At 55.2% G+C, this 57671-nt stretch carries 40 protein-coding genes and 1 pseudogene (1 of these 41 running past the window's edge); 30 read left to right on the top strand and 11 right to left on the bottom strand.

Annotated elements, in window-relative coordinates; genetic code table 11:
• From argB to argH, 5 genes are all read left to right on the top strand, one after another.
• On the top strand, positions 1-827 hold the 3' portion of the coding sequence (argB, locus tag ACH6EH_RS16745; protein WP_208203910.1) for an acetylglutamate kinase. It extends 1 nt beyond the left edge of the window; 827 of the gene's 828 nt are visible here — the last part of the coding sequence; the start codon is cut by the window's left edge — 2 of its three bases fall inside, at positions 1-2; the stop codon is at positions 825-827.
• Positions 828-857: 30 nt separating this feature from the next.
• Positions 858-2084, top strand: a complete 1227-nt coding sequence (locus tag ACH6EH_RS16740; RefSeq protein WP_397333173.1) for an acetylornithine transaminase — start codon at positions 858-860, stop codon at positions 2082-2084.
• A gap of 72 nt (positions 2085-2156) precedes the next feature.
• Positions 2157-3116, top strand: coding sequence for an ornithine carbamoyltransferase (argF, locus tag ACH6EH_RS16735; RefSeq protein WP_138227239.1), 960 nt, complete (start codon positions 2157-2159; stop codon positions 3114-3116).
• 78 nt (positions 3117-3194) lie between these two features.
• The gene (locus tag ACH6EH_RS16730) at positions 3195-4427 is read left to right on the top strand and encodes an argininosuccinate synthase (protein WP_397333172.1); all 1233 of its coding nucleotides are present in this window, start codon (positions 3195-3197) and stop codon (positions 4425-4427) included.
• 153 nt (positions 4428-4580) lie between these two features.
• Positions 4581-5984 (top strand): argininosuccinate lyase, encoded by a 1404-nt coding sequence (gene argH, locus ACH6EH_RS16725; RefSeq protein ID WP_208203908.1) that lies wholly within the window; start codon positions 4581-4583, stop codon positions 5982-5984.
• A 122-nt stretch (positions 5985-6106) separates the two neighbouring features.
• Here argH and ACH6EH_RS16720 read toward each other — a convergent pair whose 3' ends face one another.
• A complete protein-coding gene (locus tag ACH6EH_RS16720; protein ID WP_397333171.1) occupies positions 6107-6889 on the bottom strand; it encodes an alpha/beta hydrolase in 783 nt (260 codons plus the stop codon).
• 203 nt (positions 6890-7092) lie between these two features.
• Here ACH6EH_RS16720 and ACH6EH_RS16715 point away from each other — a divergent pair, with 203 nt between their 5' ends.
• The 3 genes from ACH6EH_RS16715 to ACH6EH_RS16705 are packed head-to-tail and all read left to right on the top strand — an operon-like array spanning position 7093 to position 10020.
• Positions 7093-7665, top strand: coding sequence for a type IV pilus modification PilV family protein (locus tag ACH6EH_RS16715; protein ID WP_397333170.1), 573 nt, complete (start codon positions 7093-7095; stop codon positions 7663-7665).
• Complete coding sequence (locus tag ACH6EH_RS16710) at positions 7649-8194, top strand: type II secretion system protein (RefSeq protein ID WP_138227234.1); 546 nt, start codon at positions 7649-7651, stop codon at positions 8192-8194. The genes ACH6EH_RS16715 and ACH6EH_RS16710 overlap by 17 nt, the downstream gene beginning before the upstream one ends.
• 14 nt (positions 8195-8208) lie before the next feature.
• Positions 8209-10020 carry a hypothetical protein gene (locus ACH6EH_RS16705; RefSeq protein ID WP_397333169.1) on the top strand — a complete coding sequence of 604 codons (1812 nt, stop codon included), beginning with the start codon at positions 8209-8211 and terminating at the stop codon, positions 10018-10020.
• Positions 10021-10271: 251 nt separating this feature from the next.
• Here the strand turns inward: ACH6EH_RS16705 and ACH6EH_RS16700 are convergent, their stop codons facing one another.
• The gene (locus ACH6EH_RS16700; protein WP_397333168.1) at positions 10272-14747 is read right to left on the bottom strand and encodes a collagen-binding domain-containing protein; all 4476 of its coding nucleotides are present in this window, start codon (positions 14745-14747) and stop codon (positions 10272-10274) included.
• 312 nt (positions 14748-15059) lie between these two features.
• Here ACH6EH_RS16700 and ACH6EH_RS16695 point away from each other — a divergent pair, with 312 nt between their 5' ends.
• The 4 genes from ACH6EH_RS16695 (at position 15060) to ACH6EH_RS16680 (ending at position 19767) form a co-directional block, all read left to right on the top strand.
• The gene (locus tag ACH6EH_RS16695) at positions 15060-16724 is read left to right on the top strand and encodes a GspE/PulE family protein (protein ID WP_138227231.1); all 1665 of its coding nucleotides are present in this window, start codon (positions 15060-15062) and stop codon (positions 16722-16724) included.
• Between the two features lie 14 nt (positions 16725-16738).
• Positions 16739-17797 (top strand): type IV pilus twitching motility protein PilT, encoded by a 1059-nt coding sequence (locus ACH6EH_RS16690; RefSeq protein ID WP_208203903.1) that lies wholly within the window; start codon positions 16739-16741, stop codon positions 17795-17797.
• Positions 17797-19002: a type II secretion system F family protein gene (locus ACH6EH_RS16685; RefSeq protein WP_138227229.1), complete on the top strand. Its 1206-nt coding sequence runs from the start codon at positions 17797-17799 to the stop codon at positions 19000-19002. The genes ACH6EH_RS16690 and ACH6EH_RS16685 overlap by 1 nt, the downstream gene beginning before the upstream one ends.
• A 294-nt stretch (positions 19003-19296) precedes the next feature.
• Entirely contained in the window at positions 19297-19767 is a 471-nt protein-coding gene (locus ACH6EH_RS16680; RefSeq protein ID WP_397333167.1) for a type II secretion system protein, read from the top strand.
• 846 nt (positions 19768-20613) lie between these two features.
• Here the strand turns inward: ACH6EH_RS16680 and ACH6EH_RS16675 are convergent.
• A complete protein-coding gene (locus tag ACH6EH_RS16675; RefSeq protein WP_397333166.1) occupies positions 20614-20913 on the bottom strand; it encodes a hypothetical protein in 300 nt (99 codons plus the stop codon).
• Between the two features lie 25 nt (positions 20914-20938).
• Here ACH6EH_RS16675 and ACH6EH_RS16670 point away from each other — a divergent pair, with 25 nt between their 5' ends.
• From ACH6EH_RS16670 to pilO, 3 genes are read left to right on the top strand one after another with little or no spacing between them, the layout of a single operon-like run.
• Positions 20939-21688 (top strand): prepilin peptidase, encoded by a 750-nt coding sequence (locus tag ACH6EH_RS16670; protein ID WP_208203942.1) that lies wholly within the window; start codon positions 20939-20941, stop codon positions 21686-21688.
• 13 nt (positions 21689-21701) lie between these two features.
• Positions 21702-23282, top strand: coding sequence for a pilus assembly protein PilM (pilM, locus tag ACH6EH_RS16665; RefSeq protein ID WP_397333165.1), 1581 nt, complete (start codon positions 21702-21704; stop codon positions 23280-23282).
• Positions 23260-23877, top strand: a complete 618-nt coding sequence (pilO, locus tag ACH6EH_RS16660) for a type 4a pilus biogenesis protein PilO (RefSeq protein WP_397333164.1) — start codon at positions 23260-23262, stop codon at positions 23875-23877. The genes pilM and pilO overlap by 23 nt, the downstream gene beginning before the upstream one ends.
• Before the next feature lie 251 nt (positions 23878-24128).
• Here pilO and ACH6EH_RS16655 read toward each other — a convergent pair whose 3' ends face one another.
• Positions 24129-25550: a VanW family protein gene (locus tag ACH6EH_RS16655; RefSeq protein ID WP_397333163.1), complete on the bottom strand. Its 1422-nt coding sequence runs from the start codon at positions 25548-25550 to the stop codon at positions 24129-24131.
• A 210-nt stretch (positions 25551-25760) separates the two neighbouring features.
• Between ACH6EH_RS16655 and ftsE the strand changes: the two genes are divergently transcribed.
• The 5 genes from ftsE to ACH6EH_RS16630 all read left to right on the top strand — a co-directional run bounded on the left by ftsE (position 25761) and on the right by ACH6EH_RS16630 (position 31877).
• Positions 25761-26447 (top strand): cell division ATP-binding protein FtsE, encoded by a 687-nt coding sequence (gene ftsE / locus ACH6EH_RS16650; RefSeq protein WP_138227896.1) that lies wholly within the window; start codon positions 25761-25763, stop codon positions 26445-26447.
• On the top strand, positions 26437-27354 hold the full coding sequence (gene ftsX / locus ACH6EH_RS16645) for a permease-like cell division protein FtsX (RefSeq protein WP_397333162.1): 918 nt from the start codon (positions 26437-26439) through the stop codon (positions 27352-27354). The genes ftsE and ftsX overlap by 11 nt, the downstream gene beginning before the upstream one ends.
• A 158-nt stretch (positions 27355-27512) precedes the next feature.
• Positions 27513-28850 carry a murein hydrolase activator EnvC family protein gene (locus tag ACH6EH_RS16640; protein ID WP_397333161.1) on the top strand — a complete coding sequence of 446 codons (1338 nt, stop codon included), beginning with the start codon at positions 27513-27515 and terminating at the stop codon, positions 28848-28850.
• Between the two features lie 129 nt (positions 28851-28979).
• Positions 28980-30452, top strand: a complete 1473-nt coding sequence (locus tag ACH6EH_RS16635) for a S41 family peptidase (RefSeq protein ID WP_397333160.1) — start codon at positions 28980-28982, stop codon at positions 30450-30452.
• 48 nt (positions 30453-30500) lie between these two features.
• Positions 30501-31877 carry a PDZ domain-containing protein gene (locus tag ACH6EH_RS16630; RefSeq protein ID WP_397333159.1) on the top strand — a complete coding sequence of 459 codons (1377 nt, stop codon included), beginning with the start codon at positions 30501-30503 and terminating at the stop codon, positions 31875-31877.
• A gap of 30 nt (positions 31878-31907) precedes the next feature.
• Here the strand turns inward: ACH6EH_RS16630 and ACH6EH_RS16625 are convergent, their stop codons facing one another.
• Together ACH6EH_RS16625 and ACH6EH_RS16620 are read right to left on the bottom strand one after the other, a co-directional pair.
• Positions 31908-32555 (bottom strand): response regulator, encoded by a 648-nt coding sequence (locus ACH6EH_RS16625; RefSeq protein WP_397333158.1) that lies wholly within the window; start codon positions 32553-32555, stop codon positions 31908-31910.
• 66 nt (positions 32556-32621) lie between these two features.
• Positions 32622-33764, bottom strand: a complete 1143-nt coding sequence (locus tag ACH6EH_RS16620; RefSeq protein WP_397333157.1) for a sensor histidine kinase — start codon at positions 33762-33764, stop codon at positions 32622-32624.
• Between the two features lie 280 nt (positions 33765-34044).
• On the opposite strand from ACH6EH_RS16620, the gene ACH6EH_RS16615 reads away from it, so the two are divergent.
• Genes ACH6EH_RS16615 through ACH6EH_RS16605 form a run of 3 tightly spaced genes read left to right on the top strand, consistent with a single transcriptional unit; the run spans position 34045 to position 37272 of the window.
• On the top strand, positions 34045-34938 hold the full coding sequence (locus ACH6EH_RS16615) for an ABC transporter ATP-binding protein (RefSeq protein ID WP_397333188.1): 894 nt from the start codon (positions 34045-34047) through the stop codon (positions 34936-34938).
• A gap of 11 nt (positions 34939-34949) precedes the next feature.
• Positions 34950-36122 (top strand): ABC transporter permease, encoded by a 1173-nt coding sequence (locus ACH6EH_RS16610; RefSeq protein ID WP_397333156.1) that lies wholly within the window; start codon positions 34950-34952, stop codon positions 36120-36122.
• Entirely contained in the window at positions 36115-37272 is a 1158-nt protein-coding gene (locus ACH6EH_RS16605) for an ABC transporter permease (RefSeq protein WP_397333155.1), read from the top strand. Before ACH6EH_RS16610 ends, ACH6EH_RS16605 begins: the two co-directional genes overlap by 8 nt.
• 392 nt (positions 37273-37664) lie before the next feature.
• Here the strand turns inward: ACH6EH_RS16605 and ACH6EH_RS16600 are convergent, their stop codons facing one another.
• Both ACH6EH_RS16600 and ACH6EH_RS16595 read right to left on the bottom strand, forming a co-directional pair.
• Positions 37665-38549: a flagellar motor protein MotB gene (locus ACH6EH_RS16600; protein WP_397333154.1), complete on the bottom strand. Its 885-nt coding sequence runs from the start codon at positions 38547-38549 to the stop codon at positions 37665-37667.
• Positions 38533-39333 carry a flagellar motor protein gene (locus ACH6EH_RS16595; protein WP_397333153.1) on the bottom strand — a complete coding sequence of 267 codons (801 nt, stop codon included), beginning with the start codon at positions 39331-39333 and terminating at the stop codon, positions 38533-38535. Before ACH6EH_RS16595 ends, ACH6EH_RS16600 begins: the two co-directional genes overlap by 17 nt.
• A 214-nt stretch (positions 39334-39547) precedes the next feature.
• Here ACH6EH_RS16595 and uvrB point away from each other — a divergent pair, with 214 nt between their 5' ends.
• Together uvrB and uvrA are read left to right on the top strand one after the other, a co-directional pair.
• Positions 39548-41539 (top strand): excinuclease ABC subunit UvrB, encoded by a 1992-nt coding sequence (gene uvrB / locus ACH6EH_RS16590; RefSeq protein ID WP_397333187.1) that lies wholly within the window; start codon positions 39548-39550, stop codon positions 41537-41539.
• 19 nt (positions 41540-41558) lie between these two features.
• Positions 41559-44462, top strand: a complete 2904-nt coding sequence (gene uvrA, locus ACH6EH_RS16585; protein ID WP_397333152.1) for an excinuclease ABC subunit UvrA — start codon at positions 41559-41561, stop codon at positions 44460-44462.
• 200 nt (positions 44463-44662) lie between these two features.
• Here the strand turns inward: uvrA and ACH6EH_RS16580 are convergent, their stop codons facing one another.
• On the bottom strand, positions 44663-46291 hold the full coding sequence (locus ACH6EH_RS16580) for a nitrite/sulfite reductase (protein ID WP_397333151.1): 1629 nt from the start codon (positions 46289-46291) through the stop codon (positions 44663-44665).
• Between the two features lie 260 nt (positions 46292-46551).
• Between ACH6EH_RS16580 and ACH6EH_RS16575 the strand changes: the two genes are divergently transcribed.
• The 4 genes and pseudogenes from ACH6EH_RS16575 to ACH6EH_RS16560 all read left to right on the top strand — a co-directional run bounded on the left by ACH6EH_RS16575 (position 46552) and on the right by ACH6EH_RS16560 (position 53120).
• A complete protein-coding gene (locus ACH6EH_RS16575) occupies positions 46552-46767 on the top strand; it encodes a hypothetical protein (protein ID WP_138227213.1) in 216 nt (71 codons plus the stop codon).
• A gap of 228 nt (positions 46768-46995) precedes the next feature.
• Positions 46996-48018 (top strand): S1C family serine protease, encoded by a 1023-nt coding sequence (locus ACH6EH_RS16570; RefSeq protein ID WP_397333186.1) that lies wholly within the window; start codon positions 46996-46998, stop codon positions 48016-48018.
• On the top strand, positions 48015-49955 hold the full coding sequence (locus tag ACH6EH_RS16565) for a copper amine oxidase N-terminal domain-containing protein (RefSeq protein ID WP_397333150.1): 1941 nt from the start codon (positions 48015-48017) through the stop codon (positions 49953-49955). The genes ACH6EH_RS16570 and ACH6EH_RS16565 overlap by 4 nt, the downstream gene beginning before the upstream one ends.
• 652 nt (positions 49956-50607) lie before the next feature.
• A pseudogene (locus ACH6EH_RS16560) lies at positions 50608-53120 on the top strand (U32 family peptidase).
• A gap of 177 nt (positions 53121-53297) precedes the next feature.
• Here the strand turns inward: ACH6EH_RS16560 and ACH6EH_RS16555 are convergent.
• Positions 53298-54326, bottom strand: a complete 1029-nt coding sequence (locus ACH6EH_RS16555; protein ID WP_397333149.1) for an acyltransferase family protein — start codon at positions 54324-54326, stop codon at positions 53298-53300.
• A 193-nt stretch (positions 54327-54519) separates the two neighbouring features.
• On the opposite strand from ACH6EH_RS16555, the gene galU reads away from it, so the two are divergent.
• Positions 54520-55425, top strand: a complete 906-nt coding sequence (gene galU, locus ACH6EH_RS16550; protein ID WP_397333148.1) for a UTP--glucose-1-phosphate uridylyltransferase GalU — start codon at positions 54520-54522, stop codon at positions 55423-55425.
• Between the two features lie 94 nt (positions 55426-55519).
• Here galU and ACH6EH_RS16545 read toward each other — a convergent pair whose 3' ends face one another.
• The gene (locus tag ACH6EH_RS16545; RefSeq protein WP_397333147.1) at positions 55520-57391 is read right to left on the bottom strand and encodes an S-layer homology domain-containing protein; all 1872 of its coding nucleotides are present in this window, start codon (positions 57389-57391) and stop codon (positions 55520-55522) included.
• Positions 57392-57671: the final 280 nt, after the last annotated feature.

Here is a 57671-nt window from a genome sequence, read left to right as displayed (position 1 = left end):
TGGATAGCATTACAGGAAGCGGGGCCCCGCAGCGCCAGCCGGCAAGCTTTGTCATGAAGTGCGGCGGCAGTACGCTGGCTGCGCTTCCGGACAATTTTTTTGAGGACTTAAGGTTGCTGCAGGAGCAGGGGAACCAGCCGGTCATCGTGCATGGCGGGGGTCCTGCCATCTCGGGGAACCTGGAGCGGCTCGGCATTGAGACAGAGTTCGTCAACGGACTGCGCAGAACGACGGAGGACGTTCTGGACGTGGTTGAAATGGTGCTGGCCGGCAGCATTAACAAGCAGATTGTGCGGCGCATACAGGCGGCAGGCGGCAGGGCGCTGGGACTGTCAGGCTCGGACGGCGGCCTCATTCAGGCAAGGCCGGTAGACAACAGCGCGGAGGTCGGATTTGTCGGTGAGGTTACCGAGGTCCGGTCCAACATCATCTCCGGCATTCTGGACCTGGGCTATATGCCGGTCATTGCCCCGATCGGGGTGGATGAGTCCGGACAGCGGTATAACATTAACGCCGACACAGCCGCAGGGGCCGTCGCCTCTTTTCTCGGAGCAGCCCGAATGATTGTCGTGACGGATGTCCCAGGAATCATGAAGGACAGCGGCAGCGGCAAGGCCGTACTCCCGGCGGTTACGGTTCAGGAGATTGATGAGATGATTGCATCTGGCGAAATATACGGCGGCATGATTCCGAAGGTGAAGGCAGCGGTCAGCTGCATTCACGGTCAGGTTCAAGAGGTCGTCATTGTGGACGGCAGTGTGCCGGGAATTTTGAGCCGGGTATTGTCCGGCGAAGAGATCGGTACGCGTATCGTTCAGCCTAAATAAAACCAAGATGGGATAAGGAGCGTGACAAGCATGGCCAAGGAACAGCAGCCACAAGCAGCACAGCAAGGAGAGGCGGGATTAAGCCCGCTTTTTCCGACGTATGCAAGATACCCGATCAGCCTGGTCAAGGGTGAAGGAAGCTGGCTGTGGGATGATCAAGGGAATAAATATCTCGACTTTATGTGCGGCCTGGCGGTCACGAACCTCGGCCATGCTCCGAAGCAGGTGAAGGAGAAGCTGAAGGCTCAGCTCGATGAGCTGTGGCATGTGTCGAACCTGTTCCACATTCCGGGACAGGAGAAGGCGGCAGCGCTGCTGACGCAGCATACCTGTGCAGACGCGGTGTTCTTCTGCAACAGCGGAGCTGAGGCGAACGAAGCGGCCATCAAGCTGGCACGCCGGTATCATCAAAAGGTGCTGGGCAACGGGCGTTTCGAGATCATCACCTTTACCCAGTCCTTCCATGGCAGAACCCTCGCCACCCTGACCGCAACCGGACAGGACAAGGTGAAGGAAGGCTTCCTTCCGCTGCCAGCCGGCTTCAAGACGGTTCCTTTGCATGATGTAAAAGCGCTCGAGAGCGCCATCACCTCCTCCACTGCCGCCATCATGATCGAGATGGTTCAGGCGGAGGGCGGCGTGTATCCGGTTGATCCGGCTTTCGTTAAAGCCATTCAGGAGCTTTGCCAGAAGCACGGCCTGCTGCTCATCGTCGATGAGGTGCAGACGGGCATGGGGCGTACGGGCAAGCTGTTCGCGCATGAGCATTACGGGCTGCAGCCTGATATTTTTACCTCGGCCAAGGGCCTGGGCTCGGGCTTCCCGGTCGGTGCCATGCTGGGCAAAGGATATTTGCGTGAAGCTTTTGCTGCCGGCAGCCACGGCTCAACCTTCGGCGGAACGCCGATGTCCATGGCGGTGGTGCAGGCTACCCTCGAGACGATGGTGGAGGAGAACGTGCCGCAGCGCGCAGCTGAAAGCGGACAATATCTCGTAGCGCGGCTTCATGAGGAGCTGGGCGGACACTCTTTTGTTAAAGATATTCGCGGCAAGGGGCTGCTGATCGGGATTGAATGTGCGGACGCAGTAGGAGAGATTGTGCTGGAAGGTCAGCGCCGGGGCCTGCTGTTCGTAACGGCAGGACCGAATGTGATCCGCCTGCTGCCTAATCTGCTTGTAAGCAAGGAAGAGATCGATCAGGCGGTCAGCCTCTTAGCAGAGCTGATTCAAGAGCACACCGCGGTAAAATCCTTGTAACAGGGGCAGCCTGGGGCATGTCATGTTACAATAGACTATAAAGCTAAAGGAAGCAGAGAAGGAGGCAGCTGCATGAGCGTGAACGGACAGGTACAGCCCATGACGTTAAAAGGGCGCGATATGATCGAGCTCGACGACTATACCCCGGAGGAAATTCAGTATTTACTGGATTTCGCCATCGAGCTGAAGCGCAAGCAGAAGAACGGTGAAGTGTTTGAGCCGCTGAAGGGAAAGACGATCGGATTGATTTTTGAGAAATCGTCCACACGGACACGGGTTTCGTTTGAAGCCGGCATGTTCCAGCTGGGCGGACACGCTTTGTTCCTCAGCAAGAATGACATCCAGCTGGGACGCGGTGAGCCGATCAGCGATACGGCGCAGGTGATGTCCCGTTATCTGGACGGCATCATGATCCGGACCTTCGGTCATGACAATGTGGTCAATCTGGCGCGCTACGCCTCCATTCCGGTCATCAACGGCTTGAGCGATGCCGCTCACCCTTGTCAGGTGCTGGCAGATCTGCAGACGATTCTGGAGCACAAGGGCAAGCTCGCCGGTCTCAAAATGACGTATATCGGCGATGGCAACAACATGGCCCACTCGCTGCTGATCGGCGGTGCCAAGATGGGCATGCATGTCGCTGTGGCGAGCCCTGAAGGGTATGCGCCGGATGAGCGTATTGTGGAACTGAGCAAGAGCATCGCGCAGGAAACCGGAGGACAAATTACGATCACTCATCATCCCCTGGAAGCGGCGCAGGATGCGGATGTCATCTATACGGATGTTTGGGCCAGCATGGGCTTTGAAGAGGAGCAGAAGCAGCGTGAGGCGGCTTTTGCCGACTATCAGGTGAATGAGGAGCTGGTCAAGGCGGCGAAGCCGGACTATCTGTTCCTGCACTGCCTGCCGGCGCACCGCGGCGAAGAGGTCAGCGAGGGCGTAATTGACGGCGGCAACTCGGTGATTTTTGACCAGGCGGAGAACCGTCTGCATGCACAAAAAGCATTGATGGCCGCGCTGATGGCGGATTGATTCCCGCGAAACCAACCTATAGAAATCCGGGTATGACAGGCATAACATCTGCGCCCGGCAAGAGAGGACGTTAAATTCATGGCAAAACCTAAAATTGTGCTCGCCTACTCCGGCGGGCTGGATACCTCCATTATTTTGAAATGGCTGAAAGAAACCTATGATGCAGAAATTATCGCCTTTACGGCAGACATCGGGCAAAAGGAAGAGCTCGACGGCCTGGAGGAAAAAGCGCTCGCTACGGGAGCTTCTAAAGTGTACATCGACGATCTGCGCGAAGAATTTGCTCAGGATTTCATCTATCCGATGTTTCAGTCCGGGGCTCTCTATGAAGGACAATACCTGCTGGGCACAAGCATTGCCCGTCCGCTGATCGCGAAGCGGATGGTGGATATTGCGCGCGCTGAAGGCGCAACTGCTATTGCCCATGGCGCTACCGGCAAAGGCAATGACCAGGTGCGCTTTGAGCTGGGTGTGGCCGGACTGGCACCGGATATCGAGGTGATTGCACCTTGGCGTCTGGAGGAGTTCCGCAATCAGTTCCCGGGCCGCGCCGAGATGATCGCTTATGCGGAGGAGCATGGCATTCCGGTAACGGCATCCGCAGCGAAATCGTATTCGATGGACCGCAATCTGCTGCATATCAGCTACGAAAGTGGCGTGCTGGAGGATCCTTGGTTCGACGCCAGCGCGGACGAGAGCAAGGATATGTACCTGCTCAGCGTGTCGCCGGAGGATGCGCCGGATCAAGCGGAATATCTGGAGCTGGAGTTTGAAAAAGGTAACTGCGTAGCGCTCAACGGAGAATCCATGAACCCGCTGCAGGTGATGGAGAAGCTGAACGAGCTCGGCGGCAAGCATGGCATTGGCCGCGTAGACATGGTAGAGAACCGCTTTGTAGGCATGAAGAGCCGCGGCGTCTACGAGACTCCGGGCGGCAGCATTCTGTTCACGGCTCACCGCAAGATCGAGTCTATCACGATGGACCGTGAGGTCATGAACCTGCGCGACAGCCTGATTACCCGCTACAGCACCCTGGTGTACAATGGCTTCTGGTTCGCACCGGAGCGTGAAGCACTGCAGGCGCTGGTGACGGAGAGTCAGAAGAATGTCAGCGGCACCGTGCGCGTGAAGCTGTATAAAGGCAATGTGATTTCTGCGGGCGTCAAGAGCCCGGTAAGCCTGTACAACCCGGATATCGCTACCATGGAAGCCGATCCGACACAGGCCTATGACCAAGGCGATGCGACTGGCTTTATCCGCTTGAACGCACTGCGCTTGAAGGTCGCATCCGGCGTTAGCCAGAACAACTAAAGCCTGCCATCCGGCGTGACCGGCAGCAGCAATATAACCAAAACCAGGCGAAGGCCGTTTCAAGCAAGAACCTCTTCTTTTCTCAGGCTGGCCTGAGAGGAGAAGGCGGGCGCTGGAGACGGCCCTCTGCCTTAACGAGAGAGGGGCAGCAGTGTGAGCAAGTTATGGGGAGGCCGTTTTACGAAGCAGACGAATGCCCTGGTGGAGCAGTATACCGCATCCATCGGGTTTGATCAGCAGCTGGCGGAGGAGGACATTCAGGGCAGTCTGGCTCATGTCACCATGCTCGGCCGATGCGGGATTGTGCCGCAAGAGGATGTAGAAAGTATTAAGGCAGGCCTGAACAAGGTGCTGGAGAAGATCCGCAAGGGTGAAGTGGAGTTCTCGGTGTCGGATGAGGACATTCACATGAATATTGAGAAGAACCTGATCCAGGAGGTAGGAGCCGTCGGCGGGAAGCTGCATACGGGACGCAGCCGGAATGACCAGGTGGCGACCGACATGCATTTGTACTTGCGCAACCGGGTCGTTGCTTTGACAGGGATGCTGTACGAGCTGCAAACGGCGCTGATTGGACAGGCCAAGAGCAATCTCGATACGATCATTCCAGGCTATACTCATCTTCAGCGGGCGCAGCCCATCTTGTTCGCCCATCATCTGATGGCTTACGTATCCATGTTCCAGCGTGATATCGACCGCCTGATCGACAGCTACAAGCGGATTAATATTCTTCCGCTGGGCGCAGGAGCGCTGGCAGGCACGACGTTCCCGATTGACCGCCACTTTGTAGCCGAGCAGCTCGGGTTTGACGGGGTGTATGAGAACAGCCTGGATGCCGTTAGTGACCGGGATTTCATTCTGGAATTCCTGTCCGGCGCCTCCATGATTATGATGCATTTATCCCGTCTCAGCGAGGAGCTGGTGCTGTGGAGCAGCACGGAGTTTAACTTCGTGGAGCTGGATGATGCGTTTTGTACCGGCAGCAGCATCATGCCGCAGAAGAAGAACCCGGACGTGCCTGAATTGGTGCGGGGCAAGACCGGCCGGGTCTACGGCAACCTGATGGGGCTGCTTACGGTGCTGAAATCCCTGCCTCTTGCGTACAACAAGGATATGCAGGAGGACAAAGAAGGCATGTTTGATACCGTGGCTACGCTGGAGGGAGCGCTGCAGCTGTTCGCTCCGATGATTGCGACCATGAAGGTGAACAAGGGCCGCATGCGCGAAGCCGTCAACACCGACTTCTCCAACGCGACCGACATTGCTGACTTCCTGGTTGGCAAAGGTCTGCCTTTCCGCCAGGCGCATGAGGTTATCGGCAAAACGGTGCTGTACTGCATTCAGAACGACAAGTTCCTGCTGGACCTGAAGCTGGAAGAGTTCCAGCAGTTCTCGCCGCTGTTTGATGACAGCATTTACGAGGTGCTTCAGCCGGAGACGGTGGTGGATGCGCGGAACGTGTACGGAGGGACCGCATCGGTACAGGTTGAGGCCGCGATCGGCCGAGCCGAGGCGACTCTTGCAAAAGCTGCCGAGTGGATTGAGCAGCATTCCTGATAGTTCGGATAACGATAAAAGGCCGTTTCCTTCGGATCTAGTGATCCTGGGAAGCGGCCTTTTGGCGGTTCAAAAGGTCGTGACACCGTTCTGTTCTGCCCCGCCGCGCGCGCAAATCATGCTCAGGTTGGCTGAGATAGGGGCAGCCAGTTCAGCACGTTCTGGATGTACTGATCCCAGAGCCCCCAATCGTGTCCGCCGGGCCCTTCCTCATAGGTCAGCTCCAGCGAGGTTTGGCGGCAGGCTGCCAGAAACGTAAGGTTATCCTGGTAGAGGAAATCCTCGGTGCCGCAGTATTGATACAGCTTCGGTTTAGGCCCCTCGGTGGACTCTAACGATTGAAGCAGCGCCAGCAGATCATCGTCACTGCCGGCTACGGGGCGCTCACCCCAGATGAGCCTCCGATCCTCCTCAATGCCCTCACTCACAAAGTGCCCGGAAATATCGAGCGCGCCAGAGAGGCTGGCGGCGGCCGCGAACAGATCCGGTCTGCGCAGACCCAGCTTGAAGGCACCGTAGCCGCCCATCGACAGGCCGGCGACGAAGGTGTCCTCGCGGCGTTCCGACAGCGGAAAGAAGGAGCGGGCAAGTGCCGGCAGCTCCTCACTGATAAACGTCCAGTACTTGCCGCCATACTCCATATCCGTATAGAAGCTGCGGTGCACCTGCGGCATGATCACAGCAAGACCCAAGGAAGCGGCGTAGCGCTCGATGGAGGTGCGGCGAAGCCAGATGGAGTCGTCATCGGATAGTCCATGCAGCAGAAAAAGCACAGGATGGCGCCGGGAAGCAGCCCGGCTCTCCATGCCGATCTGTCCGTTGGTCGTATTTTGAGGAATAATGGCATGCATGGAGGTGCTTAGTCCCAGCGTTTCAGAGAAAAAATGACATTGCATCAGTGCCATATAAACACTCCTTTATGTGCTGTGTTAAGTGATCCTGCTATGATCATAGCATATGCGTATCGAAGGAGGCATCTGGTCTATAAATCTCCTGATATCAGACAGGTTTCTTCTTGCCGCCTGCCAAATCAAGGAATATAATAGGTAGGAATAATAGATCATGAACGGTGCAAATATGAAAGCGCGGTGAAGGGAGCGGAGGCTTGATGAAGAAGGCGTTTCAGAAGGAGCAGGGCTTTAGCCTGCTTGAGGTACTGGCTGCGATCGTCATCTTGTCGATCATCTCTCTGGTACTAACGTCATATTTTACGAATGCGTTATCCTACTCGAAGTCCAACCAGAACCGGACCGTGATGGTCAATTTGGCGAGGAACGCGCTTTTTTATATGGAGAAGCAGAATTTTGCAAGTATTAAGGACTTGCTCCTGCAGGAGCAGCAGAGCGGCTTGTCGCCTTCCATCCAGGGAAGCCGCTGTAGCAGTACGCAGCAATGCGCCTACACCGGTGTGTTCCTGAACCCCGAGGTGCTGCCAGAGGTGCTGAATCCGGTCGTCAACAATATCCAGTATGAGCTGGAAATTATGTATCAGGAAGAGCTGCATGAAGAGATGAAGCAGGGCAAGGTGCCAGGTACCGAGGAAAGTACAGAGGAACGGAAGGTCCAGATGGCTAAGTATTTGCTGCCGCTGCAGGTGAAGGTGACAGGGCCGGGTGGACCGAAGGGCAGTATGGTAGAAACCATTGTGGAGGGATACATATCGGATGAGAAAATTCGTTGACCTGTGGCGGCGCCAGCATGGCTTCACCGTCATTGAGCTCATTGCTGCCATTGCTGTATTTTCCCTCGTAGCGGGGCTCATTTCAACCGTCACGATCATGGGCTTCAACCAGTACAACCGGATCTCCCTTGAGAACTCGCTGCGCGAAGAAGGCGACATCATTATGTCGGCTGTCATGACGGAGCTGTACACCTTTGCGCCGGACACGATTGTAGATATTCAGGACCGCAGCGGTATTCTTCTTCAAAAAGGCGAGGGCAGCACTTTACAGCAGCGCCGGATTGAGATCGCAGGCGGGAGCTTGAGTATAGGACAGGTTGATCCCCTGTCGGTAAGTGACGCTGCTAATCCTTACGACATCCAGGCGGACTTAAGCGGCTCCGTCATTGAGGCCACGTCTGCTGACGGGCGGATCTGTGGAACCGAGGCTACCTGTGCCAGCGGGCTGATTAACATCCGCTTGAATCTGAGCCGTACGGTGAAGGGTGATGAAGGCGGATTAGAGCTGGAAAGTAAATTTGGATTTTAGGAGGCTTTGGACATATGTCGGATCCCAAGAAGAAGCCGCGGCTCCGAAACGCAGACATGAGCCGGACAAAGATACCGCAGCAGGGTGATTTCTGCAGCCTGCACAGGGAGATCAAGCTCGCTGATGAGCGCGGCTCGGCTCTGGTGCTGGTCATGTTCATTGCACTGCTGTTCACGCTTCTGGGCGTCACGGTGCTCAGTGCGACCGTTGGGGGTGCCCAGCGGACCGAGACGCGCAAGAATGAGGTTCAGAGCCTCCATCTGGCAGAGAAAACCTTAGAGGAAACGATTGCTTACATGACGGCAGAGCTGGAGGGCATCGTCAAGGATAGTAGGCATGAAGCTCAGGGAGTTCTGGAGCAGGATATTGATACCTATCTCCAAACCCTGCGGCAGGGCACAGAGCAGCTTTCGGTCAGCACGGAGCTCACTCGTGCCGACGGGCGGATTCTGGATATTTCCTATGAGCGGGTCTCTGCGGCAGGTCAGCCGTCCAGCTATATCGTAAATCTGACGGCAGAGGCGATGGTGAACGGCGTCAAGCGGGAGCTGGTGCAGGAGATCACGTTCGATACTTATCCGGATTTCCTGAAATATACGCTGGGCTCGGAAGGCAATGTTATTCTGAATGGCTCACCGCAGATCCGGGGCAATATTTATGCAGGTAAAGGCCTGTACATTAATGATCTGGCGGAGTACCTGTATCAGTCGTCGGAGTTAAAGAGAATGCCGTCTTCTCCCTTTGAGCTGCAGGGGGAGGCCCATGTTCAATCTCTGGATGGGATGGAATATACCCGCAACGGCCGGACATGGACAGCGGCGGAGCTGGACCGGGAAGGGGTTTCCTGGACTGGTGTCATTCCTCTGGATCAGATTCTGATCAAGAATCAGCGCAAGTTCGTCCAAATCAATGTACGGGAATCCTTTACTGATAAAGTGGTGGAGTCGATCGGGGCTCCAGCCGGCGGCGATAGTCTCTGGCAAAATGTCAGTGGTCGCCTGAACGGCGGCCTGACAGAGCTGCTTGAGCAGCATCCGGCATTTTATGATGTCCCGGAGCAGCTTCCGCTTAAGCCGGAAGTGCCGGAGTATCCGGAAGGGTCAGACCCGAACGCTGAAGGACTGAGTGAGGAAGAGGCTCTGCGCATGAGAGAGAGTATAGAGCAATGGAGTACGTACCGGGAGGGCATCCAGCGCTTTACCCGACCGGCGCGTTCACTGGCGTATGAGGGCGATGTAGTCTTCGACGGTGTCGAGCTCACGGGCATTGAAGCCGGAGGTGCAAATGCCTGGTATGTCGTGGAGGGCAATGTCAAGATCGATAACTTCAGCGATCAGCCGCTGCGGATTGCTGCCAACATGCTCATTACAGGCAGGTTAGAAATACGCGGCAATGTGGAGCTGGATTCTACCATTTTTGTACTGGGAGCGGCGCAGAACGGAACCTCCACCTTGGTGGAAGACGCGTCCATCAGCGGGCTGGGTGTCATTATGTCCGAGGGACCGATCCTTGTGAACCGTCATGACGCGTTTCAGGATACAGTTCGTCCGTTGAACGCGTTCTTCTATACAGATGCTTCGGCGGAGCTGTACGGAGTGGGCTCGATCTTTTCGCTCAAGGGCGGGTTTTTCGCGAAGGGCGACCTCACGGTAAACGCGATCCGGGGACGTGCTACGGCGGGCAGCGGAGATATTGACGTGGATCTATCCAGCGAACTGATCCGCTTCCAGGCCGAGTATGACAGTGAGGTTTATCTGAAGCAAGCCGATGGACTGCCGCGAGTCAACCAGATTAGTGTAAAGGCAGGTAACTTGAGACTGAAGTAAAGAATAGGTCCAGCTATGCAATCAGGAATGAGATAACAGAAAGCGATGCCCCGGGATGCTGGGACATCGCTTTTTTTTCTGTCAGGTTCCCGGCAGCTTCTCATGGTCATCACAAGCTCAGGCATTCGCAGCGTAATGCTTGGAGCCTGTCCCAAGCATGAAAAGGGCCTTGCCCAGGGTTCATTAAGAATCCTGGGCAAGGCCCTTTGGCTTATGCAGTATGACACGCTGCGATCAGCGCTAGTTACTGCCTAGTAACGATCGCCGCTGACGGTTTCGTTAACCTTTACGGTTCCCGTTGCGGTGAGCGTTCTGCCTTCAAAAGAGTAGGTTACTGTAATTTTGGCGACGCCCTTCTTCTTGCCGGAGACCATACCGTTAGAAGCATCAACGGTGGCCACATCCGGATTGTCACTTTCCCAGCGTAGATAGCCCTGCAGGAGCGTTCTCGGGAAGTCCGCCGGACGAGTACGTAGGTTGCTGTCATACATATTCAGCGTCCCGCCTTGATTCAGGACAGCATCCGTCAAATACAGACCTTCCAGCACCGGCACGATCTTCAGCTGATGAAGTGCGGTCAGATTATCCTGATCCCAGCCGGTGGAAGCCCGAATGGTAATGGCTTCATTCGGTCTCAGGCCTGTGACGGTGACTGTTGAGCCATCTGCGGAAGGCGTCAGTCTGGCGTAGCTGCCGCCGTCACCTTCCAATGTCCACTGGAAGCCGGTCTCATCGGCGTCGTAAGGCTCTGTCAGCAGGACGAGGGTAGCCTCAGCACCTACCGGAATACTGGCTGGACCGTTAATATAAATGGCATCCAGGCGCTGTTGAATGGTAACCGTATGCTCGGCCGTCGCCGCTCCCTGCGGGAACCGGTTCGTCAGCACTGTAACCATGATCGTGACCTCGCCCTTTCGGAGAGGGACTACCTCAACCAGGCTTGGATCCTGCGGGTTCGTGACCAGCCGGACCATATCAGACAGGTTCTGCCCGTTCACCGGCTTTACACTCCAGACATAGCCGGTTACCGTCTCATTGGCGGTAACATAGGTTGCTTCCAGCGAGAAGGTCTCCCGGGTAAATGCCGTGTCTGGGCCGGAAATGCTGAGATCGCGGTTAATTACGCGAATCTCTACCGCCTTCCGGATGCCGCTTCCGTCAGTGGCTGCCGCTGTAACTTTTGCGGTGCCTGCCTTCAGGCCGGTCACCAGACCCTCGCTGTTCACAGTAACAATATCCGTGCGGTTGGAGGACCAGGTCAGCTGCTTCTGATCGGCATCCTCCGGCAGTACTACCGGCGTCAGCTTATGCTCTGTACCGCTCAGGATAGTTGTACCCTCCATCTGAATCGCGGTCACCTTCACGACAGCCCGGAAGATCAGCTCCGGGAACACCGTGGATACTCTTGGCCGCGGAGCAGCCGGGTCCTCCTTCGGAGGATTCGACGGGCTGGCGCCAGGGACGGACAGTACGCCTTCAAACGGCCGAAGATGAATATGGTGTCCGCTTCCGTCGGTCATAGACCGGACAACGACCGTGCCAAATACTTTCCCATGCAGCTTGTAATCTGCAAGCGGAGCCAGAATCGAGCCTTTGACACTGATTGAAGAAGTATTCAGCGATACGGCGTCCGGGAAATGGAACAGAACATGTCCTTCGTCCACGCCTTTAAGCTCCAGGCCCCCGCTCATCTTCGCAGAGGTGCCCGTGACATTGATTAAGACCGTAGAGTCGGCAGGCGCGTCGATCACCAGCTTATGGGAGCGTTCCAGCTCCTGTGCCGTCAGGGTGAAAACATTCAAATCACTCCGGGTTCCTGTAAGGTTGATACTACAGGTCGGGTTGTTCCAGCATTGAATGACCGGCGCTGCCGTAGGTGTTAGAGCCGCTGCTGCTTGCGATATACGCTGTACAGCTTGTGTGGCTGCTTCAAAATCCACAGGCTGGTCCTGAACCAGCTTCGGCTTTAAATACTCCGGAACCGTGGCGGTACCGCCATAAGCTCCTTTACCATTATGAATCGTGCCCCCGTTCAGCGTCATATTCCCGCCGGCAATGAGGGTATAACGATTGGCAGAATTATAATCCAGCTGATCCCCTACGGAGAAATTGTTCAGGTTCATATCGCCGCCAGCGGCAATCCGGCCTTCATTCGAAAATCCGGAGCTTGTAATCCATACATTCTCCAGCGCGAACACGGTATAATCCTTACCAATGCCTAGCGCTGATCGCGGAGCGGGGTCCTCCTCAAAGGGCTGAGGAGCCTCTTCCGGCTGCTCCTTCAGAGAATCCGGAAGATGAATGTCCTCGTAATCAATCCGCGAATTGTTGAGCAGATAAATGCCTTTGACGGTCGGGCGCATGCTCAGGTCAAACACAATCTGCTGCCGTTCCAGAGGCTCATACGATTTCACTCCATTGCTTTCCTTCAGCTCATATACAATGTCACCGAGCGCATACTTCACCGTGTATCCGGCAGACAGGCTTCCGCTGGACTCTGCACCTGCCGGAAGCTGAATGATGTCCAGACCCGGCGGGAACTGCTCTTCGTATCGGATGTCAGAGATGATGAGCTGCTGCTTGCCCTGCTCGCTAAGCTCAATGTCCATGTAAGGAATCGGCTTAGGCGTAATGGTATATGTGATGCCGACTTCTTCACCCCGGCGGACCTCATTGTTGATCACATTGGAGGAGAGGGTGCGTGACGTTTCCAGATTGATGCTGACCTTCTCGATCTGCACCTCAATGGTCTTGGTCGTCATGGCGCCCTGCTTGTCCCACGCGGAGATTTCAATCTCCAGCTTGCCGCCCTCTGGCAGTGGATTCTTGATGCTGTGGGTGAAGGTCTTGCCTGACTGAATTTGCTGATTATCTACCTTCAGCGAGTCCAGCGGCTGGCCATTGCCTTTAAAAGTAATAGCTGTAGTCAGGTCCTTGTCCTTCCAATCCCAGTCATCCACGGTGTAGCTAATGACAAGATCCTGCAAGTATGACGGCTTGGTGCTCTGGTGCTCCGGCGTCAGTACTGTAATCTCAGGGGCATGGTTGGAACCGGTAAAGGCCCGGTACATCGTATTGACGAACAGCCGCTGCTCCCAGTCCGGGAAGGTCTGCACGTGACCGGTACCGGAGTAAGTGACATTGCCCTTGGAATAGGTGTAGTAATGGTTCCAGCTGTCGTTCACGTCCCGCTGGCTGCCTGAAATGTTATACCACGGAATGACGCTCTCATCATTCAGGTCCAGAGTAAAGTACTGGTTGTGCGTCGTAGCAATTTCCAGCACCTTTTTGCCGCCGGAGGAATCACTCAGGTCAAAAGGATACTGCGTCAGCAGTCCTTCGTTGACCGGCACAACGACTTTGGACGTGTTGGGTGCGCTAAGACCGAGATTCGTTTCGGGCTCGATCTGCCCGGTGATCGCTTGAAAACGGTTCGTCCACTCACTTTGCGTCTTGCTGCGGTAGATCGTATCATGCGTAAACATCGCACTCTGCTTCGTCTTCGTAATAAACTCCTCAACGCCCTGAGCCGCTTCGGCGCTGATCGGGGCGACCGTGTTATACACATCGGCAAAGCCGAAGATCAGCATGTCATATGTTCCGTTCAGGCCATAGCTACCGTTCTCCTTGCGCTTGTTCTTCACATAATCGTTGAACTGGTTGATCGTCTTAACCTCAACGTTCAGCTCATAGTCTGTGCCGGACAGGTAGCTTTGCTTCATCACGGTTGATTTCTTGAGGCTGCTTTTGTCGGTATTCGGCATGACCTGCAAAATGCTAACGACCGTCTTTTTGCCGCGATACCGGATCGTGCCGGTCTCATAATCCTTCAGCTGATTCGGATTGAGCCGATCGACGATTTCCAGCTTCCAATACAGCAGTCCGGAGTAGGTCTTCGGCAGCTTGTACCGGATTTCGCCTCCCGTGCCCTGGGTTAGGTTCGTGGTAGCGACAATCTGATCCTTGTCCATCTTGGTCGATTTATCCACCGTCATGTAGAGATTAGCCGTAACCGGTCTGGTTTTGAAATCGCTGATGTTCGGGGCCTGGATCTGAAATACCAGCTCATCGCCGGTGTTGTACACATGGGCTGGATTGACTTCGTAATCGATCAGACTGCCCTTGTTGGCTAATGCCAGCTGTGGGCGCTGCTTCATCCCCGCAATATAGGGGGAGTTGCCGGTCTGCAGTCCGGCAGCAAAGTCGGTGAGTTGCGTGCTGTTCAGAAACACGACATTCGGCTTTGGGCTCTCGCTGCGGTAGGTATTGAAATACTGATACAGGTTTCCGCGCTCATTCACCTTTTGTCTGTCGAACGGATCGGTAGAGAAGAAGACATACAGTCCCTTCTGGATGTACAAGTCTACGATCTGCTGCGCCTTCAGTGGCGTGATGTCATTCATCACCGTCGTCGTGTTGTGGTTCCTACCGTTGACCGGGAGGGTGCTGTAGAGGCCTTTACCGATGTAAATAGCATCGTACTTGCCATCGAGATCCTCGCGGAGAGACACGAATCGCTTCATGCTCATCGTATCGACCTGGATACTTCCGTTCTTGTTCAGTTTTAGGTCTGAGGTCCCAGTATCTGTGATTTCCAGCAGAGAAATCGTGTAGCCGTCACTGTTGGCATTGGCTTTGCTGGTGAAGTCCCGAATCAGCACCATGACCAGCAATGCGAGAATGAACAGACCGGCTGCGTAAAATCCTTGTTTGACGGTGAGTCTCATGCTCTGGATCGCCCCTTAAATAAATAAAATAAATAGGTATGTCAGACTATGAAAATATGAAAAATCTTACATGGATGCACTAACATATCATTGTAAAATATACCAAGGTGTGATATATATCATTCTAGGTCAAAACACATATGTATTCAATACGAAAACGTGAAATATTTGCCAGTCTTAATAACTAGAATCATTAGATTTTCTAAATAATGTGAAACTTGGTTTAGGGCTGGCGAAGCAAGAGCATTTTGTCGATCAAACGTAGATTCCAAAGACAGAAATTCCGGATCAAACCTGGGATGGAGTGATAAGATGGCCATTGTAAAAAAACGGCTCGGTGACCTGCTGGTGGAGAACGGCGTCATTTCCGAGGAACAGCTGCAGGAAGCGCTTCTGGAGCAACGCCAGAGCAAGAAGCGGCTCGGTGACCTGCTAATCACTCAAGGATACATCACAGAGCAGCAGCTGATTGAGGTGCTGGAATTCCAGCTGGGCATTCCCCACGTGAACCTTTTTAAATTCAATATTGACTCGCATATTACGCAAATTATTCCCGAGAGTCTGGCTAAGCGCCATCAGGTGCTTCCTTTTGCAAAAGAAGGCGGCAAGCTAATGGTGGCGATGGCAGACCCGCTTGATTATTTTGCCATTGAGGATTTGCGGATGACGACCGGCTTCCGGATCGAGCCTGCAATTTCTTCCCGGGATGAGCTGCAGCGCGCGATTGCAAGACATTACGGCCTGAGAGATTCCATGAGCCAGATGATGGTTGAGATGCCAAGTGAGGATGAGTTTGAGGAGACCGAGATTACGGATGAGACCTCCCCGATCGTCCGGCTGGTCAATCAGATGATTCAGCAGGCTGTGCAGCTTCGCGCTTCCGATATTCATGTTGATCCCGGCGAGAACAATCTTTCCATCCGCTATCGTATTGACGGCACGCTGAAGACGGAGCGGATGATTCCGAAGCAGATGCAGGGCTTTATCACGGCCAGACTGAAGATTATGGCGCGACTGAACATTGCCGAGCGGCGGCTTCCGCAGGATGGACGGATCAAAATGCAGTTCGATTACCGCATGATTGATATCCGCGTGTCCACCCTGCCGACCATGCACGGGGAGAAAATCGTACTCCGGCTGCTGGATCTGACGACCGGCGTACAGCCGCTGGAGCGTCTGGGCTTTAGTGAGCACAATCTGAAGGCGTTCCGCAGTATGATCGAGCGGCCATATGGTATTTTGCTCATTACAGGACCGACGGGAAGCGGCAAGACGACAACGCTGTATTCAGCCTTGCACCATCTGAATGACGAAGATGTGAATATTATTACGGTAGAGGATCCGGTGGAATATCAGCTGGAAGGCATCAATCAGGTCCATGTGAGTCCTGGCATCGGGCTGACCTTTGCGGCCGGCCTGCGCTCGATTCTCCGGCAGGATCCCAATATTGTCATGGTAGGGGAGATTCGGGACAGCGAAACCGCGGAAATGGCCGTACGTGCTTCATTGACTGGCCACCTTGTGCTATCGACACTACATACGAATGATGCGATCAGCACCGTTGTGCGGCTGCGGGATATGGGAATTGAGCCTTTTCTGATCGCTTCCTCCCTGCTAGGAGTTGTGGCCCAGCGTCTCGTCCGCAAAATTTGTACCGAGTGCAAGACCAGCTACTCCCCGCCGGAGCAGGAGCTGATCCTTTTAAAACGATATGGTGTTCATGTCGATACATTATATAGAGGAAACGGCTGCGGCTATTGCAACAATACCGGCTACCGGGGCCGGATTGCGATTCATGAGATTATGTCTGTCGATGACCGGCTTGCCGAGCTGATCGCCAGCTCCGCTACGATTGAGGAGATGCGTCAGGCGGCCCGCGCCAACGGACTGATTCACTTAATGAAGGATGGCATCATGAAGGTGGCGGATGGAATCACCACGATGCAGGAGGTCATGCGGGAATCCGTTTCACACTAGCTGGGGAGGCGCTTATGGAAGAAATAACATCCACATTCCGGAACATACGCCTGCTGCTGGAGCATACGTTCCAGGCGGGAGCCTCGGACCTTCATGTGTCTGTGCAGTCTCCGCCCATGCTGAGAGTGGACGGCGCGCTGCGGCCGATTGGCGGACCGCCGGTCGGCATTCAGGAAGCCGAGGATATGGCGCAGGAGCTGTTAGGAAGCGGCCGCTATGCCGAGTTTGATGACAGAGGCGATTATGATTTCGCGTATGCGCTGAATCCAGAGGTTCGCTTCCGGGTCAATATTTACCGCCAGCGGGGAAGGGTCAGCATTGCTGCCCGCGCAATTCCGGTAGAGGTTCCGACGCTCGGACAGCTGGGCTTGCCGTCCTTGCTGTCAACGCTCGCCGGCCGCCCGCAGGGTCTGGTCCTGGTAACAGGTCCAACGGGGAGCGGGAAGTCGTCCACCCTGGCAGCGATGATCCAGCAGCTGAACCAGAGTGAACGCAAGCATATCGTTACGCTGGAGGATCCCATTGAATATCTTCACGGACATGGCAGCTGCCTGATTGATCAGCGGGAGATCGGAAGTGACACGCGCAGCTTCGCGACAGGTCTTCGGGCCGCGCTGCGGCAGGACCCCGATGTGATTCTGGTCGGTGAAATGCGCGATCCCGAAACCATTGCCGCGGCCGTCACGGCGGCTGAAACCGGACATCTTGTGCTGTCAACGCTGCATACGAGCGATGCGCCGGGTACGATCGAGCGGATTATTGATGTGTTTCCGGCGGAGCAGCAGAACCAGATTCGCTCCCAGCTGGCCTCGGTGCTGGCGGGAGTCATCAGTCAGCGGCTGTTTCCGAAAGCCGAGGGCCGGGGAAGAGTGTGTGCAACAGAGATTCTGATCAATACGCCGGCGGTGGCCAACCTGATTCGCAGTGATAAATGCCACCAGATTCGGAACACGATGCAGACCGGAAGGGCTCTGGGCATGCACACCCTGGACATGTCGATTCAAGATTACTTAAGAAGCGGGCAGATTCATCCTGCCGCTGCAAAAGCTTATCTCACGGAGGTGACCAGCTGATGCAGCAATTTGAGTATCAGGTCAAGACAGGTAACGGACGGATGCTGAAGGGCAAGCTGAGCGCAGCGGACAAGCCGTCTGCCATGGAGGAGCTGAGAAGACGGGGGCTGACGGTGTTTTCCCTGGTGGAGACCCGGCAAAGCATTCTCTCCATGGAGATTTACATCGGCAACCCCGTCAAAACCGTTCATTTTATTATTTATTGCCGTCAGTTTGCTACCCTGATCCGGGCCGGTGTATCCATTGTGGATGCTACCCGGATTCTGGCGGAGCAGACGGACAGCAAGCCGCTGCGAAAAGCGCTGATGGATGTCGGCACCAGCCTGCTTCGCGGCGTGGCCTTCTCCCAGGCGGTGCAGGAGCACCGGAAGGTATTTCCGGGGCTGTTTATCAGCATGATCCGGGCGGGAGAGGAATCCGGTGATCTGGAGGGAACGCTAGACCGGCTGGCACTGTATTACGAGAAGCAGCATGCCACTACAGAGAAGATCAAGTCGGCGCTGACGTATCCCATTACGGTAGGTCTCATGGCGATTGCCGCCGTGGTGTATCTCCTGTGGGCCATCGTGCCGCAGTTTGTGACCATGTTCGAGTCGATGAATGCGGAGCTGCCGGCCGTAACCAAGGTCGTGCTGGCGCTGAGCGAAAGCATTCAGAACCGCTGGTATTACTGGATGCTGGGGCTATTGCTGCTCATCGTGCTGTACCAGGTGTTTAAGCGGACTGAGCGCGGGGCGTACCTGCTTGATTACGCCAAGCTCAAAATGCCGATCTTCGGCAAGCTGAACCAAAAAGGCTCCATCGCGCAGTTTACCCGGACCTTTGCGTCGCTTTATGCCAGCTCGGTGCCGGTTCTGCAGTCTCTCTCCATCGTTGAGGAGGTTGCCGGAAACCGCGTCATCGGCGCAGCGATCCGCAGCGCGGGAGACTCCCTGCGCCAGGGCAAGCCGCTCTCCGAGCCGCTCAAAAAGGCCTGGGTATTCCCGCCGCTCGTCACCCAAATGATCGCGATCGGCGAAGAAACCGGAGCCCTCGACCAGATGCTCTCCAAAATCGCCGATTTCTACGAAATGGACGTCGAGAACACCGTCGACCGCCTGAAATCCCTGCTGGAGCCGCTGCTCATCGCTTTTCTGGCCGGGATCGTCGGCCTCATCGTAGCAGCCATCATGCTCCCGATGTTCAGCATGTACGGTAATTTGTAGCGAAACAGGTGTGGCTTCTCTGAAGCTGTGTAACCGGTAAGCGGTTGTGAAGGCGGGCTGTGTTGAGTTCTTATGAGAAGCAGCTACTAGACTCACATGTAAGGCATCTCGTACACAGCAGTGCGCATCTATCTATAATAGATCTGCCTGCTCGGCCTCGCGCTCGTGTGAAGCATTAAAGCACAATACGGATTCCAGCGTTACCCTTGTTTTCGTTCACTAGCGTTTCACTAACCACGTATATCAGATTAATTTTCATGATATAAAACGAACCATTCTTAGGAGGAATGTAACATGTTAACCAAAGCACTCAAAGCAAGACAAGCTCGCCTGCAAGGCGAAAAAGGCTTCACCCTGATCGAGCTCCTCGCCGTTATCGTCATCCTGGGCATCATCGCCGTTATCGCCATTCCGCTCATCGGCAACATCATCGACAACTCCAAGGAAGACTCCGACGTAGCCACCGCGCGCCAGCTGTATGACGCAGCACGGTTGTATGTGATTGGTGAGGAAAATGGTGTGTTCGCTAATGCTGATGTGACTCTTGCAGAACTAAAAGATAAAAAATATGTTGAAGACAATATCGCTCTGCCGAGCTCTAAAAAAGTTTTAACTTCTGCAACCGTTGCATTTGATGCTAATGGATCTTTAGAAAGTGTAACCATCGCGCCTGCACCAAAAGGAAGCACTGATGGAGCATATACTGCTGATGAAGTGCTTCAAGTAGATACTACAACTCCAAATTCAGATAATGATAATCAGTAATTTTAAGAATTCAGCAACCAAGTCCGCCGAAGTTGATCCAAGCGAAGGCGGCCCTACCCCCACCCCCAACCTAATGGGGTGGGCGGCTTGCTGGGCATACCCAGCGGAGGGGGCGGAATCGTACTGGAGAAACAAAGTGTCCGCCTTTATCTTTGGATTTCACCATCTACAAGTTCTATCAGGAAATCCAAAGATAACAGCGGTCGGAAGAGCGATCCGCACACGAAGCGGTCACCAATGGCCGAAGGCGATCCGCACACGGAGCGGCCACTAGTGGCCGGAGGCCATCGGCACACGAAGTGGCCACCAACGAGCAAAGACCATCGGCGCGAGGCAATCACCAGCGCCGCAGGCTCCAGCGACAGCAATCATCAACGACTAGCACTCTAGCGTAAGTTTGCACGGCATGCCCTGAGCACACATGTGCATGTCAGATTGCCAATGCGCAGATCCTCAGCACAGATCAGCCGCCGCTTGCGCGCTAACGGTTGCCACAAGCGCTAAACCTTTCATATTTAGCTGGCATCTATTCTAACGGTTGCCACAAGAGTTATTTTAGACATTTCAGCAATAATCGGCGCTAATTCACAATATAAGTGTTGTCACAACCGTTAGAATTATCTTACCTGTCATTTGGCACAATTAGGCACTCTAGCAACCGTTAGAAGTAGTCAGAGTCCGATAAATGTAGGCAGACGTACTAGATGCTTGACTTGTCCCTGTCTGCCGAAGCTAATCCAAGCGAAGGCAGTCCTCCCCCCACCCCCAACCTAATGGGGTGGGCGGCTTGCTGGGCATACCCAGCGGAGGGGGCGGAATCGCACTGGAGAAACGAAGTGTCCGCCTTTATCTTTGGATTTCACCATCTACAAGTTCTATCAGGAAATCCAAAGATAACAGCGGTCGGAAGAGCGATCCGCACACGAAGCGGCCACCAAAGGCCATCGGCACACGAAGCGGCCACCAGCGGCCGAAGGCCATCGGCACACGAAGCGGCCACCAGCGGCCGGAGGCCATCGGCACACGAAGCGGCCACCAGCGGCCGAAGGCCCTCAGCGCCAAGCAACCCTGCGCCGCAGGCCACCAGCGCCTCAACAACAGCACCAATATCACCAGCGCCAAAACCAAAGCAACCGCCCACACCATACCAAACCAAGGAGCATCCCAACCCATGCCCACCCTGATCATTACATACCTGTTCCTGCTGGGCCTGGCCCTGGGTTCGTTCTACAATGTCGTTGCCCTGCGGGTTCCTGCCGGGCAATCTGTCATTCATCCCCCTTCGCGGTGCGGGAGCTGCGGAACAAGGCTGCGTACACGGGACCTGATTCCCGTGTTCAGCTGGCTGCTGGCCAAAGGGCGCTGCCGACACTGCGGAGTACCGGTATCCTGGCTATACCCGTTGGGAGAAGCCGCGACAGGACTGTTGTTTGTGTGGACATACCTGCGGTTTGGCTTAAGTGGTGAAGGGATGCTGGGACTGCTGCTGGCAAGCCTTGCGGTTATCGTGACGATCTCGGATTTGCACAGCATGCTGGTACCGAACAAGGTGCTATTAGCATTCCTGCCGCTGCTCGCGGCGATGACCTTCAGCGTAACGGATCAGCCATGGTGGAGCCACGTTCTGGGGGCGGTGGCCGGCGGCGGTATTCTTCTGGTGCTGGTACTGCTGGGCGGCATGGGGATGGGCGACGCCAAGCTGTTCGCATTGTTTGGCGGAGTGATCGGATTTCCCGGTGTGATATTGGCTTTTTTGGCAGCATGCCTGCTGGGGACGCTCATCGGAGGTGGATTGCGGCTGGCCGGCAGCATCGGGCGCAGGCAGCCCATCCCCTTCGCACCTTGTCTTGCAGCAGGAACACTGCTGACATGGGGCTACGGCTCACAGATCATTAGCGGGTATCTCTCGCTCATCGGTTAGGAGGAACAAACGCATGCTCGGTATTTCTCAAAAAGCGGCCGGACTGTCCATCGAACAATCCGGCATTCGTTATGTCCGGCTGAAGACGAAGACCTGGGAAATGGACAAAACATTTTTTCTGCCGCTGCCTTCGGGTGTGATTGCAGAAAATCAGATTACAGACCGCTCGGCGCTGCTAAACCAGCTAAAAGGGCTCGTCAAGCAGGAACGGCTCAAAGGAAGCGAGGTTTCGCTTTCCGTACCGCCTTCTCAGCTCATTATCCGCAAAATGTCCATCCCAAGCACGAATCCGCGTCAGGTCGAGCAGCTGGTAAAGCTGGAAGTGGAAACCGGGCTGCATCTGCCTTTTGAAACCCCGGTGTACGATTACATCGAGACGGCCAAGGATGAGAACCAGTCCCATATCCTCGTTTTTGCTGCCCCACGCCAGACGATGAGCGATTTTGTTCAAGTGGTGGAGGAGGCAGGTCTGCGTGTATCGGGACTTGAAATGTCGGGTGTCGCCCTGGCAAGAGCCGTCACTGCCGGCTTCGGTGAGGAATTTCAGGAAACGATGCTTGTTCATTTGGAAAAAGGTCAGCTTGACGTGTATATGTACCATCGTGGAAATCCGGTGTTTATGAGAGCCCTGAATCTGCAGGATCTCTCATCGGACGAGGCTTGGCTCGAAAGTGCCGCCGCCTCGGCGAGTCAGGCACCGGGGCAGCCATCGCTGTCTCCATTGCAGCTTTCTGAAATCACGGCAGAAATCTCCAGAATGCTGAATTTCTATCAGTACAGCCTTCATGATGGATCAGCGAGAGTTCAGGAGATTTTGATTACAGGCCCTGACCGAACCAGAATGCAGCTGAATACAGAGCTTGCCCGGTCTTTGCCGGAGCTGCAGATCCGGGAGCTTGATTTCTCGGCAGTCCAGCAGCCTGTCACCGGCAGCAAGGAGCATAATGCTTTCCGGATTGCGGTGGGCACTGCGCTTCGCCGTGCAGACGGCGGTCAGATGGATCTGCTTCCCCGGGAGGACCGGGAAGCCATGCTGTTTCCGTTCCTGGCCATTTCCCTCATGGGATTGTGGGTGCTGGGGCTGGCGGCTACGGTTACGTTTTTTGTGCTGAATCAAGGGGAAATCCGGGATCAAGAGAACCGGCTGGAAGCCTTAAGAGACCAGAGAGCGGCAGCAGAGCAGGAGCTGCTTGCCCTGCAGCAAAGCGGCCTGAGCCAGAACGGACGCCTGGAGGTGCTGGAGGGCATTGCGGAGCATCGGGAAAGTCCGGTCGTAATCCTTACGGAGCTGATTCGGGTGCTGCCGGAAGGTGCCATTCTCAAAAGTACCGGATATACCTACCGTTCGGAGATGGATATGACGGTGTACCTGACCAAAATGGAGGATGCCTCAGCCTATCTGTTAAATCTGCGGCGCCTGCCGTTTACAGAGAGTGCTATGATTACAAGGCTTTCTGAAGGCATTGCGGACAGCTCCGTTGTAGTCGGTGGACAAACCTACTATACAGCCGGATACCGCATCCAGCTGGCGCCGGGCACGGTTAACACGCTAACCCCGGCAGAAGGGAGTGATGCAGGTGGAACTGCTGAATAAATACCGCTCACCGGTTGTGATGGGAGTGCTGCTGCTTTTTGTCGTGCTGCTGGGCTTCTATTTGCTGGGCTTACAGCCGACGATTGACACGATGGAGGAGCAGGAAGCTGAAATTGCCCGGGTATCTGATGAAAAAGCGCTCCTCCAGCGGAAAGTAGACGAGCTGAAGGGCGCTGCCGACAGTCAGGATCAGGAGCTGTTAAGCTCCTATGATGCTTTGCCGGAAGGGGACGAAGCAGATCAGCTGGTATTGCAGCTAAGAACCGCCGGCATCCGTTCCAGCGCCCGCCTCAAAAGCATCGAATTTAATCTTACCGGCACCAACGGGCTCCAGCTCGTGCTGGGAGGGAATGAAGGGGCCTATCCCTTCATTAAAGAAGTCAGCATGAATGCTGAGGTAGAGGGCACGCGTGCTCAGATTATCGCCTGGATGGACCAGCTGGAGAAGATGCCAAGAATTATCAAAGTGGACTCCTTCAGCCTGCAGCGCCGCAGCGGCCCGTCCGAGCTTCCGGAGAATGCCCTCCTGACCGCCAATGTTGTCTTCACAGCGTATTATGAATCCAGCCAACGGGCAGCGACTGTGACTCCTTAACCAGGAACGAATGCGAAAAACCGAACTCGATGCGCCGCCGTGGCGTATCCAGAGCAAACGAATACGAAAAAGCGAATTCAATGCGCCGCCGTGGCGGGTCCAGAGCAAACGAATGCGAAAAACCGAACTCGATGCGCCGCCGTGGCGGGTCCAGAGCAAACGAGTGCGAAAAACAAGAGCGTTTCCCGCGGGAAACGCTCTTGTTTAGGTTAAATGGCTGGCAGCGAGCCGCTCGAACCACAAACCACAAACTACGGACTGCTCACACCATCCTCCACCACGGGAGCCTTCAGCTGTCCCTGCGTTCCCGGAATTTCGCCGTGGGACGGGTTCATGCCGATGAGGCTGCTTTGGCCTTTGTAGACGTCCCGGGAGAGACGCTCGCGTTCTACTATTTTTCCGTTGACCTGCTTGCTGCGATAGGTTTCTATTACATAGCCAGGCTTTCCCGGCTGGAGAAGCTTTTGCTGTCCGGGAGGCAGGGAGGAATCCCGAACATAGGAGCGCGGGGCCGGAATCTGCTCCACTAGCTTTGTGTCCAGCGAGTATACAATATTGTCCGGAAATGTCCCGAACAATTTCACGGTCAGCACCTTGTCCACAACCTGGGCCTGAAGCAGAAGGTGCTTGCCGGTGCTATTGCGGAACCGGAAGTTAATATAGCCTTCGGCGTAGGTCGCGTCGAGGCCTTTGGGAAGATAGTTGACCGGCAGCGAGTGGTTGCGCCGTTCCACCACTTCGAGGCCCGTTAAGAGCACGGCATTGTAGATGGTGCTGGACACCTGACAGATCCCGCCGCCGACGCCCGGCACCAGCTTGCCACTGATGATAACCGGTGCTTCCCGAAAGCCGTGCTGCTTGCGGGCCTGAGCTACCACCTTCGCATAGTCAAACACTTCACCCGGCTTCAGGATCATCCCGTCCACGGCCGCCGCCGCTGCTGTAATATTATGCACCCGGCCTGGTCCGCTGGCACCGAGGGAGGTGGAGAACTGGATGATTTTGCGCTGGATGCCCTCCGCCCGCAGCGAAGCCACCGTTACCTCAGGGCTTTGCAGCTGCAGAGGCAGCTCTATCGAGAGCGGCCCACCGACATCGAGCATTGCGAAGTCACGAGGCAGCGCCGCAGCAAAAGAGGCCTCCAGCAGCGGCCATTGAATCCGGAGCACGGACTGCTCCGGAATGTAACGTACCTCGTCGCCGGTAATCGTTCGGACAGCATTAACAGGCTTTCCGAACTGCTCCTGCTCCCACGCCTCGTTCAGCCGCTGCTTCAGCAGCTCCAGATCCTGATGCACCTCCAGACGGTAGGCCTGCGCAAAAGTATAGCGGCTAAAGGCCCGCTCCCACAGCGTGCCCTCCTGCAGCTGCGACACTGCAGCTTTAAAAGCCTCGGCCCGGTATGTTACGCCGGCTTCTCCAAGCGTCAGCTTTTCCTCGCCGGACCGGGGCCATCCCGTCAAGGACAACGGCAATTGCTCCAGCGCCGCAAGGCGCCGCTCCAGCTCATTCAGCACATCCCCGTCCGGCTGGCCGCCAACGCTCCAGCCGGAAAGCGTCGTGCCGGCAGGCAGCCGGGGAGTGTTCACGTAGATGGAGAGAGCTCCGTATATCAAACAGCCGGCCAGCAGGAGGCTGAGAGACGCGATGATCATGACGTGTATTTTTTTCATCCCCAAAAACTCCCTTTCCCTTCGTGTAACAAAAAAGCTTAGGCATGTCTTCATGTATATGTCACAAAGCCCCCAAACTTTCGGGTACTCAAAAGGTAACAAATTTGTTACAATGGTTTTGGGCATTGAGGAATTTTCATGCATTTTAGAGGAATTCCGAGGACGATGTCGAAATGATAAAGGCTGATATTGGAATTAGGAAGTGATGAATTGATTGAAATGCAGGATGTGTGGAAGACCTACCCGAGCGGAGCCCATGCGCTGCAAGGTGTCTCGGTAAAGATTGACCGCAATGAGTTTGTGTACATCGTCGGACCGTCCGGCGCAGGTAAATCGACATTCATGAAATTGATTTATAGAGAAGAAGTGCCCACGAAAGGGCAAATTTCCGTAAACGGCTTTAACATTGGCAAGCTGAAGCAGCGCAAGATTCCCTATGTGCGCCGTAACATCGGCGTCGTGTTCCAGGACTTCAGGCTGCTGCCGCAGCTGACCGCCTATGAGAATGTGGCTTTTGCCATGGAGGTTATTGAAACGCCGACCAAGCAGATGAAGAAGCGGGTGATGGAGGTGCTGGACCTCGTCGGTTTGAAGGAGAAGGCGAACCGGCAGCCGGCGCATTTGTCCGGGGGCGAGCAGCAGCGCATTGCGATCGCAAGAGCCATCGTGAACAACCCCGCGGTCATTGTGGCGGATGAGCCTACAGGCAACCTCGACCCGGAAACGTCCTGGGGCATTATGCAGCTGCTGGACGAGATTAATTTTCGGGGAACGACGATCGTGATGGCAACGCACAACAAGGATATCGTGAACAAGATGCGCAAGCGCGTGATCGCCATTGAACGGGGACAGATTGTAAGGGATCAGCTCCGAGGGGAGTATGGATATGACTTTTAGAACCTTTCTCCGGCATTTGCGGGAAGGGGCCAAGAGTGTATTCCGGAACGGCTGGATGTCGGTAGCTTCCATTGTTTCGATCATCGTGTCCCTGTTTATCCTGGGTGTATTTATCCTGCTGGTGCTGAATGTCAACGCGCTGGCCGACGAGGCTGACAGCAATGTACAGGTCAGTGCCTATCTGAATTTGAATGTGAGTCAAGAGCAGCGGGAGCGGCTGCAGAAGGAAATCCAGATCATGCCCGAGGTGAAGGAGCTTCGCTTCGTTTCGAAGGAAGAAGGCATGCAGGAGCTCGTCGAGGGCTTTGGAGAAGAAGGCATGGACCTGCTGGAAGGCTTTACGGATGGGGATAACAACCCGCTGCCCGACTCCTTTGTCATTGATGTTGTAGAGCCTACTACTGTGCCGCTGCTGGCGGACAAGATTCTGGCCTTGAATGAAACCTACGCGGAGAAGCCGATCATGCGCGTCAAATACGGTGAGGGCATGGTGGAGAAGCTGTTTGAAATTACGAAATACGTTCGCAATATCGGGTTTATTTTTGTGGCGGGGCTGGCCTTGATGTCTATCTTCCTGATCTCCAACACGATTCGGGTCACGATTCTCGCCAGGCGCCGGGAGATTGGCATTATGAAGCTCGTAGGAGCGACGAATACGTTTATCCGCTGGCCGTTTTTTGTGGAAGGTGCGCTGATTGGCATGATCGGCTCACTAATCACCGTCGGCCTGCTGTACCTGGGGTACAGCCAGCTGCGTTCCGCGATGATGGGTGACATTACGTTGTCACGGAGTCTGATTCCTCTGGAGGAAATCGGGTATCTGCTGGGAGGTGCGCTCGTGCTTCTCGGTATGCTGATTGGTATTTTTGGCAGCACGATGTCCATCCGAAAGTCACTGAAGGTATAAGCTTGTCACCTGAAGGAAGGCAGCGCCTTCTTCAGTATGTATACATCTCATAACTAACGCACCAGAAGCTATAATGCTGAACTGCTGAACATGTAGACGCACCAATAATCGCAGAACTCATACAAATCTCAATTTTCGAAAAGGATGGGGAGTGCACGTTGAAAAAGATTGCTGCCGGATTAGCCGCTTTACTGCTTGCTGCTGTCGTATTCCAGCCCTCTGCCGGATTAGCCGAAAGTAAGACCTCTGCCGATGTAGACCGCGAGCTGAAGAGTCTCCAGAAGGAGGTTCAGGACGCCCGGAATCAGAAGAGCAAGGCAGCCGCCGAGAAGGAGGAAGCCCAGCATTATAAAGACAAGACTACCCTGAATCTGCAATATGTTATGGACCAGATTGAGCAGGTCAGCAGCCAGCTGACGAAGATATCCGTACAAATTGACGAGACCGAAACCAGCCTGCGGATCACGGCGGAGGAGCTTCAGGCTGCTCAGGACCGGATCGCGGCGCGCGAGAAGCTGCTGGAGCAGCGCATTCGTCTGATTTATATGGACGGCGAGGTGTCCTATTTGGACGTGTTGCTGTCTTCGACCAGCTTTACTGATTTTCTGAATCGTGCCGATTCCCTGAAGACGATTGTCGATCAGGATCAGGATCTCCTGGTTCAGCACAAGCAGGACAAGCTCTACGTGCTGGACAAGAAGAAGGAATTGGAAGGTCAGTACGCCAAGGCGAAGGATCTGTATGCACAAATGGAGGACCGCAAGAGTGAGCTGGCGGTCAAAGAGAAAGAGAAGCTTGTCCTGATTGCCAAGTATGACCAGGAAATCGAGCTTTCCGAAGAAATCTCGGAAGAGCAGGATATGCTGCTGGTACAGCTCGCCACCAAGCGCTCTCAGCTTCAGCAGGAGCGCAACAAGCTGGCGGCGGAGGAAGCGGCCCGCCGTGCTGCAGCCGCCAAGGCTGCAGCCGAGAAACGGGCGCGGGAGATCGCCGCCGCCGAGGCGCGGGCTAAGGAGCAGGCGGCTGCTAAGGCTGCAGCCGCGAAGAAATCAGCTGCGGCTACCTCGCTGGGCAGCAGCCGGGCTGCGGCTAGCGGGAACGGTGGACCGTTCGCGATGCCGGTATCCGGAGCTTACGTTTCGTCAGCCTACGGTTCCCGGACACATCCGGTGACCGGAGAGCAGGGCTCCATGCATACAGGCCAGGATTTTGCCGCTGCAGAAGGCACGGACATCCGGGCGGTAGAGAGTGGGACCGTCATCCTGGCGGAGTGGTGGAGCACGTACGGAAACTGTGTTATTGTCGATCATGGCGGCGGTGTCTGGACGCTCTACGCCCATATTCGCCAGGGCGGCATCAAGGTGTCTGAGGGCCAGCAGGTAAGCCGGGGCCAGAAGATTGCCGAGGTCGGCTCGACCGGCCGCAGTACGGGACCGCATCTTCATTTTGAAGTGAGAGTGAACGGTTCGCCTGTAAATCCAGCCCCTTATCTCTAAGCTGCAAGATTGACATTGTTGTTACAGATTAGCCATTGTATAAATATTCCCGTGTAGTCAAACATATACTAGGATGACCGGGACGCTGCAAAGTGGTATGCTCAAATGTACAAGGGCGGTGAGACAGACATGAAAAAAAGATCGGTGTTATTGTTGGTCGTAGTCTCGATGCTCTGCGGTATGGTGCTGACGATGGTGTTCAATCAGCTTCCGGACGCGGCAGGGCCAGACGGCGGCGGCACCGGGCTGCTGGCCAGTATCGGCAAGAAAAGCGATGGCCTGGAGCAGGATGAAGCCGAGAAGCTGGGCACGGCATTAGAGATTATCGAGAGCAACTATTATAAAGATGTAGACCGGGACAAGCTTCTGGACGGTGCCATTAATGGCATGATGGAGGCGCTGGGTGACCCTTATTCCAACTATATGGGGAAGGTCACGGCCGAGCAGTTCTCGGAGAGCATTGAAGGCTCCTTTAGCGGCATTGGCGCAGAGGTCACCTCGGTGGACGGCTATGTTGAGGTGGTCTCCCCAATCAAGGGCTCTCCGGCTGAGAAGGCGGGGCTTCGGGCCAAGGATGTGATCCTGTCGGTGAACGGCGAATCGCTCCAGGGACTAGACCTCAATGCAGCGGTAGCCAAGATTCGGGGCCCTAAAGGCTCCAAAGCGGTGCTGACGGTGAAGCGTCCCGGCTCCGAGAGCAGCATTGAGTTCCAGATTACCCGTGATGATGTGGATCTGGAAACGGTAACCTCGCGTATGGAGGCTAACGGTGTCGGCGTCATTGAGATCAGCCAATTCTCCCTCAATACGGGAGAGCGTTTCGCGGAAGAGCTGAAGTCGCTGGAGAGTCAGGGCATGAAGGGCCTGCTCATTGATGTGCGCAACAATCCGGGGGGTGTACTCTCGGTCGTTATCGACATTGCGGGACAGTTCGTACCGAAGGGCGAGCTAATCGTCCAGGTCGAGAACAAGGCTGGCAAGCGCGAAGAGTATCACTCCAAAGGAAGCTCGAAGCCGTATCCGGTAGCACTGCTGATGAACAAAGGCAGCGCAAGCGCATCCGAAATCCTGGCCGGGGCTTTGCAGCAGTCTGCAGGAGCGGTCTTGATTGGAGAGCATTCATTCGGAAAAGGAACCGTGCAGACCAGCTTCGACAAGCAGTTTGACGATGGCAGTCTGTTGAAGGTAACCATTGCCAAGTGGCTGACGCCGAACGGTTCCTGGATTCATGAGAAGGGCATTGAGCCGGATCTCCAGGTATCCCAGCCGGATTATTTCGCAGTAGCTCCTCTTGATAAGAAACAGACCCTGAAATTCGATATGAACAGCGAAGATGTAACGAATGTTCAGATTATGCTGGAGGCAGTCGGATATGAACCGGGCCGCAAGGACGGTTATTATGACCGGGCGACCGAGAAGGCCGTCAAGAGCTTCCAGAGTGCGAGCAAGCTGAAAGCCAGCGGGATTGTAGATGAACAAACCGCGAAGGCACTGGAAGCGGCCTTAATCAAGGAAATGCAGGATCCTGGCAATGACACGCAGCTGAACCGCGGAATTGCAGAGGTTGTGAAGGAAATAAAAAGCCAGGCGTCGAACAAGTAAGAAGGCTGAATTCAGCCTTCTTTTTTTCTTGGAGATGCAGGTATAGAAATGACAAAGGAGAGTGACCGGATTTTGGATATAGCGATGGAGTGGGTCTGGATGGTGCTGGATGCTGGTCTGATGATGCTGGCACAACCCTTTTATTATATTTCTGTCATTCTGATCGGGATCTTGTACCGCAGACAGGTGCTGCTGGAGCGCAAGCTGTTTCACGTTCGGGTGAACGGCTGGCAGTCCCAGACGCTGCGGACGATACTGGGCGGACTCGTGGCGGGGCTTGGCGTCTCGGTCATGATGGCCTTTCTTGGCATTACGCTCACGATGTCAGCGGTGCTGTGCCTATGGGCAGCGAGTCTGCTGCTCATGCTGTTCCGGGTGCGGTTTCTGTGCTTCGCTTATGCCGCCGGGCTGCTGGGCATTGTGCAGTCGGTGCTAGGCTGGTTTCCCGGCTGGCAGCCGGAAGGCTGGCTAGGAAGTGTACATACCGCGCTGCTGAATCTGAACGTGCCTTCCCTGCTGGCCCTGGCCGCTGTGCTGCATCTGGCCGAAGCGGGACTTGTTATGCTGCAGGGTGGACGGTTTGCCTCTCCGCTGTTTCTGGAAGGCAAACGAGGCAAGCTGGTGGGGGGCTATCAGATGCAGAGCTTCTGGCCCTTACCGTTGTTTCTGCTCGTTCCGTCAGCCGGCGGTCCGATGCTGCCATGGACCCCCTTCTTTGGAGGAGACGCCTGGATGAGCGGTGCGGGCATCGCGGCCTTGCCGGTGCTGATCGGCTTTGGAGAAATGACGCAGAGCATGCTGCCGAAGCAGAAGGCGGTAATCAGCGGAAAGCGGCTCGTCATCTACAGCTCGATCGTGCTGATGCTGAGCCTGCTGGCGGATTGGTGGCCGCCGCTTATGCTTGCGGCTGCGTTAGCAGCGCCATTGCTGCACGAAGGGCTCGCCTGGTACAGCCGCTACGAGGAGCAGCAGCGCAGTCCGCTGTTCGTACATCCTCCGAAGGGCTTGAAGGTGCTGGCGGTTCTTCCGGGCAGCCCGGCGGAGGAGCTGGGAATTCTGGCGGGTGAGACCATTCTTAAGGTCAATGGGACTCTTGTTCGCAGTAAGGAGCAGCTGCATGCGGCGCTGAGGCAGAATGCGGCCTTTTGCAAGCTGGAGGTTCAGAACTATGAGGGCGAGAGCAAGTTCATGCAGCGGGCTATCTATGCCGGAGAGCATCACCAGTTGGGCGTCATTCTGTCACCGGACCCGGATGCCGGGCTTGCAGTGCGGCTGAAGCCGCTCAGTATCGCTGGTCTGCTGGGCATGAAGTGGAGCTTGAAGAATAAGATGGCGGCTGAAGAGGAAGGCGCGGAGACCCGAACACCAGCAGGGAAGGGTTCACCCGCCGGGGCTGGCCTGGAGAAGGACAGCCTGGAGATGTAACGAGGTGGCAAGAGCCTATATTTTTGTGACTCATGCGTTCTTGAGATAAAAAATAGCAATCTGAGTACGATCCCGCAGATGCAGCTTGCCCAGAATCTCCGTGACATAGTTCTTGACGGTGCCTTCGCTCAGGAACAGCTGCCCGGCAATCTCCTTGTTCGACAGGCCGTCTGCAATTCGAACAACGATATTTTTCTCCGCGGGTGTCAGTCCGTAGGTGTCAAGTACATCCGGTCTGGACAGCGGGGGCGGGGGAGAAGGACGTAGCATGCCGGTCAGCTTCCGGGCAATGTCGGGATGGATGAGCATGTTGCCGTCATGGACGGTCTTGATGCCCTGGATAATGCGGTCCGGCGGGATGTTTTTGAGCAGGTAGCCGCTGGCACCGTTCTGAAGTGCCTCTACAATGTAGTCATCATCGTCAAACGTAGTCAGCATCAACACCATGAGATCCGGATAGGCCTGCCGGATACGCCGTGTCCCCTCCACACCGTCACATTCCGGCATCCGGATATCCATGAGGACCACATCGGCCGCTGTGCCGGCCGCCAGCAGCTCCATCGCTTCTGCGCCGTTTGCGGCCGTGCCGGTGACCTCAATCTCAGCATCCATGCCAATCAGCAGCTTCAGGCTTTCACGGATAAATGGATCATCATCTACGAGCAGTACAGCTATCATACATAGTCACTCCCATTTCTTCTCAAGTGCTGCGGCCTCTGTGCTGCAGCACTTTTATCATTTTCCCTACATAATCTCCGATTTGCTGTACACTGGCAGTCTCGTGATGACGGTAAAGGGCGTTTGCCGGCTGACCTCCAGCCTGCCGCCGATCAGGGAGGTCCGTTCCTTCATTCCGCTGATGCCTAACCCGCCCCCGCCTTCTCCCGGCTCCACAGCTCCATTGTTGGACACTGCCATCACTACCTCGTGCTCCTCATAAATGAGCCGAACCTGAATCTCAGTCGCCTTCCCGTGCCGAATGGCATTACTGAGCGCTTCCCGCGCATTCTTATACAAGACGAGCTGCTGGCTCGGATACAGCGGATACGGGAGGCCCTTTACCTGAATGGATGTTTGGATTCCGGTCTCGTCTTGCACCTGGGTCAGCAGTCGGTCGATGGAGTAGTCACCCGATAACGGCTTACCGGGATGGACGCGTTTCACAGCGAGGCGCATTTCCTCCATGCTGTCTCCCAGCTGATCCCGAATCTGTCCCAACAGCTCCATGCCGCGTGCCTGATCAGCAGGCACGGTGTAGAGTGCGGCTTCCATCATCATCTTGATGCGGATGAGCCGGTGGCCAATGTCGTCATGCAGCTGGCGCGAGATGCGGGTCCGTTCCTCTGCTTGTGCGGCATGCTCGACCTGTTGTGTAAATTGCTGCAGCCGGCTGCGGGCCTCCTCCAGCTGATAGTGCTTGCTTCGCAGCTCATCGTACAGCTTCACCGCGTTCTCCTTCCTGCCGGCTGCAGCTACCAGGCTGCTCATGAAGACCGCCATCATCATTAGCAGCAGATGGGCCATTACCAGCCATAGCAGCTCCTGCTTCCAAAAGGCGGCGTTCAATACAGCAGCATGAATCAGCAGCAACGCGTACCTCCAGATCGACGCAGATAATGTGAAATACATGCAGACGCTCGAGAGGGAAATCAAGGTCATCAGCAGACCGTATTGATAACACAGCCATCCGGATACTGCAATTTCCACAAGTGTAAAAAGCGCTTTAAGCGCTGACGTCTTCACATGGCGGCTCAGAACGGCGATGGACAGAAAAAGCAGCACTAGCAAGGTATACATGCTGAAGCTGGCAATAGGCTGGGCGTACAGCCCGGCCATCGCAGGGAGAAGGATCAGTCCGTAGCGGAGCAGCACGGAGGATCGGGGCATGAGCATAACATCCTTTTCTCAGGTTACTGGAGGGTTGCTTAAGAGAGCGGTCCTCGCAGGCAGGATCTATATCAGGGATAATCTGTCTGCCATTATATCATAGTCTCCGAGCATGGCAGGAGGTGACTTTAGTCATTTTCAAGCCATGACTTTATCTACCTGATCAACGGCTGCGGCGAGGATACAATAGAGACAAGAAACCAAGAACGTGACTTCGGAAAAGGAGTGAAGTGAAGTGGCATTTTTACAAGCACGGGATGTGGTTAAGCGCTATGGCAGCATGCTTTCGGTGGACCACTTGAATCTGGCCATTCAGGAGGGAGAAATTTTCGGGCTGCTCGGGCCCAATGGAGCTGGAAAAAGCACAACCATCAACATGATCTGCGGACTCCTCCCGATGGATCAGGGCAGCATTGAGGTGGATGGCCTGTCCATTCAGGCTCAGCCTCTGGAGGTGAAGCGGCGGATTGGGCTGGTTCCGCAGGACCTTGCCCTGTATGAGAGCTTGACGGCAGAAGATAACGTTACCTTTTTTGCCAAGCTGTACGGTCTCCGGGGTAAACTGCTGAAGGAACGGGTGCAGGAAGCGCTTGCGTTTGTCGGATTGCTGGACCGGGCCAAAGACCGCCCTTCCACCTTCTCGGGCGGCATGAAGCGCCGCCTGAACATTGCCTGTGCGATTACGCACCATCCGAAGCTGATCATTATGGATGAGCCGACCGTAGGCATTGACCCGCAGTCCCGCAATCATATTCTGGACTCAGTCCGCAAGCTGAATGGGATGGGCTCGACCGTCATCTATACCAGCCATTACATGGAAGAAGTAGCGGCTATTAGCAGTCGGGTCGCTATTATGGATCAAGGTCATGTTATTGCTTGCGGAACACAGCAGGAGCTCAAGGAGCGGGTGGCCCAGGAGGAGAAAATTATGCTGACCGCTGACGCTGTAACGCCGGATGTCGTCAAGGAGCTCACGCTGCATCCCGGCATTACCCGAGTCCTTCAGGAGGGCGCGGTACTGGAAATATATTTGCCTTCGGCCCAGAGCAGCCTTCAGGATGTGCTGTATATTTGCAGCAAGCATGAGGTCGTGATCCAGAGTCTCAAATGTGAGGAGCCGGATCTCGAAACGCTGTTTCTGAATCTGACCGGCCGCACCTTGCGGGATGAATAGGAGGAAGGGCCATGAATCTGCGAACCATTGCGTGGTATGAGCTCAAACGATTATCTCGGCACCGGACGGTGTTGTTTAACCTGTTTTTACTGCCGATGCTGCTTATTTTCATTTTGGGAACGGCACTGAGCGGCTTTTTCGGAGGGGAGGAAGATCTCGAGCTGGAGGCGCTGCGTACAGGGGTCGTGATAGAGGAAGGTTCAACGCTTCCGGACAGCTTCAGAGCCTTTATTCAGAGTCCGGAGATGACCGAATGGCTGGAGACTATAGAGGCTTCAACGCGTGAGGATGCATTAAGCCGCCTGCGCAGCGGAGAATTGGATGTTGCCGTCATCGTGCCGGGGAACCTGGAACAGGATATCTACTCCGGAAAGGAAGCGGAGCTGGAGCTCCTGCTCGGGAAAAATTACACACAGAACCTGATCGGAGAGTCCCTGTTCCGCTCCTATATGGATGAGATGAACGGCATCCAGGCTCAGGCAATGCTTCTAGGAAGCGATGTTTTGCCGCAAGCAGGGATTGCGCCGGGAGAGCGAGCCTTCTATGTCATTCAAGGGCGCCTCAGCACCCAGGGCGAGCCGTATTCTGCGGTCCAGTACTATGCGGCATCGATGATGATTATGTTTCTATTAAATTCAGGGATGATGGTTGCCGGCAGCCTTTTTGATGAAAAAAAGGACCATACGCTGTACCGGCTTCAATCGCTGCCGCTTTCAGGGCGGGATATTTTTGGCGGAAAAATACTGGGCTGCAGCTTCATCACCTTCATTCAGGCGGCGATTATCATTACAGGGTCACATGTTCTGTACGGCGTAAACTGGGGGAATCGGCTGGGACTGCTGCTGGTGGTCTGCATGCTGGTCTCTGTGGCGTCGATGACACTTGCGTCTGTCGTCTCGCTGCTGACCTCCTCCTTCTCTACAGCCTCGGGGATCATTCAGGCCCTGGTCATTGCAATGACGTTTCTGAGCGGGGGCTTCTCGCCGCTGCCATCCGAGGTGATCCGGAGTATAGGAGAATTTACGGTGAACCACTGGGCTTTACAGGGGATTTTGCGGATGATGCTGGGGGAGGGCCAGGGCGAGATTCTGACATGCATCGGGATTCTCGGGGTTATTGCGCTGATGTTAAGTGCGGCGGCCATCGCCGTGTATCGAAAGGTGGGGTACAGCTATCATGCATAGTTTAACGATTGCCTGGCAGATGATTAAACGGACGCTGGGCCATACCAAAGGGTGGATCGCCTATCTCATTCTCCCCTGTGTCATTGTGACCGTGTGTGTAGCCCTGCTAGGAGGGACGACGACGGCAATTCTTCCGATTGAATATATTAATGAAGACGAGGGACCGGCGGGAGAGCATCTGCTGCAGGAGCTGCGGCGTACAGATGTGTATGCGCTGAAGCCTGCGTCATCGCTTGCTGCGATGAAGGAGAATGTCATTGCAAAAAACGGCATGATCGGGTTCACCATCCCTGCCGATTTCAGCGCTTCGCTGCTGGAGGGCGGTACGCCCAAGGTGGAGATGTACCAGATGGCGGTCAGTGAAGCGGCATTTACTGTGAGCATGCAGCTGGAAAGTGTAACGGGACAGCTTGGAGCGGCGGCCGCTGCTGTTTCCCGGCAAGGGGCAGCGGATGAGGAGCAGTTTTTTACTCTGCAACAGGTTCTGGATCAGATGGGCAAGCATCGGGTGCGGGCGGTGTCAACGGACATGGAGCTCTACGCAAGACCCGGCTTGACGAATGTTACCGGCTTTACGCTGCTGTTTCTGATGAGCCTGGTGGGAAGCACAGTCATGCTGATGGTCGAGGACCGCAAGCTGCGCACGATGTCCCGGATCTATACGGCACCGGTGCGGGCGTATCAGATTGTGCTGGGTAATTTCCTCGGCAGCTTTCTGCTGGGCTCGTTACAAATCCTGATCGTGCTTACCGTCAGTAAATATGTGCTGCGTTACGATGACGGAGTGCCGTTCTGGATTCATTTTGTTATTCTGGCCGCCTTCATGCTCGTTGCGATGGGCCTGGCCAGCGCGATTGCCGGATTGGTCCGCAATCCGAAAAATGCAGGCATGCTCAATTCGCTGATCATTTCACCGACCTGCATGCTGGGAGGCTGCTTCTGGCCGCTTGCCATCATGCCTGACTTCCTGCAGCGCATCGCGAATTTTGTACCGCAAAAATGGGCTATCGAGGCGGTAGAGACGATGGCTTCCGGGGGCACACTATCCGATATCGCAATGCCGCTGCTCATCCTCGGCCTGATGGCGCTCATCCTACTCGCGCTGGGCTCGATCATCCTGCGTCCCAGCGAGACGGCCGTGCGAGGCTAGGCTATAAATGACCCCTGCAAGGGTAGGTGGACTCCTTGCAGGGGTTGTTTTGTGTTGGGGGGGCTGGGTGCTGTGGCGGATGATCTGGAGTAAATGAATGCGAAAAACCGAACTCGATGGGTCCGCATACCGCCCCCGCGCCAAACGAATGCGAAAAACCGAACTCGATGCGGCGCGATGGTGGATCTGGAGTAAATAAGTGCGAAAAAGTGAACTCGATGCGACGCTGTGGCGGTTCTGGAGTAAATGAATGCGAAAAACCGAACTCGATGGGTCCGCATACCGCCCCCGCGCCAAACGAATGCGAAAAACCGAACTCGATGCGGCGCGGTCGTTGACGGGCGTGGCCGTCGTTCCGCCGCCCGCCCATCGCGTGCCGCCCGCCGCCGCGCCTACTCCGCCCGAAGCTGGCGGAGGACGGTGATTTCGACGCGGCGGTTCTTCTGCCGGCCGGCGGCCGTGCTGTTATCGCCGGCCGGCCGGGTGTCGGCGTAGCCCGCATACTGGAAACTGTCCGGGCTCAGGCCCTGACGGTCCAGGAAGAAGCGGAGCACGGACATCGCCCGGGCACCGGACAGCTCCCAGTTATCTGCATACGGAGACTGGAGCCCGACCGGCACATTGTCCGTATGTCCTTCTATGCTGACGACGGCGCTGAGGTCTTGAAAAAGGCTCGCCAGCTTGCCAAGCACCGGTGCTGCCCCGTCCTTGAGCTGGGCTTGTCCCGGGTCGAACAGAAAGCGGTCGCTCAGTGTAATGGCAATGCCCTGCGGCTCATCCGCGATAAAAATATCTCCTTCCAGTTGGTTTTGCGCCACATATTGTTTAATGACTTCCATAAAGTCTGCCAGCTCCTGCTCCTGCTCTCGGAAGGCAAGCTCGCGCTGAGTCATGGGACCAGAGGTACCTGGGTCTGTGTCAGATTCGCCAACTGCGTCAGGCACAGCTCCATCATTGCCGTTTCCATCAGGCGATCTGATGTCTCCCGCAGCCCCGTCGCCATCTGCCGCAGAAGATCCGACGTCTCCCGCGCTGCCGCCCTGAATCAAGCCGGAGCCATGTTCCAACAGGGAATCTCCGCTCTGGAAGGTGGCCTGCAGCGACTGCGTAACACGGTCATATTTCTCGGTATCCAGCCGGCTCATCGCGAACAGGACCACAAAGAAAATGAGCAGCAGCGTGATCAGATCGGCGTAAGTAATCATCCAGCGGTCTCTTTGATCTCCGGCGCCCTGGCGGCGGCGTTCCCGACGGGTGGATTTAATCGGCCGTCTCATGGGCCGTCCCCCTTGTTGTCGGCGTGGCAGCGGAGAAGCTGCTTTCGAGCGTGTAGGTGTTCAGCTTTTTGCGGACGAGAAGTGGATGCTGTCCCTGCTGAACGGCGAGAATGCCCTCTAGCAGCAGCTCCATATTTTGAATTTCTTCCTCGCTGCGTGCTTTAATCTTGGAAGCGATGGGAAGAAAGATAATATTGGCACTGGCAACCCCGTACAGGGTGGCGGTAAAAGCAACCGCGATCGACGGACCGAGCCGGGTCGGATCCTGAAGCCCGCCCAGAACGTGAACGAGGCCCATTACGGTACCGATGATCCCCATGGTCGGCGCATAGCCCCCCGCGGCCTCGAAGATTTTGGCATAGCCTTCATGCTTCTGCTCGGTGGCATCCATCTCCAGCTCCAGAATCTGGCGCACCGCGTCCCCGTCCGTTCCGTCGACAACCATCCCCATGCCTTCACGCAAAAAAGGATCGGGATGCTCAGCGGCCGCCTCCTCCAGTGCAAGCACGCCGGTGCGGCGGGCTAACGTGGCCATGTCGACCACGTCCTCAATAAGCTGCAGCGGCGAGCGGCTCCGCCGCCCGAAAGCGAAGCGGAGCGCGGCAGGAATCCTCCGCAGCCGGGAGGCCGGAAAGCTGATCATGACGGCTGCGGCCGTACCCCCGAAGACGATCAGGGCGGCGTTGCCCTGGAGCAGTCCGCCAAGCTGGCCGCCTTCCCACAAGAAGCCGCCGATCAGTGCAGCAAGCCCTGCCAAAAGCCCGAGAATAATGGTAATATCCATGATGAGCAATCATCTCCTTTTATGTAGAGAACTATTATATAAGGTTTGCAACAAAAAAACGAAAAGAGTATAATTGCAGGGGAACAAATATTCTTATTAAACACAAAACGAAGAGGTCTAAACAGAAATGCAGATCTCTTTCTTTTTACATCGGGAAGTTACGATAGAAACGTTAATATACAATATTTTAGACGATAAGGGTGTGATTGAACACATGAGTGATCTCGTGGTCAGTACGAAATCCTTTGAGCTCCAATCGGAGTTTGATCCGCAGGGCGACCAGCCGGGAGCGATTGAGCAGCTGGTGCAGGGCGTGCGAGAGGGCAAGCGTCATCAGACGCTGCTCGGTGCGACGGGAACCGGCAAGACGTTTACGATTGCCCAGACGATTGCGAAGCTGAATCGACCGACGCTCGTGATCGCGCATAACAAGACGCTGGCGGCACAGCTGGCGAGTGAGTTCAAGGAATTTTTCCCCAATAACTCGGTCGATTATTTCGTCAGCTATTACGATTACTATCAGCCGGAGGCGTACATTCCGTCCTCGGATACTTATATTGAGAAGGATTCCAGCGTGAACGAAGAGATTGACAAGCTCCGCCACTCCGCCACAAGCTCCCTGTTCGAACGCCGGGATGTCATTATCGTAGCCAGCGTGTCCTGCATTTACGGCCTGGGGTCTCCGATGGAGTATGGCGAGATGCTGCTCTCGCTGCGAGTAGGCATGGAGAAGCCGCGCAACCAGATCCTGTCCCGACTGGTGGACATCCAGTACCAGCGCAATGATATTAACTTTGTCCGGGGCACGTTTCGGGTGCGCGGAGATGTCATCGAGATTTTTCCGGCATCAAAGGGTGAGCATGCGGTCCGTGTGGAGCTGTTCGGCGATGAGATTGAGCGCATTACTGAAATTGATGTTCTCACCGGTGAGCTGGTGGGCGAGCGGGATCACGTAGCTATTTTTCCGGCGTCTCACTTCGTTACCCGGGAGGAGACGATGCGCGCCGCGCTCGTGAATATTGAGCGGGAGCTGCAGGAGCGCCTGGAGGTGCTGAAGAGTGAGGGCAAGCTGCTCGAGGCCCAGCGTCTGGAGCAGCGCACGAACTATGACATCGAGATGATGAAGGAGGTCGGCTTCTGCTCCGGGATCGAGAACTATTCCGGACCGCTGACCTTCCGGGAGCCGGGAGCGACGCCGTACACGCTGATGGATTATTTTCCGGATGATATGCTCATCGTCATTGATGAATCCCATGTGACGCTGCCGCAGATTCGGGCGATGTACAACGGGGATAAGGCCCGCAAAACCATCCTCGTTGACCACGGCTTCCGCCTCCCGTCAGCACTGGACAACCGCCCGCTCAAATTCGAGGAATTTGAGGAGAAGGTGAGCCAGATTATTTACGTGTCCGCCACGCCGGGGCCTTACGAGCTGGAGCATTGCGATACGATGGTGGAGCAGATCATCCGGCCGACCGGCTTGCTGGATCCGCTCATTGAGGTCCGCCCGACGGAAGGGCAGATTGACGACCTCATCGGCGAAATTCATGATCGCACGGCTAAGGACGAGCGGGTCTTGATTACAACACTGACCAAGAAAATGGCCGAAGACCTCACCGACTACCTGAAGGAGATCGGCATCAAGGTCCGCTACATGCACTCGGAGATCAAGACGTTTGAGCGGATGCAGATTTTGCGCGATCTGCGGCTCGGTACATTCCACGTGCTCGTGGGTATTAACCTGTTAAGGGAGGGGCTGGACCTGCCGGAGGTGTCCCTCGTTGCGATTTTGGATGCCGATAAAGAGGGCTTCCTGCGCTCGGACCGATCCCTGATCCAGACGATTGGACGGGCGGCGCGGAACTCGGAGGGACGCGTCATTATGTACGGGGATAAAATAACGGATTCCATGGACCGTGCCATCAAGGAAACCGAGCGGCGGCGCGCTGTACAGGAAGAGTACAATGAGAGACACGGCATTACGCCGCAGACGATCCGCAAAAAGGTGCGCGATGTCATCGAGGCCACCAAGGCGGCGGAGAGCAAGGCGGATTATTTGACCGGCCCGGCGGCCAAGATGTCGAAGAAGGACCGTCAGTCGGTCATCGAGCGTCTGGAGGTCGAGATGAAGGAAGCGGCCAAGAACTTGCAGTTCGAACGGGCGGCGGAGCTGCGCGATGCGCTGCTTGAGCTGAAGGCGGAGTAACAGTGAGGAGATGAAAGGTTTGGCGAGCGAAAATATAGTAATCAAGGGCGCACGTGCCCACAACCTGAAAAATATTGATGTGACCATACCGCGGGATAAATTCGTCGTACTGACCGGCCTTAGCGGCTCCGGCAAATCCTCGCTGGCCTTTGACACGATTTACGCGGAAGGACAGCGCCGGTATGTAGAATCCCTGTCGGCGTATGCCCGCCAGTTCCTGGGGCAGATGGAGAAGCCGGATGTGGATTCCATCGACGGCTTATCCCCGGCCATCTCGATCGACCAGAAGACGACCAGCCGGAACCCGCGCTCTACGGTCGGAACCGTAACGGAGATTTACGACTATTTGCGGCTGCTTTTTGCCCGCGTGGGCCATCCGCATTGCCCGGATCACGGCATTGAGATTACTTCACAGACGGTCGAGCAGATGGTGGACCGGATTATGCAATATCCGGAGAAGACCCGGCTGCAGATTTTGGCTCCAGTTATTGCCGGCCGCAAGGGTGAGCACAAGAGCCTGTTTGCAGATATTTCCCGGCAGGGCTTTGTCCGCGTACGGGTCAATGGCGAGCTTCGTGACCTGTCCGAAAGCATTGAGCTGGAGAAGAACAAAAAGCATACGATTGACGTTGTGATCGACCGGATCGTCGTAAAGCCGGACGTTGAGGCCCGGCTGGCCGATTCCATTGAGACGGCGCTGAAGCTGTCCGGCGGCCAGCTGCTGGTCGATATTATCGGCCAGGAGGAGCTGCGCTTCAGCTCCAACTTCGCCTGCCCGGTGTGCGGCTTCAGTATGGAGGAGCTGTCCCCGCGGATGTTCTCCTTCAACACGCCATTTGGTGCCTGTCCGGAATGTGACGGCCTGGGGGTAGAGATGATTGTCGATCCGGAGCTGCTGGTGCCGGATCAGAGCAAGAGCATTGAGGATGGAGCGTTCCAGGCCTGGTCTGGCGGTACCTCAACGTATTATCCGCAATTTTTGAGCTCGGTCTGCCGCCATTTTAAAATCCCGATGGATGTGCCCGTAAGCTCGCTCAGCCCGGAGCAGATGAAGATTTTGCTGTACGGCACAGGCAGTCAGAAGATACATTTTAAATATGAGAATGATTTCGGGCAGCGGAAGGAAGCGCATGTCACCTTTGAAGGGATTATTCCGAATCTGGAGCGCCGTTACCGTGATACGAACTCCGAAGGGATTCGCGAATACATTGAAGGCTATATGAGCTCGAAGCCGTGTGATGTGTGTAAGGGCCATCGCCTGAAAAAAGAGAGCCTGGCCGTCACGATTAACGACCAGAACATGGCGTATGTGACGAGCCTGTCCGTTGGGGATGCCTCCCGCTTCTTTGACGGCCTGGAGCTGTCAGAGAAGGAGCAGCAGATTGCAAACCTGATCCTGAAGGAGATTAACAGCCGTCTCGGCTTTCTTGTAAACGTCGGACTGGATTATCTCACGCTCAGCCGCTCTGCAGGGACACTATCCGGCGGTGAAGCGCAGCGGATTCGCCTGGCTACCCAGATTGGCTCGAGCCTGATGGGCGTGCTCTACATTCTGGATGAGCCCAGCATCGGGCTGCATCAGCGGGATAACGACCGCCTGATCTCAACGCTTGAGCATATGCGTGACCTCGGCAACACGCTGATCGTGGTGGAGCATGATGAGGACACCATGCTGGCGGCGGACTATATTATTGATATCGGTCCTGGCGCCGGCATTCACGGCGGAAACGTGATTTCTCAAGGAACACCGAAAGAGGTTATGGAGGATGAGAACTCACTGACCGGGCAGTACCTGAGCGGCCGCAAGTTCATTCCGGTTCATAGCAAACGCCGCAAGCCGGATCAGCGCTGGCTGGAGATCAAGGGTGCGAAGGAGAACAACCTCAAGAACATTAACGTCAAAATTCCAATCGGTGTGTTTACGGCGGTCACGGGTGTGTCCGGCTCCGGGAAATCGACGCTGGTGAATGAGATCCTGTACAAAACGCTCGCCCGCGACTTGAACAAAGCCCGGGTTCGTCCAGGGCAATATCGGGAAATGAAGGGTCTGGAGCATATCGAGAAGGTAATCGACATCGACCAGTCGCCCATTGGCCGGACGCCGCGCTCCAACCCGGCAACGTATACGGGAGTGTTTGATGATATCCGGGATATTTTTGCCCTGACGAATGAAGCGAAGCTGCGCGGGTATAAGAAAGGCCGCTTCAGCTTCAACGTCAAAGGCGGACGCTGTGAAGCCTGCCGGGGTGACGGAATTATCAAGATTGAAATGCACTTTCTGCCCGATATTTATGTGCCGTGCGAGGTGTGCAAGGGCAAGCGCTATAACCGTGAGACGCTGGAGGTCAAGTATAAAGGCAAGAACATTTCCGACGTACTGGAAATGACCGTGGAGGATGCCACCGAGTTCTTCCAGAACATTCCGAAGGTGCACCGCAAGATGCAGACGCTGATGGATGTGGGTCTCGGATATATCAAGCTGGGACAGCCAGCCACCACGCTGTCGGGCGGCGAGGCCCAGCGCGTGAAGCTGGCATCCGAGTTGTACCGGCGCAGTACGGGCAAAACGATGTACATTCTGGATGAGCCGACGACAGGGCTGCATGTTGATGATATTGACCGCCTGCTCATTGTGCTGCACCGATTGGTTGACTCCGGTGAGTCTGTGCTCGTCATCGAGCACAATCTCGACGTCATTAAGACGGCGGATTATTTGATTGATTTGGGGCCTGAAGGCGGCAGCGGCGGGGGTACCGTCCTTGCTGTCGGCACTCCGGAGCAGCTGGTGAAGGTGCCGGAGTCTTATACCGGCAAATATCTGAAGCCGATCCTGGAGCGGGACACAGAGCGCACGGAGGCCATGAACCGCAAGGCACAGGAAGCCGCCGCGAAAGCGGAGGCAGAGGAGCCGGTCGTGAAGTAGCAGCCGGTTCCAGCGCGCCCCTGGCTCAAGCGCTTTAGTATGAGCCGCAAGGCGTGACGCCTGCGGCTTGTACACAGCGCCGACTGCACTTGCGGTCGCCAAGCCCCGGCTAGGCGCCGCAGGACAGCGCGCCTGACAACACAAATAGCCCTGCAGGCTCCCGGCCGGGAACCTGCAGGGCTATTCATCATGGATCTGGCTTAAGAGGCTGCCGTCTCGGAGGCCAGAATCTCGGTCAGCTTCTCCTGGAAGGCCGGGATGCCGACACGCTGAGTATATTCAAAAAAACTTTCCTCTGGAGACAATCGATTCTCCTTATAGAACAGCAGCAGCTGTGCCAGCACCGGACCGACGTGATCTCCTTTTACGCGGCCTTTCAGTGCCTTGTTCAGCTGAGCGCCTGGTCCCAGGGATCCGCCAACGGCGATGTCGAACGCATCGACCATGCCGTCCGGCGTCTTGATCAGAGAGCCCTGCAGGCCGATGTCTGCAATATGCTTCTGACCGCAGGAATTCGGGCAGCCGATAAAGTGGATGCGGACCTTCTCATTCAGGGCTACATTCTCATCGAGGTACTCGGCGACCAGCTTGGCACGATTCTTCGTCTCGACAATCGCGAGGTTACAGAACTCATTGCCTGTGCAGGAAACCGTCCGGCTCATGAAGTGACGCGGGTTCGGTGTCAGGCGCTGCAGCACCGGGGCGTCCAGCAGCTCTTCTACCTTCTCGTCCGGCACGCCGCTGAGAATGATGTTCTGGGACATCGTTGTGCGAATCTTGCCATCGCCGTAGATGTCCGCCACATCGGCAAGCTGAATCAGCTCATCGGCATCCAGACGTCCGACCGGAACGTTCAGGCCGACATAGTTCAGTCCTTGGCCGCGCTGCGGATGAACGCCATCGAAATAAGCAGCCTCCCAGCCCAGTGTCTTGTCCTCGCCGCGCGAAGGCAAGTCGCCGACCAGCTCGACCAGCTTCTCCTTGAACTTCTCCGGTCCCCAGTCCGCGACCAGGAACTTCAGGCGCGCATGATGACGCTTCTGACGGTAGCCGTAATCCCGGAAGATGGTGGTTACGCCGACAGCGACACGCAGGGCATCCTCAGGGCGGACAAAAATATCCAGGGGCTGCGCCAGATGCGGCTTCGCCGACAGGCCACCACCCACCATGACATGGAAGCCGATCACTTCCTGACCGTCAATCACCTTGACGGCCGGTGTCAAAGCCAGGTCGTTAATCTCGGCATTGGCATTGTTATACGGGTTCGCAGAGATGGAAATTTTATATTTCCGCGGCAGGTTGGAGAAATCCCGGTTCATCAGGAAAAAGTCATTGATCTCCTCCACCAGGTCTGTCGTATCCATAAGCTCATGCGGATCAATGCCCGCCAGCGGGTTACCGACAATCGTACGCGGGCAGTCTCCGCAAGCCTCGAAGGAGTACAGGCCTACATCCTCCAGGCGCTTGAAAATATCCGGAAGGCTCTCTACAGTCAGCCAGTGGAACTGAATAGCCTGACGCGTCGTCACGTCTACCAGGTCACGTCCGTACAATCTGGCGATTTCGGCCAGCGCACGGGCCTGGGCCGTCGTCATGATGCCGGTGTTGATGCGCACACGCATCATGAAGTGTCCGTCCTTCGGCTTCTGCTGATACACACCCGCCCATTTGAAGCGGTCCATATCATCTGCAGTGATAGAATCAAAGCCTTGTACAGAATACTCTTCTATAATAGTACGAATGACATCAAGTCCGTCTTTTTCCATTTTTACAAATTCGAATTTGTTCAGCTTGTCGGGATCGGCCATCCAGATTGGTTCATAAGCCATATGAATTTAACGCCTCCTGCATTGGTTAGAATTGATGATTACACGCCATAATTCCGATTAGAATAGTATGATATTGTGTTGATATTACCATAAATTCTTGTAACCGTAAACGAAAATATGGAAGCCGCCGGGGTGAAAAATCACAAAATTCACGAGAATTTCGTTATTTTTTCAATGAGAGGGCTTGCATCAGAACCCGGGCGCGGATAACATAGAAGAAGATATGTAATCATGTCCGAGAATTCAAGGGGGTACGTTTCATGTTCATTGCTACAGCTGCGGACAGCACGGCCGTTTTTAAGCATTTTGATGTTTTTATGATCCTGTTTACGATTGTAATTGCGATCGGCGTGGTTCGCTTGTTGATGGCCCGCCAGAAGAATAAATTTGCCATCGCATTCGGACTCGTCAGCCTGGGCGTGTTCCTGTATTCGGACTATGCTATGGTGCTGAACTGGATTAACGGCGGCAACTAAGCAAATAAGGCTACATAAGAAAGCGTCCTTTCGCAGCGTGCGGAGCGGGCGTTTTTTTGTTGTTTCTAGCTAAAGGAAATATAGATGGTCTGGTATGAATTTCGCAGGTAGTAGAATCCAAAGATTCATGGTAAATTGAGGAAGCGGCTGGATTAGGCGCGGAGAGGATGAATTCAATAAATGCACTTATGGAAAAAGACCACGGCAGCCCTTGTTGCTGCGGGCATCATGCTGCTTAGTTCAGTGCTCCATCCGGGCATGGCTGCAGCGGCTACCAAGAACAACAGCGCTTATACATATCCGCAGGATCCTGTGCCGCAGGTTATTCAGGGGATGTCACCGTCGGTGGTGGGCATTGCAGGCAAGCTGACGGGCGGCATGTATACCGAGGATCGATATAATCTGTCTCACGGAAGTGGAGTTATTTTGAGCAAAGATGGCTGGATTGTGACGAATGCGCATGTAGTGGACCGGCTAAGCAAAATTCAGGTCGTCACCTCGGACGGCAAGACCTATCAGGCCCGCAGCGTGTTCAGTGACGATGTTAGCGATATTGCTGTCGTCAAAATCAATGCCAAAGGACTGAAGCCGGCCGTGTTTGCCGTAACAAGCCAGAACGCTCAGGTTGGCGAAAAGGTGGCTGCGATCGGTACTCCGATCTCCTTCTCCTTGCGCAACTCGGCCACGGTTGGGGTGGTCAGCGGTTTGAACCGCAGCATCGACAGCTCCTATCGCCTGATCCAGACGGATACGGCGATTAATCCGGGCAACAGCGGCGGGCCGCTCGTGAATATGAAGGGCGAAGTGATTGGCATTAACAGTATGAAATTTTCGGCGATCGGCGTGGAAAATATGGGCTTCTCCATCCCTTCCGAGACCGTGGGCTATGTCGTCAAGCAGCTGATTCAATACGGTGAAGTGAAGCGGGCAGGGCTGGGCCTTTCGCTGGAGGAAAGCTTTTCGGCAATTGTCGGCTTCCCGAGCGAGGATCCGCTTCAGGTGACCGACGTAACGTCTCTCGAAGCCATTAAGGCGGGGATCTCCAAGGGGGACGTGCTATACGCTATTAATGGTAAGAGAGTATACTCCATTGTTGATATTAACGAGATGCTCAAGCTGTATGCGCCTGGTACGAAGGTGAAGCTGCTGATGCAAAGAGACGGGGATATTGTCAGCGTACCGCTTGTGTTAAGCAGTGGCATCAGCGAGCCTGTGGAGGATGCCGAGTGGGAAGAAGAGGTGGAGGTATGACAAGCTCTCAGCGTTTCATTTCAAAATCACATCGTCAGCGTGCTATGAGTCTGCTGCTGGCGGCGTCTCTGCTGGGCAGCACGCTGGCAGATTCTGCCGCCTGGGGCGCAGAGAATCAGAACGTCGTGCTGTCCCTGAAGCAGGGAAGCCCGAGCGCGGACATTAACGGGGCTGCCGCTCCCATTGTGAAGCCGGTCATCAAGCAGGGCCATCTCATGGTGCCGCTTGGCGTATTTTCAAAAGCGTTCGGCAGTCAGGTAACGCTGGAGGGCACGACGCGCGTGACGCTGCTGCAGGGACCGCACCGGCTGGTCATGACCATCGGCAGCAGTACAGCCTGGATCGACGGACGGAAGATCGTCTTGCCGGTTGAGCCGCAAATGATCTCAGATACCTTGATGGTTCCGCTTCGCGCGGTGGCGCAAGGCCTGGGAGCCAAGGTCGGCGTAGACTCCAAGGGCAGGGTGAGCATCACCATGAAGGTGCAGGATAAGCAGCCTTCGGAGGAAGAGGGCGGCCTTAGCGGAGAATCCGTCAATCAGCCGACCCGGATCGGTAACAGCTATTACGGCTGGAGCATCGATTATCCGTCGGGCATGATGGTCAACAGCTATGCCGGGGATGAGAGCTCCGTAGAATTTGTGGACGCCACCGGCCGCTATTATATGGAGCTGTATGTCAGCGATGCGCCAGAGGAGCAGGAGCCCAAGGCCCTGCTGGCTCAGCTTCTTCGCAATGCGGAGGATGCCGGAGATCTGGTGGTGCACCGGGAAATCGTGAACCGGGGGAGCTACCCGTACGCGAGAATTTTTTCGCGGGACAGTGATGAATTCATTTGGGAAACCCGTATGTACTATGATAACGGCCGGGTGTATGAGCTTTATTTTGCCGATCGTGACGCGGTGCATTATAGAGATATGAGTGCTTTTGGCGGGCTGCTGAATTCTTTTCAGCCGGTATTTCCGGAAGGGAGCGCCAAGGCCAAGGTGAAGGATTTATCCTCTGTCGAAGAGGGGCTGCGCATGCTGAACGAGCCGGATTACGGGATTACCGTGGGGATTCCGGCAGACTGGATGTATTACGATGAGTATTACTATGGCAAAGAGGGAGAAGGCGGCTTCCTCATGGATGTCCATTCTGCTCCCGAGGGACAGCAGGGAAATCTGAAGCAGTGGGTGCAGCAGCTGGAGAGCTATTATGCCGACACCTTTGTACCGGATGCCTACGAGCTGGACAAGGCCGTTCCGATCAGCATTTCCGGTCAAGAAGGCCAGATGGTGAAGGTGCGCTATGTGGATCGGGGGCGGTGGTATACCGAGTATAGCTTTTTGATACAGCATAAGGGGTACCGCTATGAGCTGACATACCGGGTAGATGATGAAAGCACTCTCGCGGCAGATATGTGGGAGGCTGTGCTGGCGTCGATCGCTATCGACTATGATGTCGTGCCCGGTGAGTTTGGTAATCTGGGAACGCCTGCGTATCTGCAGAATTCCAGCGCGATGGTCAAGCGATCCTCCAAGGCCTATGCTTACACCGTGAGCCTGCCAGAGAATTGGAGCTCGTCCAGGGACTGGTTTGAATCGGGGAATGTGGAATATGAGCTGCCGGGCGGCACGTTCGAGATCGATTCTGTAAAAAATACAGCCCGGAGCACGGTCCTCAAACGTCTCCAGGCCTACTATAACGACAAAACGTCATCCAGCTTCGGCGAGTCGGAGGCCAAAGGCCTCGGCGTCCGCAATATCACGCTTGCCGGCGTGCCGGCCGTGTCGTTCGAGCTGCACTTCCCGGGTAAAACATTCGGGCACACCGAGCGTTATCTGGTGTTTGAGCGGGATGGCATTGTGCACACCGTATCCATCCGGCTGGAGGATGCCAACGCTACAGCTACGCAGCTGCAAACCCTTGAGCGAGTGCTGCAAAGCTTGCGGTAGGTCATCCGTTCCACCCCCGCCGGACGCTGGGGATGTGTGTGGTAGAAGTAACGATAGACTTCGTGGTAAAGGTCGCCGGGACAGAGCTGCTGCCGGCGGCCTTTTTCAGCGTGGCGGGGATAAACAGGGCTCGGCGGGCCGCGTCCGGGCCGCATTCAAGCCGAACGAGTGCGAAAAACCGAACTCGTTACAGCGGCAGCCCGCCCCCGTGCCAAACGAGTGCGAAAAACCGAACTCGTTACGTCGGTATGGCGCATCTGGAGCAAACGAATGCGAAAAACCGAACTCGTTGTGTCGGTATCGCGCATCTGGAGTAAACGAATGCGAAAAACTGAACTCGTTACGTCGGTATGGCGCATCTGGAGCAAACGAATGTGAAAAACCGAACTCGTTACGTCGGCAGCCCGCCCCCGCCCCAAACGAATGCGAAAAACCGAACCCGCTAGCAAGCACTCCAGCGCACAGCCCGCGCACGCGGGATGCGCCGCGCCGAAGGGATGCCTATTTGTAGAAAGTCTTTTTATCTGGAGCGGTTTTTGCTACAATTAATAAGTTATAGCATGCATGGCTGATGGAATGTCGGGACGGCGTTTTGGACATCTTGGAAATATATAGGTACCGGCGATGGAAATCCCGGTTTGGGAGGATATACATGGATACACCGATGTTGCGCAGGGAGGATGTTGAGCTTCTTGCGCCTGCAGGCGATTGGGACTGCATGCGGGCTGCGGTGGCAAACGGCGCAGACGCGATATTTTTTGGAGTCGAAAAGTTTAATGCCCGGGCACGGGCGAACAATTTCCGGATGAATGAGCTGCCGGAAATTATGTCTTTTTTGCACAGCTATGGCGTAAAGGGCTTCCTCACGTTTAACATTCTCGTGTTTGAGAATGAGCTGGAGGAAGCGAAGGAGCTCATTGACGCCTGTGTGGATGCCGGCGTCGATGCCGTCATCGTGCAGGACCTGGGACTGGTGAAGCTGATCCGCGAGATTTCGCCGGATTTTCCAATTCACGGCTCTACTCAGATGACGATCACATCCCCGGAAGCGGTGGAGTTTACGAAGCCTTGGGGCATGGAGCGGGTCGTCCTGGGCCGCGAGAACAACCTGAAGCAGATTCAAAAAATTGGAGAACAGGCCCGCCTGCCGATGGAAGTGTTCGTGCACGGAGCGCTGTGCGTGTCCTACTCCGGTCAGTGCCTGACCTCGGAGATGTGGGGCGGCCGCTCGGCGAACCGCGGCGAATGCGCGCAGGCCTGCCGCCTGCCGTACGATTTGATGGTTGATGGTGTGCAGCAGCCGATGGGCGATGTGACGTATTTGCTGTCACCGAAGGATCTGGCGGCCATTGATCTGATGCCAGAGCTGATTGAGGCCGGTGTGACTTCCTTCAAGATTGAAGGACGCCTGAAGACGCCGGAATATGTAGCCAATGTGGTCAGCAAGTACCGCAAGGCGATTGACCAATATTTTGACGGGGAGAACGCCAAGCCGAGCAAGGAAGACATCCGCGAGCTGCAGCAGAGCTTCTCGCGCGGCTTTACCCACGGCTTCCTTAGCGGAACGAACAATAAGCAGCTGGTCGATGGCACGTTTCCGAAGAGCCGCGGGGTATACCTGGGCAAGGTAGAGCAGATTTTGCGGGACGGCGTAGTCTGCCGCCTGGAGGCTCCGCTCAAGCGCGGGGACGGCATTGTGTTTGATGCCGGAGATCCGACGCGCAAGGAAGAGGGCGGCCGTGTCTATGATGTCCGCCGCAAAGGCGTGAAGCTGGAAGGCGAGGCTGGCGAAGGCTGGATCGTCGACATTGTGCCCGGCCGCAGTGATGTCGATCTGCGCCGGCTGCATGTCGGCGACCGGATCTGGAAGACGAACGATCCGGCGCTCGATAAGCGGCTGCGTCAGACGTTTGAGACAGACAAGCCGTACCGGGTATTCCCGGTGCACGTCCGCGTCAGCGGAAGTCCGGGACAGCCTCTGTCCACCTGGTGGACCGATGTCCAGAAGGGCACCACGGTCCGTGTGGATTCAGAGCTGGAGCTGGAAATCGCGAAGAAGCGCCCGATGAACCGCGAGCTGCTAGAGGAGCAGTTCGGGCGCCTGGGCGGCACGATCTATCAGCTGGAGCAGCTCGAGGCCGAGCTGCACGGCGATGTCATCGTGCCGATGCGCGAGCTCAACAGCATCCGCCGCCAGGCGGTGGAGCTGCTGTCGGGCGAGCGCCCGAAGCCTCCCGTCTACATCAAACGGGAGGCCTCGGTCTACGGCGATGCCTCCATACCGGCATCGCAAGTGCCGCGCGGTGAAGCACAGCTGACCGCGCTCTGCCGCAGCCTGCCGCAGGTACAGGCTGCGCTGGAAGCCGGCGTCGAGATGATCTACGCCGACTTCGAATTTATTAAGCAATTCCCGGCAGCCGTGGATGCCGTCCGGGCGGCCGGCAAGCAGATCGCGCTGGCCACGCCGCGCATTCATATGCCGGGCGAGAACGGCTACCACAACAACATTTTGCGCCTCCAGCCGGATGCCGTGCTGGTGCCAACACCGGGGCGCTGTATTTCTACCTGCGCCACCGGCTGGAGCATCCCGACCAGACTCATCCTCGCCTGATCGGAGACTTCTCGCTGAACATTGCTAACCATAAGGCAGCAGACCTGTTCATCGAGTCCGGCTGCGAGCTCGTAACGCCGTCGTATGATTTGAACATCCAGCAGATGATTGACCTGCTTCGCCGTTCGGACACCTCCAGAATGGAGATTGTCATTCATCAGCATTTGCCGATGTTCCATACGGAGCATTGTGTATACTGCACGTTTATGAGTGAAGGCACCGACTTCACCAACTGCGGGCGTCCCTGCGAGGAGCACCGCGCCTCGCTTCAGGACCGGATCGGCATGTCCCACCCCGTGCGGGTGGATGAAGGCTGCCGGAATACCGTCTACAATGCGATCGAGCAGTCGGGAGCAGAGTATTTGAGTAATTTTATGGAGCTGGGCGTCTCCAGATACCGCGTAGAGTTCCTGGAAGAAACGCCGGAGCAGGTGCAGGAGGTCATTGACCTGTATCATCGCGCACTGCGCGGCGAAATTAGCGGAACCCAGGTGTGGAAGCAGCTGAAAGCAACGAACCAGCTCGGGGTTACCCGGGGACAGCTGGTGAAATAGGAACCATGAAGGAGTGCTGCCGCAAGTTCGGGCTGCGCTCCTTTTTTGCATCATTTTTATATGACACATGATGATTCATCAGCCTGCTTCTCTTATAGCCGGACTATTCATCGCGCTGTTATCATTTCTGCTGCTGACGGACATGGATACGGGGGAGCGGTGGGAGATGCGCTAACCCTAAAACTTCTCCTTGCGCCGCACCTCCCGGGATCGTCGGGTCACGCGCGGCTTGAACAAAAAGCTCACATTGGGCTCCACCAGCCAGCCCATACTTGCTTTGACGGCCCTGGACGACAAGAGCACCGTGACCAGCACGCCGAGCAGGATCGGCAGAATGCCGCCGGCAACGGAGCCGATCTCCTGCAGCACGCCAAAGTAGAGCAGTGACTTGACCACAAAGCCGTGCAGCAAAAACACATACATCGTGTTCATGCCCCGGTCGGTATACCAGTGCCGCTGCTGCGGGACCCAGGACAGAAATGCGGCCCCCATGAGCAGAGTAAACGTATACGTGAGCAGCCGGAACGCGCCCGCATACCATGTGTCCAGCCCAAACTGGGCATAGTTCATCGCGCCATAGAACCAAGCCGGCTCCAGTACGGGGGACAGCGTATGGAGCAGAACGGCTCCGGACAGGAGCATCAGGAGCGAGACCAGGCGCACCCCCGGTTTTTTTAAAGGGAGAAGCCATTCTCTTTTGAAATAAACACCCAGCAGGAAGAACGGCAAAAAATACAGCGTCCGCGAAACACTGGCATAATAATCGACATCAAGGGCATAACCGAGCAGCACGGAGGACCAAAGAGCAATCCACAGCGGCGCTTTGAGAACGAGCAGATAGGGTAGCAGCATTTTCCACAGCAGCATACTAAACAGAAACCATAGAATCCAATACGGATAAAAATACGTAAAATGCAGCTTCTCCAAGCCCTGCGTATAGAAGTCGAACCACGTGTATAGCGTCTCAAAGATCAGATAGGGCAGCGCCAGATTCGACACGAGCTGAATATAATATTTGGGGTAAGTGATGCTTTTGGAGAAATAGCCGGCAACAAATACGAACAGCGGCATATGGAAGGAATAGATCCACGGATACAGCGTCTCCAGCGGCGACTCCCCATAGAACGGCTCCATGAAATGCCCCACGACCACGAGCAGAATGAGCCAGAATTTTAAATTGTCAAAATACAGATCTCTCTCGTTCATGGGGGTGCGCTCCTTTGGGCATGAGGTTATTGTTAAATAACCTATTTTGGCAAGCTTGATACCTGGGAAGACGAAAGGGCTTCTGTCCTCAAACAGGAAAAATAGCACGGCGCATGGTACAATATCTTCAGCCAATAAAGGAACGTGAGACGATATAGCGTGCAGCAGGTGCTGCAGAAAGAGAGAGCATACGATGAGAATACGCAAAGCGATTATACCGGCCGCAGGACTGGGCACCCGCTTCCTGCCGGCGACCAAGGCGATGCCCAAGGAGATGCTTCCCATCGTCGATAAGCCCACCATCCAGTACATTATCGAGGAGGCGGTGGCCTCCGGTATTGAGGACATTCTGATCGTGACGGGCAAAGGAAAGCGGGCGATCGAGGACCATTTCGACTCCTCCTTCGAGCTGGAGCACAATCTGGCGGAGAAGGGCAAATGGGGGCTGCTGCAAGAGGTGCGGCGTCCCTCCGATATGGCAGATATTCACTACATCCGGCAAAAAGAGCCCAAGGGACTCGGTCACGCCATCTGGTGCGCCCGCAAATTTATCGGCCAGGAGCCGTTTGCAGTGCTGCTTGGCGATGATATTGTGGAGTCGCAGGTGCCGTGCCTGAAGCAGATGATCGACGTCTACGATCAGTATGGCAGCGCTCTGGTCGGCGTGCAGCCGGTGGAGTGGGATCAGGTGGGCCGCTACGGCATCGTGGACGGCGTGCCTGTGGCCGAGCGAATCTATGCCACGGAAAGATTGGTTGAGAAGCCCTCCCGGGAGGAGGCTCCTTCCAATCTCGCAATTATGGGGCGGTATATTTTGCCACCGGGTATTTTTGAGGTGCTGGAAGCGCAGGAAGCAGGGAAGAACGGGGAAATCCAGCTGACGGATGCGCTGGCAGCCTGGTCCCGGAAGGAACAGATTCTGGCCTACCACTTTGACGGAATCCGCCATGATGTCGGCGAGAAGCAGGGCTTCATCGAGACGACCATTCATTATGCGCTGCAGCATGAGGAGCTGCGGGAAAGCCTGCTGCAGTATATGCAGAAGAAGCTGGAGCAGGAGCGCCGTAGCTCTTTTGGAGGGATGGCAGGGGAAGTGTAGGGGGAGAACGCAAGGCAATTTCATAGAGTGAAATAGGAAGAGGCCATCCCGCAAGATCTAAGATCTTATGGGACAGCCTCTTTGTGCTTGAATACTACTCCAAGCTGTCTAACAGGGTCTTGATTTCAGCGTTAAGGTTAAGGGTATTCAGGATGACCTGAAGCGCCTCGGCACGCGTGGAGCTGCTGCGGCCATCGAATTGACCGTTGCCTTTACCGTTGATGATCCCTGCTTGGACGGCCATATCGACATATTCCTTCGCCCAGGCTGCTACAGGATCTGTGACTACTTTATTCACGTCCTTTTGAACGTTCTGGAAGTTAATGATGCGAGACAAGATCACTACCATTTCTTCACGAGTGATGGTGCCGTTGGGCTTGAATGTGCCATCCCCATAGCCGCTAATAATCCCGGCGGAGGCGAATTGGGCGATGGAAGCATTTGCCCAGTGATTTTGAATATCGTTGAAGGCTGCTTGCTTGTTGCCTTGAACAGGGAAGAGGCGAGACAGGATCGAGATAAACTCTGCCCGGGAAATATTTTTATCAGGCTGAGCCGTTCCATCCTTGTACCCTTTAATAACATCAAGCTTTACAAAAAGATCAACCGTCTTTTCAGCCCAATGTCCTTTCGTATCCGACGGCTTCAATACAGGAGTTGTGAACGTTTGCGAGGCTATGCCCACATTCTCGAGCTTCTTCTGGATGACCGATACTACGTTAGAATCGGCTTTAACAATCTCACTGAGGAAAATATCAACGACAGGCTTTGCCGGCTTCGCTTCCACGACCGGGGGCGTGGTGGGAACCGTGACTACAGGGCTTGGTGTGACGGGTGGAACCGTAACCTCATTGCTCGGAGTGCCTGGATCAGGTACTACGACCGGCCGGGCCATAACATGGACCGTGACTGTTTCGGAGAAACCGGCAATTTTAACCCGGATGTCTGCTGTGCCTGCAGCTACCCCATACACTTCGCCCGTGTCTGAAACGGTTGCAATTGAGGTGTCTGAGGATGAATACGTTAACTCATCGGAGGCAGTCGTCGAGACGTTGGAGTCCTGAGCATCAACATCCAAGGCAGAGAACCGTGTCATCATAAAGATCTGTGTAGTGGAGTAATTGATATGAGAATCGATTTGAACCGTATCTCCAACGTACACCGAAGCTGTAACAGGGGTCACCGTCAATCCAGTCACAACCGGCTTAGGGTCTACTACCGTGATCGACGTCTCATAGCCGATCCCTCTGTAAGTACCTGTAATCGTAGCTGTGCCTGCAGCATGAGCTTCAATCATGCCTGCCGGATTAACCGAAGCTACATTCGGATGACTGGAGGCCCAGATAATATCTGTGTGTAACGCATTGATAGATGGCAAGTCTGTGAAGAACAATTCGAGACCATTTTGTAAATGGTTGCCTACATGAAGCACCAAATCGGAATAATGTGGCTTAACCGAGGTTACAGGGGCAGGAATGAACTGCACAGCATATGACCTTGTAGTTCCATCTTCAGCGGTGACGGTCAGCCCTTTTGATTTTAAGTCATCGAAGGAAACTACGTAAGGTGATGTCAGAGGACTTTGCGTGATTCTCAAGCTTTGTCCCTTGTGACTGAACGTTAATGTGCCAGAATCGGAAGGGCTTTGACCATGGGGCATGTGAAAGAACACCACATCCGATGCATGATCAACCATACCGCGAAAATGATCAAACTGAGCGGTTAATAATTTTTTTTCAGAGGAAAGAACGGGAATGGGAGGATCAGTAGGGAAATCGGGAGGGAGATCGGGGTTGGGGAAATCAGGGATATTGAAATCAGGAATGTAAATGATATTCACCTGCACCGGAACACCTACGATTGAACTCATGGACGGATTAAAATCATTGGAAACCTTATGGGAATCCACGACATTGATAGCCGTAAAAGAAATCGTTGAACTTGAGACCTGCACATCCTCTTTCACCTTGAACTTGAATGTAAACAAATCGTCATAGCTATTGTTATCAATTAAAGTTTGGTTTTTTGCCTTTATGGAAGCTTCAAGATAGAATTCCCCATCGTTGTCATCCTTTACGACAGGTGCAGCTATATCGTAGTTTAAAGAATTATATAATGTCAGGCTTGTTGATTAACCAATATATGTAATTAACTCAGCCTGAAAAAACACGACATTAAACGTTGTATTCGAATCAGCCACTCTGCGGACAAGTCGTTCAAGAGCAGCAAGCGAGCGAACCGAACGA

The organism is Paenibacillus sp. JSM ZJ436 (assembly GCF_044383795.1).
GTDB classification, from domain to species: domain Bacteria; phylum Bacillota; class Bacilli; order Paenibacillales; family Paenibacillaceae; genus Paenibacillus_AQ; species Paenibacillus_AQ algicola.
The sequence above is the reverse complement of the archived record's forward strand: the minus strand, read 5'-3'. Positions and strand labels throughout refer to the sequence as shown.

Coding starts and splice junctions, on each gene's coding strand:
- ACH6EH_RS16740 (WP_397333173.1), top strand. CDS start 858: ATGGCCAAGGAACAGCAGCCACAAGCAGCACAGCAAGGAGAGGCGGGA.
- argF (WP_138227239.1), top strand. CDS start 2,157: ATGAGCGTGAACGGACAGGTACAGCCCATGACGTTAAAAGGGCGCGAT.
- ACH6EH_RS16730 (WP_397333172.1), top strand. CDS start 3,195: ATGGCAAAACCTAAAATTGTGCTCGCCTACTCCGGCGGGCTGGATACC.
- ACH6EH_RS16720 (WP_397333171.1), bottom strand. CDS start 6,889: ATGGCACTGATGCAATGTCATTTTTTCTCTGAAACGCTGGGACTAAGC.
- ACH6EH_RS16715 (WP_397333170.1), top strand. CDS start 7,093: ATGAAGAAGGCGTTTCAGAAGGAGCAGGGCTTTAGCCTGCTTGAGGTA.
- ACH6EH_RS16710 (WP_138227234.1), top strand. CDS start 7,649: ATGAGAAAATTCGTTGACCTGTGGCGGCGCCAGCATGGCTTCACCGTC.
- ACH6EH_RS16705 (WP_397333169.1), top strand. CDS start 8,209: ATGTCGGATCCCAAGAAGAAGCCGCGGCTCCGAAACGCAGACATGAGC.
- ACH6EH_RS16700 (WP_397333168.1), bottom strand. CDS start 14,747: ATGAGACTCACCGTCAAACAAGGATTTTACGCAGCCGGTCTGTTCATT.
- ACH6EH_RS16695 (WP_138227231.1), top strand. CDS start 15,060: ATGGCCATTGTAAAAAAACGGCTCGGTGACCTGCTGGTGGAGAACGGC.
- ACH6EH_RS16690 (WP_208203903.1), top strand. CDS start 16,739: ATGGAAGAAATAACATCCACATTCCGGAACATACGCCTGCTGCTGGAG.
- ACH6EH_RS16685 (WP_138227229.1), top strand. CDS start 17,797: ATGCAGCAATTTGAGTATCAGGTCAAGACAGGTAACGGACGGATGCTG.
- ACH6EH_RS16680 (WP_397333167.1), top strand. CDS start 19,297: ATGTTAACCAAAGCACTCAAAGCAAGACAAGCTCGCCTGCAAGGCGAA.
- ACH6EH_RS16675 (WP_397333166.1), bottom strand. CDS start 20,913: ATGGTGTGGGCGGTTGCTTTGGTTTTGGCGCTGGTGATATTGGTGCTG.
- ACH6EH_RS16670 (WP_208203942.1), top strand. CDS start 20,939: ATGCCCACCCTGATCATTACATACCTGTTCCTGCTGGGCCTGGCCCTG.
- pilM (WP_397333165.1), top strand. CDS start 21,702: ATGCTCGGTATTTCTCAAAAAGCGGCCGGACTGTCCATCGAACAATCC.
- pilO (WP_397333164.1), top strand. CDS start 23,260: ATGCAGGTGGAACTGCTGAATAAATACCGCTCACCGGTTGTGATGGGA.
- ACH6EH_RS16655 (WP_397333163.1), bottom strand. CDS start 25,550: ATGAAAAAAATACACGTCATGATCATCGCGTCTCTCAGCCTCCTGCTG.
- ftsX (WP_397333162.1), top strand. CDS start 26,437: ATGACTTTTAGAACCTTTCTCCGGCATTTGCGGGAAGGGGCCAAGAGT.
- ACH6EH_RS16635 (WP_397333160.1), top strand. CDS start 28,980: ATGAAAAAAAGATCGGTGTTATTGTTGGTCGTAGTCTCGATGCTCTGC.
- ACH6EH_RS16630 (WP_397333159.1), top strand. CDS start 30,501: ATGACAAAGGAGAGTGACCGGATTTTGGATATAGCGATGGAGTGGGTC.
- ACH6EH_RS16625 (WP_397333158.1), bottom strand. CDS start 32,555: ATGATAGCTGTACTGCTCGTAGATGATGATCCATTTATCCGTGAAAGC.
- ACH6EH_RS16620 (WP_397333157.1), bottom strand. CDS start 33,764: ATGCCCCGATCCTCCGTGCTGCTCCGCTACGGACTGATCCTTCTCCCT.
- ACH6EH_RS16615 (WP_397333188.1), top strand. CDS start 34,045: ATGCTTTCGGTGGACCACTTGAATCTGGCCATTCAGGAGGGAGAAATT.
- ACH6EH_RS16610 (WP_397333156.1), top strand. CDS start 34,950: ATGAATCTGCGAACCATTGCGTGGTATGAGCTCAAACGATTATCTCGG.
- ACH6EH_RS16605 (WP_397333155.1), top strand. CDS start 36,115: ATGCATAGTTTAACGATTGCCTGGCAGATGATTAAACGGACGCTGGGC.
- ACH6EH_RS16600 (WP_397333154.1), bottom strand. CDS start 38,549: ATGAGACGGCCGATTAAATCCACCCGTCGGGAACGCCGCCGCCAGGGC.
- ACH6EH_RS16595 (WP_397333153.1), bottom strand. CDS start 39,333: ATGGATATTACCATTATTCTCGGGCTTTTGGCAGGGCTTGCTGCACTG.
- uvrB (WP_397333187.1), top strand. CDS start 39,548: ATGAGTGATCTCGTGGTCAGTACGAAATCCTTTGAGCTCCAATCGGAG.
- ACH6EH_RS16580 (WP_397333151.1), bottom strand. CDS start 46,291: ATGGCTTATGAACCAATCTGGATGGCCGATCCCGACAAGCTGAACAAA.
- ACH6EH_RS16575 (WP_138227213.1), top strand. CDS start 46,552: ATGTTCATTGCTACAGCTGCGGACAGCACGGCCGTTTTTAAGCATTTT.
- ACH6EH_RS16570 (WP_397333186.1), top strand. CDS start 46,996: ATGCTGCTTAGTTCAGTGCTCCATCCGGGCATGGCTGCAGCGGCTACC.
- ACH6EH_RS16565 (WP_397333150.1), top strand. CDS start 48,015: ATGACAAGCTCTCAGCGTTTCATTTCAAAATCACATCGTCAGCGTGCT.
- ACH6EH_RS16555 (WP_397333149.1), bottom strand. CDS start 54,326: ATGAACGAGAGAGATCTGTATTTTGACAATTTAAAATTCTGGCTCATT.
- galU (WP_397333148.1), top strand. CDS start 54,520: ATGAGAATACGCAAAGCGATTATACCGGCCGCAGGACTGGGCACCCGC.